This window comes from Haloactinospora alba (genome assembly GCF_006717075.1).
Taxonomy (GTDB): domain Bacteria; phylum Actinomycetota; class Actinomycetes; order Streptosporangiales; family Streptosporangiaceae; genus Haloactinospora; species Haloactinospora alba.
Genome location: NZ_VFQC01000002.1, coordinates 512,126 through 566,570, shown reverse-complemented (window position 1 = coordinate 566,570; position 54,445 = coordinate 512,126). Strand labels below are relative to the sequence as shown.

At 69.3% G+C, this 54,445-nt stretch carries 64 protein-coding genes and 1 pseudogene (1 of these 65 only partly in view); 24 read left to right on the top strand and 41 right to left on the bottom strand.

Annotated features, from left to right (window positions below; genetic code table 11):
- The first annotated feature begins 44 nt into the window (after nt 1-44).
- The 3 genes from FHX37_RS20295 (at nt 45) to FHX37_RS20285 (ending at nt 1,339) form a co-directional block, all read left to right on the top strand.
- A complete protein-coding gene (locus tag FHX37_RS20295) occupies nt 45-359 on the top strand; it encodes a GNAT family N-acetyltransferase (RefSeq protein WP_141925791.1) in 315 nt (104 codons plus the stop codon).
- 70 nt (nt 360-429) lie between these two features.
- Nucleotides 430-1,008, top strand: coding sequence for a GNAT family N-acetyltransferase (locus tag FHX37_RS20290; RefSeq protein WP_141925790.1), 579 nt, complete (start codon nt 430-432; stop codon nt 1,006-1,008).
- Nucleotides 1,009-1,108: 100 nt separating this feature from the next.
- Nucleotides 1,109-1,339 carry a hypothetical protein gene (locus FHX37_RS20285; protein WP_141925789.1) on the top strand — a complete coding sequence of 77 codons (231 nt, stop codon included), beginning with the start codon at nt 1,109-1,111 and terminating at the stop codon, nt 1,337-1,339.
- Nucleotides 1,340-1,393: 54 nt separating this feature from the next.
- Here the strand turns inward: FHX37_RS20285 and FHX37_RS20280 are convergent, their stop codons facing one another.
- From FHX37_RS20280 to FHX37_RS20260, 5 genes are all read right to left on the bottom strand, one after another.
- Nucleotides 1,394-2,362, bottom strand: coding sequence for a glycine betaine ABC transporter substrate-binding protein (locus tag FHX37_RS20280; protein WP_141925788.1), 969 nt, complete (start codon nt 2,360-2,362; stop codon nt 1,394-1,396).
- 14 nt (nt 2,363-2,376) lie between these two features.
- Nucleotides 2,377-4,296, bottom strand: a complete 1,920-nt coding sequence (locus tag FHX37_RS20275; RefSeq protein ID WP_141925787.1) for an ABC transporter permease — start codon at nt 4,294-4,296, stop codon at nt 2,377-2,379.
- A gap of 1 nt (nt 4,297) precedes the next feature.
- Nucleotides 4,298-5,455: a quaternary amine ABC transporter ATP-binding protein gene (locus FHX37_RS20270; RefSeq protein WP_141925786.1), complete on the bottom strand. Its 1,158-nt coding sequence runs from the start codon at nt 5,453-5,455 to the stop codon at nt 4,298-4,300.
- Nucleotides 5,456-5,543: 88 nt separating this feature from the next.
- A complete protein-coding gene (locus FHX37_RS20265) occupies nt 5,544-7,094 on the bottom strand; it encodes a GMC family oxidoreductase (protein ID WP_141925785.1) in 1,551 nt (516 codons plus the stop codon).
- A 164-nt stretch (nt 7,095-7,258) separates the two neighbouring features.
- Nucleotides 7,259-8,782, bottom strand: coding sequence for an aldehyde dehydrogenase family protein (locus tag FHX37_RS20260; protein ID WP_211351972.1), 1,524 nt, complete (start codon nt 8,780-8,782; stop codon nt 7,259-7,261).
- Nucleotides 8,783-9,172: 390 nt separating this feature from the next.
- Here FHX37_RS20260 and FHX37_RS20255 point away from each other — a divergent pair, with 390 nt between their 5' ends.
- Nucleotides 9,173-9,823 (top strand): class II aldolase/adducin family protein, encoded by a 651-nt coding sequence (locus FHX37_RS20255; protein ID WP_141925783.1) that lies wholly within the window; start codon nt 9,173-9,175, stop codon nt 9,821-9,823.
- A 54-nt stretch (nt 9,824-9,877) separates the two neighbouring features.
- On the opposite strand, the gene FHX37_RS20250 is transcribed toward FHX37_RS20255, so the two are convergent.
- From FHX37_RS20250 to FHX37_RS23330, 8 genes and pseudogenes are all read right to left on the bottom strand, one after another.
- The gene (locus FHX37_RS20250) at nt 9,878-10,141 is read right to left on the bottom strand and encodes a helix-turn-helix transcriptional regulator (protein ID WP_141925782.1); all 264 of its coding nucleotides are present in this window, start codon (nt 10,139-10,141) and stop codon (nt 9,878-9,880) included.
- Between the two features lie 82 nt (nt 10,142-10,223).
- A complete protein-coding gene (locus FHX37_RS20245) occupies nt 10,224-11,084 on the bottom strand; it encodes an ABC transporter permease (RefSeq protein WP_141925781.1) in 861 nt (286 codons plus the stop codon).
- Nucleotides 11,081-12,058, bottom strand: coding sequence for an ABC transporter ATP-binding protein (locus FHX37_RS20240; protein ID WP_141925780.1), 978 nt, complete (start codon nt 12,056-12,058; stop codon nt 11,081-11,083). Before FHX37_RS20240 ends, FHX37_RS20245 begins: the two co-directional genes overlap by 4 nt.
- 133 nt (nt 12,059-12,191) lie before the next feature.
- On the bottom strand, nt 12,192-12,554 hold the full coding sequence (locus tag FHX37_RS20235; protein ID WP_141925779.1) for a fluoride efflux transporter FluC: 363 nt from the start codon (nt 12,552-12,554) through the stop codon (nt 12,192-12,194).
- Nucleotides 12,551-13,048 carry a fluoride efflux transporter FluC gene (locus tag FHX37_RS20230; RefSeq protein WP_141925778.1) on the bottom strand — a complete coding sequence of 166 codons (498 nt, stop codon included), beginning with the start codon at nt 13,046-13,048 and terminating at the stop codon, nt 12,551-12,553. Before FHX37_RS20230 ends, FHX37_RS20235 begins: the two co-directional genes overlap by 4 nt.
- Before the next feature lie 136 nt (nt 13,049-13,184).
- On the bottom strand, nt 13,185-13,952 hold the full coding sequence (locus tag FHX37_RS20225; RefSeq protein WP_141925777.1) for an alpha/beta fold hydrolase: 768 nt from the start codon (nt 13,950-13,952) through the stop codon (nt 13,185-13,187).
- A 233-nt stretch (nt 13,953-14,185) separates the two neighbouring features.
- Nucleotides 14,186-14,356 (bottom strand): SDR family oxidoreductase, encoded by a 171-nt coding sequence (locus FHX37_RS23925; protein ID WP_170181627.1) that lies wholly within the window; start codon nt 14,354-14,356, stop codon nt 14,186-14,188.
- A 59-nt stretch (nt 14,357-14,415) separates the two neighbouring features.
- Nucleotides 14,416-15,108: pseudogene (locus FHX37_RS23330) on the bottom strand (SDR family oxidoreductase); the annotation flags it as partial.
- A gap of 557 nt (nt 15,109-15,665) precedes the next feature.
- On the opposite strand from FHX37_RS23330, the gene FHX37_RS20215 reads away from it, so the two are divergent.
- Nucleotides 15,666-16,523, top strand: a complete 858-nt coding sequence (locus FHX37_RS20215) for an SURF1 family protein (RefSeq protein WP_246062464.1) — start codon at nt 15,666-15,668, stop codon at nt 16,521-16,523.
- Here FHX37_RS20215 and FHX37_RS20210 read toward each other — a convergent pair.
- Entirely contained in the window at nt 16,505-16,912 is a 408-nt protein-coding gene (locus tag FHX37_RS20210) for a DUF3817 domain-containing protein (protein ID WP_141925775.1), read from the bottom strand. The two genes, FHX37_RS20215 and FHX37_RS20210, sit on opposite strands and share 19 nt — an antisense overlap.
- 139 nt (nt 16,913-17,051) lie before the next feature.
- Complete coding sequence (locus FHX37_RS20205; RefSeq protein ID WP_141925774.1) at nt 17,052-18,548, bottom strand: glycosyltransferase family 2 protein; 1,497 nt, start codon at nt 18,546-18,548, stop codon at nt 17,052-17,054.
- A 368-nt stretch (nt 18,549-18,916) separates the two neighbouring features.
- Between FHX37_RS20205 and FHX37_RS20200 the strand changes: the two genes are divergently transcribed.
- The 3 genes from FHX37_RS20200 to FHX37_RS20190 all read left to right on the top strand — a co-directional run bounded on the left by FHX37_RS20200 (nt 18,917) and on the right by FHX37_RS20190 (nt 21,557).
- Nucleotides 18,917-19,618, top strand: a complete 702-nt coding sequence (locus tag FHX37_RS20200) for a WbqC family protein (RefSeq protein ID WP_141925773.1) — start codon at nt 18,917-18,919, stop codon at nt 19,616-19,618.
- Nucleotides 19,619-19,761: 143 nt separating this feature from the next.
- A complete protein-coding gene (locus tag FHX37_RS20195) occupies nt 19,762-20,472 on the top strand; it encodes a PIG-L deacetylase family protein (protein ID WP_141925772.1) in 711 nt (236 codons plus the stop codon).
- 71 nt (nt 20,473-20,543) lie between these two features.
- Nucleotides 20,544-21,557, top strand: coding sequence for an NAD-dependent epimerase/dehydratase family protein (locus FHX37_RS20190; RefSeq protein ID WP_141925771.1), 1,014 nt, complete (start codon nt 20,544-20,546; stop codon nt 21,555-21,557).
- Here the strand turns inward: FHX37_RS20190 and FHX37_RS20185 are convergent.
- On the bottom strand, nt 21,545-21,910 hold the full coding sequence (locus tag FHX37_RS20185; protein WP_141925770.1) for a YidH family protein: 366 nt from the start codon (nt 21,908-21,910) through the stop codon (nt 21,545-21,547). The genes FHX37_RS20190 and FHX37_RS20185 overlap by 13 nt on opposite strands.
- A 201-nt stretch (nt 21,911-22,111) precedes the next feature.
- Here FHX37_RS20185 and trxA point away from each other — a divergent pair, with 201 nt between their 5' ends.
- A complete protein-coding gene (trxA, locus tag FHX37_RS20180) occupies nt 22,112-22,498 on the top strand; it encodes a thioredoxin (protein WP_141925769.1) in 387 nt (128 codons plus the stop codon).
- Between the two features lie 218 nt (nt 22,499-22,716).
- Here trxA and FHX37_RS20175 read toward each other — a convergent pair whose 3' ends face one another.
- The 4 genes from FHX37_RS20175 to FHX37_RS20160 all read right to left on the bottom strand — a co-directional run bounded on the left by FHX37_RS20175 (nt 22,717) and on the right by FHX37_RS20160 (nt 24,668).
- Complete coding sequence (locus FHX37_RS20175) at nt 22,717-22,902, bottom strand: DUF397 domain-containing protein (RefSeq protein WP_141925768.1); 186 nt, start codon at nt 22,900-22,902, stop codon at nt 22,717-22,719.
- 96 nt (nt 22,903-22,998) lie between these two features.
- Nucleotides 22,999-23,409, bottom strand: coding sequence for a VOC family protein (locus FHX37_RS20170; RefSeq protein ID WP_141925767.1), 411 nt, complete (start codon nt 23,407-23,409; stop codon nt 22,999-23,001).
- A gap of 280 nt (nt 23,410-23,689) precedes the next feature.
- Complete coding sequence (locus FHX37_RS20165) at nt 23,690-23,875, bottom strand: DUF397 domain-containing protein (RefSeq protein ID WP_141925766.1); 186 nt, start codon at nt 23,873-23,875, stop codon at nt 23,690-23,692.
- The gene (locus FHX37_RS20160) at nt 23,862-24,668 is read right to left on the bottom strand and encodes a helix-turn-helix domain-containing protein (protein WP_141925765.1); all 807 of its coding nucleotides are present in this window, start codon (nt 24,666-24,668) and stop codon (nt 23,862-23,864) included. The genes FHX37_RS20165 and FHX37_RS20160 overlap by 14 nt, the downstream gene beginning before the upstream one ends.
- Nucleotides 24,669-24,902: 234 nt before the next feature.
- On the opposite strand from FHX37_RS20160, the gene FHX37_RS20155 reads away from it, so the two are divergent.
- Genes FHX37_RS20155 through FHX37_RS20145 form a run of 3 tightly spaced genes read left to right on the top strand, consistent with a single transcriptional unit; the run spans nt 24,903 to nt 25,806 of the window.
- Nucleotides 24,903-25,397, top strand: coding sequence for a hypothetical protein (locus tag FHX37_RS20155; RefSeq protein ID WP_141925764.1), 495 nt, complete (start codon nt 24,903-24,905; stop codon nt 25,395-25,397).
- A complete protein-coding gene (locus FHX37_RS20150) occupies nt 25,394-25,612 on the top strand; it encodes a MerR family transcriptional regulator (protein WP_246062463.1) in 219 nt (72 codons plus the stop codon). The genes FHX37_RS20155 and FHX37_RS20150 overlap by 4 nt, the downstream gene beginning before the upstream one ends.
- Nucleotides 25,609-25,806: a hypothetical protein gene (locus FHX37_RS20145; protein ID WP_141925762.1), complete on the top strand. Its 198-nt coding sequence runs from the start codon at nt 25,609-25,611 to the stop codon at nt 25,804-25,806. Before FHX37_RS20150 ends, FHX37_RS20145 begins: the two co-directional genes overlap by 4 nt.
- A 159-nt stretch (nt 25,807-25,965) precedes the next feature.
- Here the strand turns inward: FHX37_RS20145 and FHX37_RS20140 are convergent, their stop codons facing one another.
- From FHX37_RS20140 to FHX37_RS20120, 5 genes are all read right to left on the bottom strand, one after another.
- Nucleotides 25,966-26,667 carry a spermine/spermidine synthase domain-containing protein gene (locus FHX37_RS20140; protein ID WP_141925761.1) on the bottom strand — a complete coding sequence of 234 codons (702 nt, stop codon included), beginning with the start codon at nt 26,665-26,667 and terminating at the stop codon, nt 25,966-25,968.
- 114 nt (nt 26,668-26,781) lie between these two features.
- A complete protein-coding gene (hisG, locus tag FHX37_RS20135; protein WP_141925760.1) occupies nt 26,782-27,636 on the bottom strand; it encodes an ATP phosphoribosyltransferase in 855 nt (284 codons plus the stop codon).
- Between the two features lie 86 nt (nt 27,637-27,722).
- The gene (locus FHX37_RS20130; protein WP_141925759.1) at nt 27,723-27,986 is read right to left on the bottom strand and encodes a phosphoribosyl-ATP diphosphatase; all 264 of its coding nucleotides are present in this window, start codon (nt 27,984-27,986) and stop codon (nt 27,723-27,725) included.
- Nucleotides 27,987-28,090: 104 nt separating this feature from the next.
- A complete protein-coding gene (locus FHX37_RS20125; protein ID WP_141925758.1) occupies nt 28,091-28,534 on the bottom strand; it encodes a pyridoxamine 5'-phosphate oxidase family protein in 444 nt (147 codons plus the stop codon).
- 4 nt (nt 28,535-28,538) lie between these two features.
- Complete coding sequence (locus tag FHX37_RS20120) at nt 28,539-29,354, bottom strand: SDR family NAD(P)-dependent oxidoreductase (protein WP_141925757.1); 816 nt, start codon at nt 29,352-29,354, stop codon at nt 28,539-28,541.
- Between the two features lie 189 nt (nt 29,355-29,543).
- Between FHX37_RS20120 and FHX37_RS20115 the strand changes: the two genes are divergently transcribed.
- The 3 genes from FHX37_RS20115 (at nt 29,544) to FHX37_RS20105 (ending at nt 32,184) form a co-directional block, all read left to right on the top strand.
- Nucleotides 29,544-30,251: a class I SAM-dependent methyltransferase gene (locus tag FHX37_RS20115; RefSeq protein ID WP_141925756.1), complete on the top strand. Its 708-nt coding sequence runs from the start codon at nt 29,544-29,546 to the stop codon at nt 30,249-30,251.
- Between the two features lie 83 nt (nt 30,252-30,334).
- Nucleotides 30,335-31,270, top strand: coding sequence for a quinone oxidoreductase family protein (locus FHX37_RS20110; RefSeq protein ID WP_141925755.1), 936 nt, complete (start codon nt 30,335-30,337; stop codon nt 31,268-31,270).
- 419 nt (nt 31,271-31,689) lie between these two features.
- A complete protein-coding gene (locus tag FHX37_RS20105; protein ID WP_141925754.1) occupies nt 31,690-32,184 on the top strand; it encodes a hypothetical protein in 495 nt (164 codons plus the stop codon).
- A gap of 355 nt (nt 32,185-32,539) precedes the next feature.
- Here FHX37_RS20105 and FHX37_RS20100 read toward each other — a convergent pair whose 3' ends face one another.
- Complete coding sequence (locus FHX37_RS20100; RefSeq protein ID WP_141925753.1) at nt 32,540-33,196, bottom strand: TetR/AcrR family transcriptional regulator; 657 nt, start codon at nt 33,194-33,196, stop codon at nt 32,540-32,542.
- Between the two features lie 151 nt (nt 33,197-33,347).
- Here FHX37_RS20100 and FHX37_RS20095 point away from each other — a divergent pair, with 151 nt between their 5' ends.
- Nucleotides 33,348-33,830 carry a hemerythrin domain-containing protein gene (locus FHX37_RS20095; protein WP_141925752.1) on the top strand — a complete coding sequence of 161 codons (483 nt, stop codon included), beginning with the start codon at nt 33,348-33,350 and terminating at the stop codon, nt 33,828-33,830.
- A 32-nt stretch (nt 33,831-33,862) separates the two neighbouring features.
- Here the strand turns inward: FHX37_RS20095 and FHX37_RS20090 are convergent, their stop codons facing one another.
- Nucleotides 33,863-34,138, bottom strand: a complete 276-nt coding sequence (locus tag FHX37_RS20090; RefSeq protein WP_141925751.1) for a hypothetical protein — start codon at nt 34,136-34,138, stop codon at nt 33,863-33,865.
- Nucleotides 34,139-34,273: 135 nt separating this feature from the next.
- On the bottom strand, nt 34,274-34,960 hold the full coding sequence (locus FHX37_RS20085) for a hypothetical protein (RefSeq protein WP_141925750.1): 687 nt from the start codon (nt 34,958-34,960) through the stop codon (nt 34,274-34,276).
- Between the two features lie 501 nt (nt 34,961-35,461).
- On the opposite strand from FHX37_RS20085, the gene FHX37_RS20080 reads away from it, so the two are divergent.
- A complete protein-coding gene (locus tag FHX37_RS20080) occupies nt 35,462-36,370 on the top strand; it encodes an IS5 family transposase (protein ID WP_141921537.1) in 909 nt (302 codons plus the stop codon).
- 48 nt (nt 36,371-36,418) lie between these two features.
- On the opposite strand, the gene FHX37_RS20075 is transcribed toward FHX37_RS20080, so the two are convergent.
- The 8 genes from FHX37_RS20075 to FHX37_RS20040 form a co-directional block, all read right to left on the bottom strand.
- Nucleotides 36,419-36,742: a type II toxin-antitoxin system PemK/MazF family toxin gene (locus FHX37_RS20075; protein WP_170181652.1), complete on the bottom strand. Its 324-nt coding sequence runs from the start codon at nt 36,740-36,742 to the stop codon at nt 36,419-36,421.
- Nucleotides 36,729-37,001: a hypothetical protein gene (locus FHX37_RS20070; protein WP_141925748.1), complete on the bottom strand. Its 273-nt coding sequence runs from the start codon at nt 36,999-37,001 to the stop codon at nt 36,729-36,731. Before FHX37_RS20070 ends, FHX37_RS20075 begins: the two co-directional genes overlap by 14 nt.
- A gap of 54 nt (nt 37,002-37,055) precedes the next feature.
- Nucleotides 37,056-37,307, bottom strand: coding sequence for a Smr/MutS family protein (locus FHX37_RS20065; RefSeq protein ID WP_141925747.1), 252 nt, complete (start codon nt 37,305-37,307; stop codon nt 37,056-37,058).
- The gene (locus FHX37_RS20060) at nt 37,304-38,143 is read right to left on the bottom strand and encodes a class I SAM-dependent methyltransferase (protein ID WP_394344522.1); all 840 of its coding nucleotides are present in this window, start codon (nt 38,141-38,143) and stop codon (nt 37,304-37,306) included. Before FHX37_RS20060 ends, FHX37_RS20065 begins: the two co-directional genes overlap by 4 nt.
- A gap of 58 nt (nt 38,144-38,201) precedes the next feature.
- Nucleotides 38,202-39,005 carry an SURF1 family cytochrome oxidase biogenesis protein gene (locus FHX37_RS20055; protein ID WP_281288329.1) on the bottom strand — a complete coding sequence of 268 codons (804 nt, stop codon included), beginning with the start codon at nt 39,003-39,005 and terminating at the stop codon, nt 38,202-38,204.
- A 63-nt stretch (nt 39,006-39,068) separates the two neighbouring features.
- Nucleotides 39,069-40,127 carry a chaplin family protein gene (locus tag FHX37_RS20050; RefSeq protein ID WP_141925745.1) on the bottom strand — a complete coding sequence of 353 codons (1,059 nt, stop codon included), beginning with the start codon at nt 40,125-40,127 and terminating at the stop codon, nt 39,069-39,071.
- Between the two features lie 358 nt (nt 40,128-40,485).
- Nucleotides 40,486-41,931: a catalase gene (locus FHX37_RS20045; protein ID WP_141925744.1), complete on the bottom strand. Its 1,446-nt coding sequence runs from the start codon at nt 41,929-41,931 to the stop codon at nt 40,486-40,488.
- Between the two features lie 97 nt (nt 41,932-42,028).
- A complete protein-coding gene (locus FHX37_RS20040; protein ID WP_141925743.1) occupies nt 42,029-42,487 on the bottom strand; it encodes a Fur family transcriptional regulator in 459 nt (152 codons plus the stop codon).
- Between the two features lie 237 nt (nt 42,488-42,724).
- Between FHX37_RS20040 and FHX37_RS20035 the strand changes: the two genes are divergently transcribed.
- A complete protein-coding gene (locus FHX37_RS20035; RefSeq protein ID WP_246062462.1) occupies nt 42,725-43,864 on the top strand; it encodes a CapA family protein in 1,140 nt (379 codons plus the stop codon).
- A gap of 15 nt (nt 43,865-43,879) precedes the next feature.
- Here the strand turns inward: FHX37_RS20035 and add are convergent, their stop codons facing one another.
- On the bottom strand, nt 43,880-44,917 hold the full coding sequence (gene add / locus FHX37_RS20030; RefSeq protein WP_141925742.1) for an adenosine deaminase: 1,038 nt from the start codon (nt 44,915-44,917) through the stop codon (nt 43,880-43,882).
- Nucleotides 44,918-45,290: 373 nt separating this feature from the next.
- On the opposite strand from add, the gene FHX37_RS20025 reads away from it, so the two are divergent.
- Both FHX37_RS20025 and FHX37_RS20020 read left to right on the top strand, forming a co-directional pair.
- Entirely contained in the window at nt 45,291-45,857 is a 567-nt protein-coding gene (locus FHX37_RS20025) for a TetR/AcrR family transcriptional regulator (RefSeq protein ID WP_141925875.1), read from the top strand.
- A gap of 103 nt (nt 45,858-45,960) precedes the next feature.
- Nucleotides 45,961-46,845 carry an alpha/beta hydrolase family protein gene (locus FHX37_RS20020; RefSeq protein WP_141925741.1) on the top strand — a complete coding sequence of 295 codons (885 nt, stop codon included), beginning with the start codon at nt 45,961-45,963 and terminating at the stop codon, nt 46,843-46,845.
- Nucleotides 46,846-46,857: 12 nt separating this feature from the next.
- On the opposite strand, the gene FHX37_RS20015 is transcribed toward FHX37_RS20020, so the two are convergent.
- Nucleotides 46,858-48,231: an FAD-dependent oxidoreductase gene (locus FHX37_RS20015; RefSeq protein ID WP_141925740.1), complete on the bottom strand. Its 1,374-nt coding sequence runs from the start codon at nt 48,229-48,231 to the stop codon at nt 46,858-46,860.
- Between the two features lie 126 nt (nt 48,232-48,357).
- On the opposite strand from FHX37_RS20015, the gene FHX37_RS20010 reads away from it, so the two are divergent.
- The 3 genes from FHX37_RS20010 (at nt 48,358) to FHX37_RS20000 (ending at nt 50,825) form a co-directional block, all read left to right on the top strand.
- The gene (locus FHX37_RS20010; RefSeq protein ID WP_141925739.1) at nt 48,358-48,984 is read left to right on the top strand and encodes an HD domain-containing protein; all 627 of its coding nucleotides are present in this window, start codon (nt 48,358-48,360) and stop codon (nt 48,982-48,984) included.
- 231 nt (nt 48,985-49,215) lie between these two features.
- Nucleotides 49,216-49,806: a TetR/AcrR family transcriptional regulator gene (locus tag FHX37_RS20005; RefSeq protein WP_141925738.1), complete on the top strand. Its 591-nt coding sequence runs from the start codon at nt 49,216-49,218 to the stop codon at nt 49,804-49,806.
- A complete protein-coding gene (locus tag FHX37_RS20000; protein ID WP_211351970.1) occupies nt 49,803-50,825 on the top strand; it encodes a DMT family transporter in 1,023 nt (340 codons plus the stop codon). The genes FHX37_RS20005 and FHX37_RS20000 overlap by 4 nt, the downstream gene beginning before the upstream one ends.
- 38 nt (nt 50,826-50,863) lie before the next feature.
- Here the strand turns inward: FHX37_RS20000 and FHX37_RS19995 are convergent, their stop codons facing one another.
- The 3 genes from FHX37_RS19995 to FHX37_RS19985 form a co-directional block, all read right to left on the bottom strand.
- Complete coding sequence (locus FHX37_RS19995; protein ID WP_141925737.1) at nt 50,864-51,622, bottom strand: sulfite exporter TauE/SafE family protein; 759 nt, start codon at nt 51,620-51,622, stop codon at nt 50,864-50,866.
- Between the two features lie 263 nt (nt 51,623-51,885).
- Nucleotides 51,886-52,818 carry an SPFH domain-containing protein gene (locus tag FHX37_RS19990; protein WP_141925736.1) on the bottom strand — a complete coding sequence of 311 codons (933 nt, stop codon included), beginning with the start codon at nt 52,816-52,818 and terminating at the stop codon, nt 51,886-51,888.
- A gap of 207 nt (nt 52,819-53,025) precedes the next feature.
- Nucleotides 53,026-53,811 (bottom strand): ABC transporter ATP-binding protein, encoded by a 786-nt coding sequence (locus FHX37_RS19985; protein WP_141925735.1) that lies wholly within the window; start codon nt 53,809-53,811, stop codon nt 53,026-53,028.
- An 86-nt stretch (nt 53,812-53,897) separates the two neighbouring features.
- Between FHX37_RS19985 and FHX37_RS19980 the strand changes: the two genes are divergently transcribed.
- On the top strand, nt 53,898-54,445 hold the 5' portion of the coding sequence (locus FHX37_RS19980; protein WP_141925734.1) for a hypothetical protein. 229 nt of this gene lie beyond the right edge of the window; only the first 548 of its 777 coding nucleotides appear in the window; it begins with the start codon at nt 53,898-53,900; the stop codon falls past the right edge of the window.

The window sequence follows — 54,445 nt, the reverse complement described above, 5'->3', positions numbered from 1 at the left end:
CAACACCCGGTGCCCGCGCGGCCGCCCTGTGGGGGGATGGACCGATGGAGGACGACGGCTACACCGTCACCGACAACCCGGACGAACACCGCTACGAGATCCGCGGCGACGGCGCACCCGCCGGGGTGGCGGAGTACATCCTCACCGGTGGGGTGATGGTGTTCACTCACACCCAGGTCGGGTCGCCGTTCGCGGGCAGGGGGCTGGGGAGCCGGCTCGTCCGCGGCGCGCTGGACGACGTACGCGCGCGGAACCTGAGGGTCATACCGGTGTGCCCGTACGTGAAGGGGTGGATCGGCCGCCACCCCGACTACGCGGACCTCCTCTACGACGCCCCGGCGAGCGAGGTCCACGACTAGGGCCGGTTATGCTTCCGACCAGCGCGCGGGACCGTTCCGTTCTCCCGCGGTCGTGCAGTGGGAGGTGAGCATGGACACCGACACCGGAACGCTGCGGTTCCGGGCGGCGCAGGCGGCGGACACGCCGCACGTCGTCGACCTCGTGAACTCCGCCTACCGCGGGAACAGCTCGCGCGGCGGATGGACCACGGAGGCGAACCTCCTCGGGGGCCAGCGCACCGACCCCGACATGGTGGCGGAACTGCTGGCGAAACCCGACACCACGCTCCTTCTGGCCGAATCCGGCGGGGAGCTGGCCGCCTGCTGCGAACTGCGCCGCTCCGGCGACGGCGACGCCTACTTCGGCATGCTGTGCGTCCGCCCGACGATGCAGGGGACGGGCCTGGGCCGGGCCGTCCTGCGGCGCGCCGAACGGCTCGCCGTCCGGTGGTGGCGGGCGCGGCGGATGCGGATGACCGTCATCCGCCAGCGGGAGGAACTGGTCTCGTGGTACGAGCGGCGGGGATACGAGCGAACCGGAGTGACGGCCCCGTTCCCGTACGGGGACGAGCGGTTCGGCGTGCCGCAGCGACCGGATCTGGAGTTCACGGAGCTGGCGCGCACCCTCCCGCCCGCCGGCGAGGACGCCTCCCCGGGGGAGGAACGGTAGCCGCCGCCCGGAGCGGTGGAAACGCGCTGCCCGCAACACGCCGGTGCGGCGCGCGGCGTGGTCGTATCCTGGTAACAGGAGCCGGACTCGGGAGGGAACCATGCGTCGCGGACGGCTCAAGGGGCCGCTGGGCAGCCACGACAGGCCGGCGAGCGCGTTACGGTTCCGGCTCGTCCTGGCGGTGTTCGGGGCCGGGGTGCTGCTCGCGGGAGCGGTGCTCGCCGTCGTGCTGGCGGACTCCGCGCCGCTGGCGGTGATCCTCGGCGCCGGTTTCCTGGCGGCGTGCCTGAACGTGTACTGGGTGTACCAGCGCATCCGCTACGAGGACTGAGAGTCGCGCGGGGGCGGCCCCAGGCCGCCCCCGCGCAGCAGCGGAACTATCCGCTCACCTGTCGGTCCTCTCCGGGACCCAGGACTGCCACACGTCCGGGTTGTTCTCCACCCACTCCGCGGCGGCGTCCGCACGGTCCATGTTCCCGTCGGCGATCTTCTGCGCGACGGCGTTCTGGTCCGTGTTGTCCCACTTCCACCGGTCGATGAGTTCGAAGGCCGCGCTGTCCTCCTCCGCGAACCCCGTCCGGTAGATCTTGTTCAGATCGTAGCGGGGGTAGTCGCAGGCGATGTCGTCGGGATCGTCGGTGCACCCCTCGGTCCACTCGGGGAACTCCACCCGCACGAGGTCCAGCTGGTTCTGGACCCAGCTCGGCTCCTGGGAGTAGAACAGCACCGGCTCCTCGCGCTCGTAGCGCTTCTGCACCTCGGTGAGCTGGGAGGCTTCCGACCCCGCGTAGACGATCTCGAACGGCAGGTCGTAGTGGTTGATCATGCCCTGGTCCTGGGTGACGAACCCGGGAGCGCCGGCGAGGAACTCGCCCTTGTCACCGCTTTCCGGCGTCTGGAAGACGTCGGAGTGCTCCCGCAACCCCTCGGGTGTGTTGATGTCGGGGTACTCCTCCACCAGGTACTCCGGCATGTACCAGCCGATGTGGCCGATGTTGCCGTTGGGGCCGCCGTCGAGCACGGTCCCGTTCCCGTCGGGCCCGTAGGTCTCCAACAGGTCCTCGTGGCCCCAGTTCTCCAGGATCACGTCGGCGGCGCCCTGGTCGAGCGCCTGCCACGAGGGTTGTTCGGCGAGTTGGATGAGCTGGACCTCGTAGTTGAGCTCCTGCTCCAGCAGGTGTTTGATCACAGCCGCGTCGGCCTCGTAACCCACCCAGGAGTTCAGGGCGATGCGAACCGTGTTGGGGTCGCGCAGCATGGATGTCGTACGCATCGCGCACGAACTTGTCACCAGCAGTGCGAGCAGCACGACCGCCGCCTTCGCGAGCAGTGACCTGTTGCCTATCTTGCGCATGGGGCGCTCCTCTCCTACTTGGCGGCGCTCTGGGTGAGCCGGTCCAGGAACAGGCCGAGGCAGACGATGGCCAGGCCGGCGTTGAGCCCCAGGCCGAGCAGGTTCTGCGCCATGCCGAACACGACGTTGTAACCCAACGCCCCGGCGCCGACCAGCGCCCCGATAACCACCATGGCGAGGATCATCATGATGCCCTGGTTGACCGCCAGCAGCAGGGACGACTTCGCCAGCGGGAGCTGCACCTTGGTGAGCATCTGCCAGCGGCTCGACCCCTGGGAGGCGGCGGCTTCCATCGCGGCCGGCGAGCAGCCGCGGATGCCGTCGTTGACCAGCCGGATCACCGGCGGAAGCGCGTAGATGACCGCTGCCGCCAGGGCCGGGATGCGGCCCACACCGAACAGTGCGACGGCGGGGATCAGGTAGACGAACGGCGGCAGGGTCTGCATCGCGTCCAGCAGCGGGCGCAACCCGGCCGCGAGCCTGTCGCTGCGCGAGGCGAGGATGCCCACCAGGAAACCGATGATGACGGTGACGACCCCCGCGATCAGCACCTGCGCCAGGGTGTCCATGCTCGCTTCCCACGCGCCCAGAAGGCCGCAGGCGAGGATGGTGAGGCCGCCGGTGAGGGACATCCGCCACCCGTCGACCACCCACCCGATGGCCGCGGCGACGAGCACGAGCAGCCACCAGGGCGAACCGGTGAGCAGCGCGGTCAGCGGGTCCAGCAGCCAGGTGAGCATCAGCGAGGCGAGCTTCTCGGTGAACTCGCCGATGAGGTTCTGCAGACCGTCGTTGACGGCGTTCACCGGGCCGGCGATGCTGAACTCCCAGCTGGCGGGCCACTGGAGCTGGCCCGCGAGCCGGCCGAGAACCGCCGCGGCCGCGGTCACCAGCACACCGAGACCCAGCACGGGTTTGCGCAGGCTCTCCGGAATGTCGGGGCCGCGGTTCTCGTCCCCGCCGGCGTTGGTCACGCGGTCGAGCGCGATCGCCATGAGAACGATCGCGATGCCGGCACTGAACGCCTCCCCGACGTTGACCTTGTTCAACGCCTGGTAGATGGCGTCACCGAGACCGCCCGCACCGATGACCGACGCGATGACCACCATGGACATCGCCAGCATGATGGTCTGGTTCACCCCGAGCAGGATGGTGCGTTTGGCCAGCGGCAGCTGGACCTTGGTCAGCAGCTGGCGCGGGGTCGAGCCGAGCGAGGTGGTGGCCTCCACCACCCCCTGGTCGACACCGCGGATGGCCAGGGCGGTGATACGCACCGCCGGCGGGGCGGCGTAGACGGTGGTGGCGACGGCGGCCGCCGGGTTGCCGATACCGAACAGCAGCAGCATCGGCATCAGGTAGGCGAACGCCGGCATGATCTGCATGAAGTCCAGTACCGGACGGATCGCGGCATGGAACCGGTCGCTGCGGCCGGCGATGATCCCCAGCGGGATGCCGATGACGAGCGCCAGCAGCACCGAGGTGATGATCAGTGAGAGCGTCGTCAGCGTCTCGCTCCACAGCCCGGTGAAGCCGACGACCGCGAAGCTGGCGAGGACGAACAGGGCGACGCGTTTGCCCGCGGCGCGCCAGGCGGTCAGGGTTCCCAGAACGATGACGCCCGGCCAGGTCAGCAGGGTCAGCGCCTGGTTGATGAGAACGACGGCCGATCCCAGTCCCACCGACACGTAGTTGAACCCGTAGAGGAACAGCGGGCTGGAGTTGCGGTTGTTGACGATCCAGTCGTAGATCCGGTTCCAGAAGTCGCCCAACCCCACGTCGAGCCACTGCGGAACGCCCGCCGGCAGGTGGGCGGCCGCGTAGCCGAGCAGGAGGACGGACAGTACGACGCCCGCCTGTGCCCAGGGGCTGGTCACCCAGGATCGGACCGGTCCGGATCCGGTGGCGGTTCGCGCCGGTGCGGTGGTGGTGGCCATATCAGGCCCCCACCGTCTGCTCGGCGCCAGGGCCACCGGAGTCGCCGCCGGGGGCGGCGGCGTCCGTACCGAGTTTGCCGGTGTCGTCCGACTGGTCCTCGGCGATCGCGCGCAGGACATCGTCACGTCCCACGACACCGAGCACCGTGTCGCCGTCCATCACCCGGACGGGCGCGGTGCTGCGCGCGAGGGTCGAAACGATGTCCCGCACCACGGTGTGCGACTCGACAGTCGGACCGTCCAGCGACTCGCTGTCGAGGGGGCGGCGCATCAGCCAGCGCACGGTGAGGACGTCGGTGCGGTTGACGTCCTTGACGAAGTCCCGAACGTAGTCGTCGGCGGGTTGACCGACGAGTTCCTCGGCGGTGCCCATCTGCACCAGGTCGCCGTCGCGCATGATGGCGATCCGGTCCCCGAGTTTGAGCGCCTCGGACAGGTCGTGGGTGATGAACACCGCCGTCTTGCGCAGCTCGTGCTGCAGTCGCAGCACCTCCTGCTGCATGTCCCGGCGGATCAACGGGTCGAGGGCGCTGAACGGCTCGTCGAACAGCAGCACCTCGGGGTCCACCGCCAGGGCGCGGGCCAGGCCGACCCGCTGCTGCATACCGCCGCTGAGCTGGCCGGGACGGGAGTCCTCGTAGCCGGACAGCCCGACCATGTCGATCATCTCCCGGGCGCGCTCGTAGCGCTGCTCCCGGTTGACTCCGCACACCTCCAGGCCGTAGGCGACGTTGTCGATGATCTTGCGGTGCGGCAGCAGGCCGAAGTGCTGGAACACCATGGCCATCTTGCGCCGGCGGATCTCACGCAGCTGCTGTTCGCTGCAGCTGCCCACATCCTCGTTGTCCAGCAGCATCTGTCCGCTGGTCGGTTCGACCAGCCGGGTCATGCACCGCACCAGAGTGGACTTCCCGGAGCCGGAAAGCCCCATGACGACGAAGATCTCGCCGGGGTGAACGTCGAAGGACATGTCCCGCACCGCGATGGTGTTGCCGGTCTTCTGCCGGACGACCTCGCGGTCGGCCTTCTCGTGTTCACTGCCGATGATGGCATCGGCGTTCTTGCCGAAGACCTTCCACAGGTTACGGACGGAGATCTTGGGGTCCCCGCCGCTCCCGGTGCTCGGTTCTCCCGCAGTGTCGTGTACGGGGGAGTTCATGAAAATTAGCTCTCCTCGTAAGCGGCCGCCGCCACGGTGACGGCGGCCTGTTGTCGGATGAGACGCCGGTGTCCGCTGCCCGTCGCGGTCAGCGGTCGGCGCGAATCAGATCGGCGGCACGTTCGCCGATCGTCAGGACGGTGACCATCGGGTTAGGGGAGGGCATCGTCGGGAACACGGACGCGTCCACTACCCGAAGCCCGGACAGCCCCCGCACCTTCAGTTCCGGGTCCACCACGGCGTCGGGATCGTCAGCGGCGCCCATCATGCAGGTGCCGGCCGGGTGGTACACGGTGTGCGCGGCGCGGCGGCCGTACTCCGAGAGCTCCTCGTCGGTGGTCACGTTCGGACCAGGCGCGACCTCGCGACTGATCCAGGACTTGAACGGTTCGGTGTCGGCGATCTCGCGGGCGATCCTCAGCCCGTCGACGATCGTCGTGGCGTCGTGGTCCTCGGGGTCGGTGAAGTAGCGGAAGTCCAACGCCGGCTTCACGTCCGGGTCGGAGCTGGTCAGCCACATCTTCCCCCGGGAGCGCGACCGCGGGATGTTCGGCGTCATGCAGATCGCGTTGCGCTCTCCGGGCGAGTCGTAGCCGAGCCGGGCCGTGTTGTCGTCGAACGGCACCTGGTAGATGTGGAACATCAGGTCCGGCCGCGGGTCGCTCGTGTCCCGCCGGACGAACAGCCCGCCGTCGGACGACATCACGGTGTTCTCCGGCACCGGTTCGGTCGTCTCCCACATGATGATCGACTCGGGGTGGTCGAGCAGGTGCTCACCGACCCCGGGAAGGTCGTGGCGGGACTCGATCCCCACCTGACGCAGCTCCTCGGCCGGTCCGACCCCCGACAGCATCAGCAGCCGCGGACTGTCGATCGCGCCGGCGCACAGCAGGACCTCCTGGTTGGCGCTGATGGTCCGCCGCTCACCGGACGACATCCGCACCTCGACGCCGGTGGCCCGGTCGCCGTCGAACACCAGCCGGTCCGCCCACGTCTCGAGGAACAGCGTCAGGTTGTCGCGCTGCTCCATGATCGGGTGCAGGTAGGCCACCGAGGCGGAGGAGCGGTTGCCGGTGTAGGGGTCGTAGGAGATCGACAGGAAGCCCACGCCGTCGCTGAAACCGCCGCCGTGCGACGTCTCGGCGTTGAAGTCCTCGACCACCGGAACGCCGGTCGCCGCCGAGGAGGCGGTGATCCAGTCCTTGACGATGGCGTTGCGGTCCTGCTTCGCCACCGGGACGATGTTGCACTTGATGCGGTCGGCGTAGGACTGCACCGTGGCGTTGTCCCAGCCCTCGGCCCCAGCGGCGACCCAGTCGTCCAGATCCTGGGGGAACGGGCGGAAGCTGATCAGTGTGTTGTGCGAGGAGCAGCCTCCCAGGACACGCGCCCGCGAGTGCACGATGTGCGAGTTCCCGCGCGGCTGTTCCACGGTGGTGTAGCCGTAGTCGAGGTCGCTCTCCAGCAGCTCCAGCCAGTTCCCCAGTTTGAGAACCCGCTCCTGGTCGGCGTCGGACGGCCCTCCCTCGATGACACACACGCTGGTGTTGGGGTCCTCGGTGAGTCGGTTGGCCAGCACCGACCCGGCGGTTCCCCCACCGACGATCACGTAGTCGAAGGTGGAATCAGCGGACGACACGTACAGCTCCTTTCGGTTTCTCAGCCCGGTCTCCGCGCCCCGGACAGCGCCGGCACAGCACGGGTTCGCCGGTCAGAACAGGCGTCCGCGCCCCGTCGCGCGGACGGCGGGGCGCGCCGCGGGGGCGTCGGCGGACCGGCTCACGCCGACACCCCCGCCCGGTGTCACGCGAACCAGCGTTGCGGTTCGGGCTGCAGGTTCCGGTAGATGTGCTTGGCCTCGCGGTACTCGTCCAGGCCCACGTGTCCCAGCTCCCGGCCGATGCCGGAGCGTTTGAAGCCGCCCCACTCGGCGCCGGGAAGGTAGGGGCCGAAGTCGTTGATCCAGACGGTGCCGTGCCGCAGTCCGGCCGCGACCCGGTCGCCCCGCCCGGGGTCGTTGGTCCACACCGCTCCGGAGAGCCCGTAGTCGGTGTCGTTGCCGAGCTCGATCGCCTCGGCCTCGGTACGGAACGTCTCCACGGTGACCACGGGACCGAACACTTCCTGCTGCACGATGTCCATGCTGCGGTCGCAGTCCACGAAGACCGTGGGGCGGAAGAAGTAGCCGTTGGCCAGCTCGGGCTCCTGCGGACGGTGGCCGCCGGCGACGATCCGGGCGCCCTCCTCGACGCCGCGGGCCACGGCCGCCTCCACCTTGGCGCGGTGTTCGGCGGAGACCAGCGGGCCGGCCTCCACCCCCTCGGCCTGGCCGCAGCCGATCGTGATGTTGTCGGCGCGGCGGGCGAGCTCGTCCACGAACTTCTCGCGGATATCCTCGTGCACGATCAGGCGGGCACCGGCGGAGCAGACCTGTCCGGAGTGGAAGAAGGCGGCGTTGAGCGCGTAGTCCACGGCGGTGTCGAGGTCGACGTCGTCGAAGACGATGTTGGGGTTCTTCCCGCCCAGCTCCAGGGCCACCTTCTTGACCGTCTCGGAGGCGTTGGCCATGATCCGCTTGCCGGTGGCCAGGCCGCCGGTGAAGGAGACGAGGTCCACGTCGGGGCTGGTGGTCATGGCCGAGCCGACCTCGGCGCCGGTGCCGAGCACCAGGTTCACCACGCCGTCGGGGACGCCCGCCTCGGCGGCGAGCTCGACCAGCTTGCACGTGGTCACCGGGGTGATCTCGCTGGGTTTGATCACCATGGTGTCGCCGGCGGCGATCGCCGGGGCGACCTTCCAGCAGAGCTGCAGCAGCGGATAGTTCCAGGGCGTGATCATCGCGCACACGCCGACCGGCTCGTAGACGACGCGGCTGAAGATCCCCTCGGGCGTGGAGACGATGTGGCCCGCCTCCTTGTCCGCCAGGCCCGCGTAGTACAGGAACACCCCGGTCACGTCGTCGACGTCGATGCGACCCTCTTCGATGGTCTTGCCGGTGTCCAGTGACTCCATGACCGCGAGTTCCTCACGGTCGCGCCGCAGCAGCTCGGCGATGCGGTGCAGGATCTCACCGCGTTCCCCCGCGCTGCGGCGGGCCCAGTCGGTGTCCTCGAACGCGCGCCGCGCGGCGGAGATGGCGGTCTCGGCGTCGACCGCACCCGCCTCGCTGACGACGGTGAGGACGGAGGCGTCGTAGGGGTTGAGGACGTCACGGGTCCCCCCGTGGGCGGCGGCCTGCCAAGCACCGTCCACATACAGACTGGCCGCGGTGGCTGATCCCGGCTCGGATAGGTATTGCTTACGCGGAAGGGTTACATAGGGTTGCATCACGGCTCGGTCCTGCCCAGGAAATTCGGCTACAAACTACCCATTTCGGATCTTTACCGCTCTGATATTACCCACTTGCACCGCCCCTACCAGGCAAAACACCCCGATTTTAGACGTGCAGCGGTGATTCGCATCACGCAACGCACCCAAAATTGATTACTTTAAGTAATCTCACGAACAAGCCGCAGCCGCCGACTCGCGCTGCATGCCGGGGCCGCCCCCCTGTCGCGCGCCCACACTCTCCGGAACGCTGGACAAAAGTGCCGTATCCCACACCCCTCCCATAACGCCCCAAAACCCGGTAAGATCGGTTAGGCAAACCTAATGAGACCGGGCGGCGTCGGGAGCGCTCCCCCACCGTGACGACCCGTCCCTGGCCCGTGAGGACCCATGCTGCTGGAACAGGAACGCAGAGACGTGTGCGTCACCGCACGCACTCTCGCCGAACGCGGCCTCGCCCGCGGCGACGGTGGAACCGTCAGCATCCGCTCCGGCGACCACGTCACCGTCACCCCCGCCGGGGTACCGCTCGACCGCGTCGAACCCGCGGACTGCCCCGTCCTCTCCCTCGAGGGAGGCGTGGTGGAGGGGCGGCGCGGCCCCGCGGCGGAGACCACCCTGCACATGGCCGTCTACCAGCACGGCGATCCCGGCACGGGTGCCGCCGTCCACGCTCACATGGACAACGCCGCGGCCGTGTCCGCCGTCCTCGCCGAACTGCCTCCGGTACACCACAGCGCCGCGCTCCTCGGTGGAGCGGTCCCGGTCACCCACTACGCCACCTACGGCACCGGGGAGCTCTCCGACCACGCCGTCAAAGCGCTGTCCGGGAAGAGCGCCGCCCTCCTGGCCAACCACGGCGGTGTCGCCACCGGCGCGGACGTGCACCAGGCGCTGGGGAACGCGCAGCTGCTGGAGTGGCTGTGCGGCGTCTACATCCGCGCCGCGTCCCTCGGCCCGCCGCGCGTGCTGACCGAGGACGAACTCGCCGGGACCCGCCAACGCGGGGCCTACGACTGGGCGGGGCCGGACATCCTCTGAGGCCCTGTTCGACGGACGGCGTCCGTCAGACAGGGCCCGAGCGGCCCCGCCCGGTCACGTGGTGCTTCCGATCCGGGGGAACGGTTCGGTGGAGAACACCACCTCCACCGGAACCTCGAAGTACTGCGCTATCCGCAGGGCGAGGTGCAGGCTCGGGCTGTACTCCCCCCGCTCCAGGTAGCCCACGGTCTGGTAGTGCACCCCCAGCGTCTCGGCGAGCTGCCGCCGCGATATCCCGCGCTCGGCGCGCAGTACCGCGATGCGGTTGTAGATCTGCTCACCCGCCGCCCCCGTCCTGGTCTTTCCTTGCGGGCTCATCGCCATCCCTGCTGTCGCAACGCGTGTCCGTGTCCCGTTCTACCTGGCGCCGCGCGGGAAGCGACGCGGCGTCCTCCGCGCCTCACACGGCACGCTGCATCGCACGCTGCCGCGCGGCCTCCACGCGTGAGCCCGACTCGCGGCGCGCCATCGAGCGGAGCACGAACGGCGCCACGACCAGCCCCACGAGCGCCCACGCGCCGAGCACACCGGCCGTCTCCAGATGCCGCCAGCTCTCCCCGATCTCGGCTGCGACCATCGCCTCCGGCAGGAACACCGACCGGAAGCCCAGCGCCAGCCAGTAGACCGGGAACACCTGGCCCAGGGTCTGGGCCCACTCCGGCAGGAACGTGATGGGGAAGAACACCCCCGAGGCCATGGTGACGCCCATGATGGGGACCATGAGCAGGCTGGGCGCGGTGCGGGGGTTGCTGACCAGCGAACCGCATATGGCCCCGAGCGGCGCGGTGGCCAGCAGCCCCAGCACCAGGACCCACGCGGCCGTGGCCCAGCCGGCAGCGCCGGGCATACGCACCCCGTCGATCAGCACCAGCGCGGCCACCAGCACGATGGCGAGGTTCGTCACCGTGATCAGCAGGATGTGCACGCACTTGCCGACCAGATAGCCGAGCATCCCGTTCGGGACGGACTTGGCCCGCAGCAGCGTCCCGTCCTCGCGTTCGGTGGCCAGCACCTGGGCCACCGACATCAGGCCCGCTATCGTCAGCAGGAATCCCAGCGTGCCGACGACCATCAGTGCGCCGTTCGACACCTGGGAGGCTTCCGGTAGATCCGCGTCCTGTTGGAAGTAGGCGATCGTGACGAAGATGGCCGAGATGCCGAAGTAGGCGAACAGGTCCTGCCCGCTGGTGAAGCTCTGCCGGTACTCGATCCATCCGCGGGAGAGGCCGGCCCGTACCACGCTCGTCGTGTTTCCCCTCATCGCTCCCCCTCCGCGAACTCGGCCGCGGCCGCCGCCGCGCCCTCGGCCTGCCCGGACTCGTGCCGGTGCACCAGGTCCATGTAGACGTCCTCCAGCGTCGCCCGGCGCACCTCGAGGTCACTGACCTCGGTGCCGTACTGTTCGAACAGCTCCCGCACGAACGCCGTACCGTCGGGCGCGGAGTGCACGAAACGCTGCCCGCCGCGGGTCCACTTCACCTCGCTGTTGCTCTCCACACGCTGGGCGAGCTGCTCCGCACTGCCGTCGGCGACGATGCCGCCGCCGGCGAGGATCAGGATGCGGTCCGCCAGCTTCTCCGCCTCGTCCAGGTCGTGGGTGGTGAGCAGGATGGTGGTCTCCTCCTCGTCGGCCAGCCGGTGCACCAGGTCGTGGAAGTCGCGCCGCGCCTCGGGGTCGAACCCGGCGGTGGGCTCGTCCAGGAAGAGCAGCTCGGGGCGGCCGAGGATGCCGATGGCGACGTCGAGCCGGCGGCGCTGCCCGCCGGAGAGCGTCTGGATCCTGTGCTCGGCCTGTTCGGCGAGCCCGACCGCCTCCAGCAGCGCGCCCGTCTCCCGCGGCCGGTCGCGTTCCGGGTCTCCGTAGGGGACGTAGAACCGGGCGAGATGCTCCAGGAGCTGGCGCACCCGCCACCTGCCGTGGTCGCGCCAGGACTGCAGCACGATCCCGACCCGCGACCGCCAGGCCTCGCCACCGCTGATCGGGTCGGTGCCCAGCACCCGCACCGTTCCCGAGGAGCGGGCGCGGAACCCCTCCAGGATCTCGATCGTGGTGGTCTTCCCGGCCCCGTTCGGCCCGAGCAGCGCGAGGACCTCGCCGCGGCGGGCGGTGAAACCCACCCCGGTGAGCACGTCGGTGCTCCCGTAGCGCATCCGAAGGTCGTCCACCTCCACCACGTCCTCCGGTGCGTCATCCGCACCGGAGGACGGCAGGGTGTCCGCCGCCGTCTCTGTCATACTCCTCATTCCGTTCGCAGTCTTTCTTAAACCATATATAGCACTAGTACTACATAGTGACAAGAAACTTGTACCGAACCGGGGTCCCCTACGGGGGAGACAGGACAGAACGAGCGCGGGGCCGGGGAGCGTCTCACCCGGCCAGGGCCCGCGCCAGGGCGGCACCGAGCACGAGCGCCCCCAGGCTCGCGCCCACGGACGCGGCCGCGTTGGCGAACGCGAGGAACCGCCACCGCGTCTCGGCCAGCCGGAACGTCTCGTAGCCGAACGTGGAGTACGTGGACAGCGACCCCAGCAGCCCCGTTCCGAGCAGCGCCGCAGCCCACTCCGGCAGGGCGAGCGGGACCGTGAACCCCAGCAGCAGGCAGGCCGTCGCGTTGACGGCGTGGGTGCCCCACGGGAACACCGAGTCGTGCCGCAGCTGCACGAACCGGTCGGTGAGGTAACGCAGCGGCGCCCCGACAGCCGCCCCCAGCATCACCAGCACGACCGTCACTGCCGCACCTCCCGTTCACCGGCGATCCGCACGCGCAGCACCCGGCGCGTCACCGCCACTCCCAACCACACCGCGGCGAGCGCCAGGAACAGCGTCCCCGCCAGGTAGGCCAGGGCGGGCGCGGCGGCGCCCGACTGCAGCAACTCCCGGAACTGCCCCACGTGGGCGGAGAAGGTGGTGTAGCCGCCCGCGACCCCCGTCCCCAGGAACGGCCGCAGCAGACGCCCGCCAGCGCGGGCCTCGGTCACCACCACCATGAGGGCACCGATCAGCAGGCACCCGGAGACGTTGACGGCGAGGGTGGCCTGAACCTCCCCGCCGGCCACCCGCGGCACGGCCAGTCCCGCGCCGTAGCGGGCGAGCGCCCCCAGCGCTCCCCCGGCGGCCACCACCCCGAGTACCGCCCACGGCGCCCCGGACAGCTCCCGGCGCTGCCGCGGCACGTGCGCGTCGAGGTCGGGATCGACCGGGTACGGGTTTCTCCGGTTACGCACACTCGCCTCCCTGACTGCCACACGCAGGCACTGCAGGGACCGTTGGCGGCACGCGCCGCGGTTTCCGTCCGCCCGAAGGGCCGACGCGGTGGGCCCCACCACCGCACCGATCCTACGACCCGCCCCTGCCCGGGCCTCAACCCACCACGTGCTCGCGTACCAGCTCGTTCACCCGGTCGCGGCGTTCGATACCGACAAGGTGCGCGGCGCCGGGCACCACCTCGAACCGCGCGCCCGCGATCCCGTCCGCCAACCGCCTGCCGTGGCCCGGCGGCAGGAACGGGTCGTGGGCGGCGGAGACCACCACGGTGGGCGCTCTCACCCGGGCGAGGAGCCGCCGCTGGTCCAGTTCCGCCAGCGCGGCGCAGCATCCGGCGTAACCGGTGGCATCGAGCTCCCGGAACTCACCGACCATGCGGGAGACCACGTCGGGGCAGCGCTGGGCGAAAGCGGGGGTGAACCAGGAGCCGGTGACCTCGCCGGCGATCCCGGCCATCCCCGCGCTCACGGCGCGCTCCCCCACGGCACGCCACCAGTGCGGACGGGGGGTGCGTGCCGTCCCGGCGAGGTGGAGCAGGCTCCGCACCCGGCCGGGCGCGGCCGTGGCGACCCACGTGGCCAGCGCGCTTCCCAGGTCCGAACCGATGACCGACAGCCGTCCCACCCGGTGCTCGTCCAGCAGGCTGAGAACGTCGCCGCCCAGCTCCTCCACGGTGTAACCACCGGTCGGGGCCGGGCTGTCGCCGTGTCCGCGGTGGTTGACGCGCAGCACGCGGTGTCTGCGCACCAGCTCGGGCATCTGCGGTTCCCACACCGACCACCGGGTGCCCAGGGGAGGGAGCAGCAACACGGTGGGCGCGTCCTCGGGGCCGTCGAACCGGTACTGCAGCGGGACGACCGTCATGTATGCAGACCTCCTGGTACCAGCGGGTGAACAGCCCCCGGGGCGGGCCAGCCCCGCCGCGGCCCCTTCCGGCGGCGCCGCGGGCCGCCGCTGTGCGTGGAGCCGTACCGTTCATCCCGTTCGGCGCGCAGCGTACCCGCACGGGCGGGCACCACGCCCGCAAGCACGCGGGGGAACCGACCGTAGCACCGCGGCCCGCGCTGAAACGCCCGGCCCGCGGGCCGTCCGGACCGTCATCCCGGGATGGAGGACACCAGGCCACCGTCGACGACCAGGTCCTGCCCGTTGACGTAGGAGGCCTCGTGCGAGGCGAGGAAGGCGACAGCGTTGGCGACGTCCTCGGAGGTGCCGAGACGCCCGGAGACGACCCCGGCGACGACGGAGGGCTGTTCCTCGACCGGCACTTCTCGTGGAACATCGCGGTCTCGATGTAGCCGGGACTCACGGAGTTGACTCGTACTCCCTCGGGTCCCAGTTCCGCCGCGAGGGTGTGTGTCAGGTTGTGCACCGCCGCTTTCGTCGCCGAGTAGAGCGAGGCGCCGGGGAGACCGCGGTGCAGCGTCCACGACGCGTTGATCACGACAGCCGCGCCGTCGGTCAGCAGCGGAACGGCCTTCTGGATGGCGAAGAACACTCCCTTGACGTTGGTGTTCACCGTCCGGTCGAACTCGGCCTCGGAGACGTCGCCGTGCGGCTGGAACGCGGCGACAACCCCCGGCGCCGCTGACGCCCAGTGGACGTGGGCGGCGCGGTACCGGTCGCTGGTGAAGAACGCGACCAGGCAGTTGGCATCGGTCCCCTCGTAGCCGAACACCGTCCGCGCGGCCCCGTTGGTCGCGAGCAGGTTCCAGTACCGGTCCTGGAGCAGCGCGGGGCGCGGCGTCCACCCGTCGAGCAGCCGCATCAGCTCCGGAGGGACTGTGGTTTCGTGCTCCCCGCCGGTACGTGGGGGATTGAGCCCGGCCAGGGTGTACAGGTGCGCGCGTTCGGGGCCGGTCAGACGCAACGTCGCGCTGATCGCGTCGAGTACCTCGACCGATACGTTGATGTCGCGGCCCTGTTCGAGCCAGGTGTACCAGGACACACCCACCCCGGCCAGGGTGGCGACCTCCTCATGCCGCAGCCCCGGGGTGCGGCGCCTGCCTCCTGCCGCCATGCCGACGTCACCGGGCGCGATCCGCGCCCGGCGGGTACGCAGGAAGTCGCGGAGCTGGTCGCGGCGGTTCCGACCCGTCGCCGGGGTTCCGTTGGACATACGTCATGTTAGCTCCGTGCGGGATGTCGGGACCGAGCGGCGCCGCGAAGCCAACGGCCGGAGCCATGCGGGTTCCGGGCCGCGGCCCGGTTCGACCCTACGGACGGCGCGGGAGCCGGCCCCGGTCGTGCCCCCGCACAAGAAAACGCGAGGGCCGTCTCCGTGTCCCCCCTCAAAATCACGGAGACAGCCCTCGCCTCGGGAACGGTCGCGGACTCCTCCCCCCTGGAGTCGCGACCCGTAAAAGCCTGTGCTGTCCGCTGCGCTGTTATCTCCAGCGCTGGTCCATAGACTACCCACGCCCGCACGCTCTAACAACCCTCAGTCACGGAAAATCACTTAAAGTAATTTCCATATTCGGGTCTACTCCGCATCAAGCCGGGGGAGCCCAGCCTGTTCCGGGGGGCTGAAGGCCCCAACCGTCGGGGGCATAACCTGGAAAGGTGCGCTTTCCGCTGTTGCGACCCCGCTGGATCGGTCTCCATCTGACGGCCGTCCTGGCCGTCACTGTCTGCTTCGTGTGCGGCTACTGGCAGTTCGTCCGCGCCCAGGAGCCGACCCGGGAGACGATCACCACGCCGGTGCAGGACCTCTCCGAGGCCACCAGCCTCGGCACGGTCCTGGAGCCGGGCGCCTACATGCCGCAGGACGAGGCGAACCGCGCCGTCACGGCTACGGGGCGTTACGACACTGACGCGCAGCTCCTCGCTCCGGCGCTGTCCCCGGAGGACGAGCGCGGGTACTACGTGATCGTCCCCCTCGTCACCGACGACGGTACCGCGCTGGCCGTGAACCGCGGCTGGGTTCCGGAGGACGAGGCCCAAGACGTCGGTTCCCTCTCTCCCCTCCCCGAGGGCACTGTCACCGCGACCGGCTGGCTGCGCCCGCCGCAGAAGGGCGAGGAGGAAGAGGCCTACGTCCCCGTCTCGAGTCCCGAGGAGGAGATATCCCGGATCGCTCCGTCCCTGCTCGTGAACGAGTGGCCGTACCAGCTCTACGAGGGCTACCTCGTCCTCGGGGAGCAGGACCCGGCAGCGCCGGAGGCCGGGGCGGCGCAGACCCAGCCGCGGAACATCCCCCCGCCGCAGCCGCCGCCGGACACCGTGTGGAACTGGCGCAACCTGAGCTACGCGGCCCAGTGGGGGGTCTTCGGGGTCGCGGTCATCGTCTTCTGGGCGGCACTGGTGCGGCGCGAACTGACCGAGGGCGGCACCGGAGGGAAGGACGGGTCACACGGTACTGGGACCGGGAGCCCGGATTCCGGAACGGACTCCCCGTCCGGCGAGCCGGCCGCGTCTCAGCGTTCGGTCGGCTGAGGCTGCTGGCCCTGTCCGCCCTGGACACTCGCGGCCTCCGCGCGGGACAGGCGGTGTTCCACCACCAGCCCGGCGACCGGGATGGTTCCCGCCAGGACCACGCCGAGCGTCCGTCCGGCGCTCCAGCGCCGGCCCACGGCCAGCCACAGCACGACCAGCACGTAGAGCATGTAGACGTAGCCGTGCGGGATGGCGATCAGCGCCATCAGGAACGAGTCCTGCCCGAACCACTGCTCCGTTCCGGCGGGTGCCGCCCACAGCGAGAACCGGGCCGTCTCGCCGATCAGGTACTTCGCCGGGAGCGCCACGAACGTCAGCAGCAGCAGGAAGATTCCGGTCACATAGGCCAGCACGCGGTACAGCGCGAACGGCAGACGCTTCTTGTCCACAGGGGCACCTCGTGGCACGGGGGCGGTCGGACGTTCCGGCGGCCCGGCCGCCGGGGTTCATTGGTCCCTTCCGTCCAGAGCCTATGTGCCCAGCGGGGGTACCCGTCCGCGGGGGCGGGGAACGACGCGGTCGGCTGTGTCACAACCGCGTGGCGGCCCTGTCGGGGCTGCTCCACCGGCCGTCGGAGGCGGTGGTCCACGACTGCGGGATGGTGCGCAGGATGAGGTAGGCGTCGACGAGCCGCATCGGCAGGAAGAACAGTCCGTACACCAGGTAGCTCGGCCGGCGCCGGAGGGTAGCCAGTACGCAGGTGAGGATGTAGTCCGGGACGAGGAGACCGACCGCGACCACGGTCAGTGGGAGAGCGGCGGTCACCGCCTCGTAGCCGGCGGCGTACCACCCCAGGCTGAGCACCGCCCCGTCGGTGAGCACCGGGAGCAGGGTGAACACCGCCAGGCACGCCGTCGCCAGGAGCAGCAGCGCGACGAACAGGATCTCCAGGATGTAGCAGGCCAGGGCAACCCAGAACAGGCTCAGCCACGGACCGTGCAGCCGCACCGTCTGCCAGAACCCCAGGGTCCAGCGGCGCACCTGCTTGACGTAGTCGCCGAACGTGAACGGGTCCTGGCAGTAGGCCTTCGTCCCCGGGCGCATGGAGATCCGGCCGAGACGCTTGTGGTGGACCTCGAACGTCATGTTGAAGTCCTCGATGACCAGCCCCTTGGGGTTGATGTTCAGCTGCCGCAGCACACTGGAGCGGTACGCGCTGGCGAACCCGGGGACGATGGAGGTGACGCTGGTGTGGCGCCACGTCTGGCCGAACCGCAGCAGGTACTGCAGCATCCAGTACAGCCGGTCCCGGTAGGCTGAGATCAGCCGGCCTACCACGGTCCGCCCCGCCGGGTCCCAGTCGGCGACGACGAACCCGGCCACGGCGGCCACCTTCGGGTCGCTCAGTTGTTCCCGCACCCCGCGCACGTAGGCGGAGTCGAGTTCGGTGTCCGCGTCCAGCAGGACGACGCCGTCGTAGCGTTCGGTGAGTTCGAACGTCTCGATGGCCGCGTCGAGCGCGCCCGCCTTGCCGTAGTTGGTGAGCAGCTCCAGAACGTTCACCCCGGTCTCCGCGGCGATGTCGGCTGTTCTGTCCTGGGAGCTGTCCGACACCACGTAGACGTCCCGGCGGTGGAACAGCCGCAGCGCCGAGGAGATCGCGTCGGCGATGACGGGTTCCTCGTTGTGGGCGGGGATGATCACGGCCAGGGTGAGGTCCTGCGGTGCGGACGTGGTGGCGGGTGCCGAACCGCTGTCCGTTCTTCCCTCTGCCTCGGGACCGGCGGGGGTGCGGCGCGCTCTTCCCGAGTGGTGGCGCCCCCGTTTCCCGAAACGCCACGTCTGTCTCCGGTGTCTCGTGCGGTCGGCCAGGGCGCGCACCGAGTCGTCACCGAGGCGCACCATCCCGACCGTGGCCCACACCGTGATGTTGACGCCGAGCACCAGCCACAGGAACAGCGCTGCCAGGCCGGTCCCCCCGTCCACGCTGAGGACGAACCGCAGCCACTGCGTGACGAACACCACCAGGACGGCGAGCGCGAGCGCCGCACCTAGGCAGTTTCCGAGGAAATGTGCCGTACGCACCAGTCGTCCTCCAGAGTGCGTTTCTGCGGTGAGAAGAAGTGAAAAATCCTACGCATCAGCGGAAAATATCGAGGTCAAAGCATGTTTAGCACACCGACTCACGCAGGTCTTCCGAATCGCCACATATAGGCTTGCGGGTTACTTCCCCCCTTGATGCAATATAGCGGGAAGAAGAAACATACCAGCGCTGTACAAGGGTTTTTCGCATTCTGTGCCGATTGCAGCCGAATCCAGGAATCCGCTGGACACCGCGCCCTGGAGGGGCGTCCGAGGAGTGTCGGGCTCTTCCCCCGGACAACCGCACCGCTGTAGGAAGCGTCTCACGCACTCCGGGAGCACGCAGGAAACCACGCCGGGGAGGACGCAACGTGCGCGTCGCCATGCACCAACCGCACTACCTTCCGTGGCTCGGCTTCGTGGACAAAGTCGACCGCAGCGATGTTTTTATCCTTCTCGACAACGTGCAATACGAGCGTAAAGGATGGCAGAACCGCAACTACGTCGCTGCGAGGAACGGGCCCGTGCTACTCACGGTCCCGGTGGTTCAGCAGAGCCGCGGCGAACTGATTTCGGACAAAAAGATAGACAACACGCAGCAATGGAACGAAAAGCACAAGCGAACACTAGCGGAACACTGTTACCGAGGGGCGCCCTTCTGGGGACAGTTCGGAACGGAAATCCTGCGGCTGTACCAGCAGGAGTGGTCCAGCCTCACCGAGCTGGCCATAGCGACCACTCGGCTCGTCCTGGACGGGTTCGGCATCACGACGCCCCTCGTCCGCGCCAGCGAGCTCGGGGAGTTCCCCGGCCAGAAAAGCGAACTACTCGCCCAGCTCTCCGCGAAGGTGGGCGCCACCACCATGCTCTCCGGCGACGGGGCCCGCTCCTACCTCGATCTCGACATCCTATCCCGCTACGGGATCAGTGTGGAGTGGCAGGACTTCCACCACCCCGAGTACCCGCAGCACTCCCGCGGCCGCGACGAGTTCCTTCCCCGGATGGCGGCGCTGGACCTGCTACTGAACGCCGGCCCGGACGGCAGGGAGGTCCTGCGCCGTGCCCGCGCGTAGGCCCTGTCTGACGGGCGCTGTTCCGCCCCGCAGCACGCGGGGAGAAACCCGTACCCTCTCCCAGGGCCCACAACACCATGGCCGCCCGCTCCGGCCCGTCCGTTACCTCACATCCTTCTCTCCACCCAGACGGGATACGGCATATGATCGACTGGTCCAGGCAACGGCTGCTGATCCTCGCACCCCACCCCGACGACGAGACGCTGGGGTGCGGCGGGTTGATGCACAAGGCCAAAGCGGCCGGAGCGGAGGTCCACGTCCAGTTCCTCACCGTGGGGGACACCGCCGACAACTCGGCCGCGGGCTTCTCCAGCGCCCACGAACGCTACACGGAGATCAAGAGGGTCGCGGACCACTTCCGGTGGGACGGTTGGGACATCGCTTTCCCCGGCGACGAGTACCACCTCAAGCTCGACCGGCTCCCCCGCTTCGACCTGGTGAACACCATCGAACGGACCAGCCCCCTGTCCGTCGGGGCGCTGCGACCCACCGTGGTGTGCGCACCGCACCGGAGCAGCTACAACCAGGACCACCAGGTGACGGCGGAAGCAGCACACACCGCGCTACGGCCCTCGGACAGGCGGTCGCGGTACCACCCCCCACTGGTGCTGGCCTACGAGGAGGCCGCCGACCAGTGGCACTACGAGGCTGTGACCTCACCCGACCTGCTCGTGGAGCTCTCCGAGCACGATATCGGGGCCAAAACCTCGGCGATGCGGCTGTACGGGACACAAACCCACGAACACCCGCACACCAGATCCGAGCTGACATTACGCAGTCTCGCCGTCCTGCGCGGGATGCAGGGCGGAACCGCTCTGGCGGAGGGGTTCCACACGATGCGCTCGCTCGCGTGACCCGCTCTGCCCACCGGTTCCACCCGAGCCAAACCGCCCCGCGCCCGTCCGCGTCCGAGATAGGGGGAAACGTGAAAGCCCTTGTCACTGGAGGTGCCGGCTTCATCGGCTCGCACCTGTGCGACTATCTGGTCACCCACGGCCACAGCGTCGTCGCTCTGGACGACCTCTCCACCGGCCATGTCTCCAACATCGCTCACCTCACCGACGACCCGGCCTTTAGCATGGTCCAGGGGTCGATCCTGGACGCCGACCTGGTGAGGGAGCTCGTCGCCGAGTGTGACAGCGTCTTCCACCTCGCGGCCGCCGTCGGTGTCCACACCATCGTGGACCAGCCGCTGCGGTCGCTGCGCACCAACCTGCACGGAACCGAGAACGTGATCGAGGCGGCCGCCGCGCAGCGGGCGCGCTTCCTCATCGCCTCCACCAGCGAGGTGTACGGCAAGAACGACTCCGACGGCCTCACCGAGAACGACGACCGGATCCTGGGGTCACCGCTGAAGAGTCGGTGGTCCTACGCCGCGGCGAAAGGGCTCGACGAGCTCGTCGCGCACATCTACGCCACGGAGTCCGGACTGCCCTGCGTCATCACCCGGTTCTTCAACATCGTGGGACCGCGCCAGACCGGGCGCTACGGGATGGTGATACCGCGTTTCGTCCAACAGGCCCTGTCCGGGGAACCCATCACCGTCTACGGGGAGGGCACCCAGCGGCGGTGTTTCGGCTCGGTCTTCGACGTCGTACCCGCCATGGTCCAACTGCTGACCGCACCGACCGCGACGAGCACGGCGGTCAACCTGGGCGGCCGGGAGGAGGTGTCCATCAAGGGGCTGGCGGACCGCGTCCTCGAACTGACCGGCTCCTCCAGCGAGATCCGGCACATCCCGTACCAGGAGGCCTACGGCGACGGGTACGAGGACATGCAGCGGCGGATGCCCGACCTGTCACTGGCCAGCGAGCTCATCGGCTACGCGCCGCGGCGCGCCCTGGACGACATCATCACCTCGGTCGCCGCCCACGCCCGGTCCGCCCCGGCAACCGCCCCGTTGGAACACACACCCGCCGTGCCCGCTCAGGGCCAGTAGTTGCCGAACAGGACCAGGATGGACACCAACGCGACCCCGACCGTGGTGATCGCCGGAAGCACGCTCACCGGAAGGGACTGCCCCCGGCGCATCGCCCGCTGCACCCGCATCCACCGCCACGGCGCGTACACGGTGATGACGATGGCGAGAGCCGCGAGGCCGGTACCAACGGCCAGGTTCAGCCCCGGCCGCCAGTCCAGCGGCAACAGGTGCAGCACCGCCACCGCCCCGGCGATCAGCGCCAACGCCGTGCGTATCCACGCCAGGAACGTACGCTCGTTGGCCAGAGTGAACCGGTAGTCCGGCTCCGCGTCCTCGTCGTCGCCCGCTCCGGCACCTGGACGCGGCCCCACTGGTCACCTCCCGCACCCACGGCTACATCCACGACACAGGCATACTCGCCACAACAGCATACGCTGGCCTGGTCCGCCTGGAACGAGGGCCAACGCGAACCGGACACGTTCGTGGCCACGCGTCAGGAACAAAACGCGGGGACGTTGCCGCTCTACAGGGGAACGGGAGAACACCAAACGATCCGCACCCAGGAGAAACGCGTGGCAACCATCGAGCTCACCAAGGACAACTTCAACGAGACCCTGACCCAGAACGACTTCGTCCTGATCGACTTTTGGGCCGAATGGTGCGGACCGTGCAAGCAGTTCGCCCCTATCTTCGAGAAGGCGTCCGAGCAGCACACGGACCTCACCTTCGCCAAGGTCGACACGGAGAACCAGCAGGAGCTCGCCGCCAGCTTCGAGATCCAGTCCATCCCCACCCTGATGGTGGTGCGGGAACAGACCGTGATCTACTCCCAGCCCGGCGCCCTCCCCGAGGACGCCCTGGAGGACCTGATCAAGCAGGCCCGCGAGCTCGACATGGACGAGGTCCGCAAGGAGATCGAGAAGCAGCAGGCCGACGGCACGGCGCAGCAGGAGGAATGACCTGCGCCGTTCCCACGCCCGCGGGGGTGCGCTGCGCGCGTGTCCCCTGCCGGAGCTCGTGTCCGGCGCTACCGCCGGGACACCGGTGGGACCGGTGCGGCGACGCCGGCGGAAGCACCGCGGCCTCCCGAACGCTGTTCCCCGGGCGACGCAGCCGCTGCCCGAACAAACCCCGTGACCCGTGCGGCGGGCCCGTGCGTGACGGGCCCGGTAGACGGTCACAGGCGGTCGGCGCGCACACCGGCGAGGAACGACCGCCACTCGGACGCGGAGAACGACAGGTTCCCCTCCCGCCGATTCCGGGAATCGCGGACTGCGACCCCGGCAGCCGACTCCCGGACCTCGACGCAGTTACCGCCACCACCGTCGCTGTATGACGACTTGTGCCAGTCACGTTCGCGCATGATCCGTCTCCTCCCACACTCCATCGGCCCGGCTCACGCCGGACGATGCCTTCGCACGGTCCGGACGGCCCGGAGCGACGTCCCCGGACCGATCCCTCACTCGGCCAGGTTCAACTGCCAGGAGACCCCGAAACGGTCGTTCACCCAGGCGAACTTGGCGCTGAAACCGTAGGAGTCCGGCGGCATCAGCGTCTCGCCCCCGTCGGAGAGCGCGGTGTGGAGGCGGTCGATCTCCTCCTCGGTCCCGCACTGGACGAAGAGCGACATCGACGGGGTGAAACCGAACCCGTGGGACACGTGGCTGTCGATACACATGAACCTCTGTCCGGCGAGGGAGAAGCTGGCGTGCCACACGCTCCCCTCGGGGCCGGCCTCACCGGCGCCGTACCGGGTGATGTCGAGGATCTCGGAGTCCTCGAACAGGGACACGTAGAAGGTCATCGCCTCCTCGGCCGCGCCCTCGAACATCAGGAACGTCGTGATCTTCTGCGGCACCGTGGTGGCCATCGGGTCTCCCCTCGGAGGTCGGGAACACGAGCACCCCGCCATCATGCCCGGTGGCACTGACACTGGCCTGTCCGCCGCGCGGGTCCGAGCCGTCGTCCACCCGCCGCCACCGGGCTCCGCTCCGGTACCGCAGCGGAGCCCGATCCCAGACAGCCGCACGGAGTGTGCGGGCCGCGTCGGACACGCTGGTTCCGTCTTCCGTGGCGGCCCCCGGGCACGGCGGCGCGCACGTGCTCATGTCCCGTGGCCGTGCCCCGTGCGCCACGGGCCACGGCGGGGGTTACAGCCGGTCGGCGCGCACGTCGGCGAGGAACGCCCGCCACTCGGAGGCGGAGAACGACAGGTGCCCGTCCCGCCGGTTCTGGGTGTCGCGCACGTCAGTCCTAACAGCCGACTCCCGGACCTCGACGCAGTTACCGCCACCACCGTCACTGTGGTTGCTCTTGTGCCAGTCACGCTCGTACATGATTCGTTTCCCTTATACGCTCGATCGACGCGTCAGGCGACAGCGCCTCAGCCTGGAGGAGACCGAACACTGTACCGAGTTCAGCTATTTCCTGTGGCTTGGTTGCGCTACGCCCTCCGAGAGCATCTTCCAAAAAAGCTACCGCCCGGGAACCGTCCAGGCTCATCAGCCGGAAGGGTGAGCATAGTCCTGGATGACGGGGAAGGTTCGTTATCAACTGCAGTCGGATGGTACCCCGCTCAGCGAGCTCGATGAGCCAGTTCCGTTGTTCCTGCATGATCTTCTCATCCCCGACAGTACGGGAGATTGCCACCTCGTCTACGACGAAGCAGAGCAGGGGGCGGGTCTCACGAAGCTGTTTCAGACGTTCGGTACGAGTAGCAACAATCTGCTCTATCTGCTCGGGGGTGTCGCGGACCCGACGAGCAGAAACGAGGGAACGTGCGTAACTCGCTGTTTGCAACAGGCCAGGAATCAGAACCGAATGATACTCGCGGATCTCCTGGCTACGCTGTTCCATCAACAAGGCATCACGGAACTCTGCTGGGATGTGAGCGTCTTCCATGAGTTCCGCGCGATACTGACGCAACCGCCCTCCTGTAGCGAGAGCGTCATCTAATGCGTCCACTTTATCCCGACTTGGTGCACGTGTACCTTGCTCGTACTTTCCGATCAACTGGCGGCTAATAGCTGCTTTCTGCGCCAAGCTTTGCATTGTTTCACCAGAGTGAAGCCGTATCCGCTGCAACTCGGCGCCCCAACGTTTCCATCTCTCGTTGATGCGCTCCACCATGACGCAATTATGCTCCAATGGCGCTACATACCGCTACCGCTTCTAAGAAAAGCACAGATCTTGTAGCCCAACTAGCAGATCAACTGGTGTAGCGAGATACTGAAGTAGCAGAGCAAAAAGCCCCGGACGTGATTCTTTAGTAACAGCTGATCACGCCCGAGGCATCACAGAAGAGCCCCGCGAGTGACCTCACCACTCCGGGGCGAGCCACCGACTGACGAGGAGTCGATGACGGTGCCCCAGTTTATTCGCACCCTCGCGTCCCTGTGGACGCTGCTTGTGATGCTCGCCGTCGCCCTGTTCCCTCCTACGCGCTACCGGGATCGCTACGAACGTTCGATCCCACATGCCGCACCACTACCCGCGAGGCGAGGCACAGCCCGGCGGTTCACCGTTCCTTCGCCACGGAGTGGAACCCATGACCAAGCCAGGATCTCCTACCAGGACGTGGACAGCGGCATAGTTGCACCGGCCGCGTTTCCCGAACCCGAGCTGCTCGACCCGCAGGAGCACACCCCCGTGCGTCCGTATGTGACCGAGTTCGAGCGCCACCGCCAACAGCGGGAGGAACAGGGGGCCTGCCCGGCTTGCGGTGCTGCCCCCGCGCCTGAGTCTCCCGCCCCGCCGGTCTACGGCGACGGGTTGGACGACGTGCGCGCGGAGTTGTCCCCACTGGTGCGCCAATGGTTGGACCAGCACGAGGAGAACCGTGCGGAGGTGGTCCAGTGACGATCCCCGAGAACTGGCCCACGACCCTGTTGCGTCCCGGTGACGTGGCCGAAGCCTTCGGTGTGACTACTTCGACCGTCAACACCTGGGTACGCGAGGGGCGCCTGTCCCCGGCACTGGTCACCCCGGGCGGACACCGCCGCTTCCTGCCCCAGGACGTCCACACCCTGATGGCCACCATCCACCACCAGGACCAGGGAGGTGGCCAAGCGTGAACCTCACCCCCCACGAACGCCGCGAACTACGCGACCTACTGGAGCAGCTCACCCAGGCCATGGAGGGCGGCGCCCTGTGGCCCAACCAGATCCACGACACCCTGCAGGAACTCCACACCTGCGTGGACACCTGGCTCGGCGACGAAAACACCGACGACACCGACACCGCAATCCCGCCCCACTACGACCACTAACCCCCGCGCGGATCCCGCACCCAGCTTCTCGCCGGGTGCGGGATCCGCCGCTGGCGTCGAGATCGAGGAAAACCACGTATGCGCCCCGCGCCGACACGTGGACAACGACGATGTCCGTCGCTACCGGGGTTCAACGGCTTCCACCCGACCCGCACGGGGTCACGTCCGGGCCGTGTAGATCACGTCGGGCTCGCCGCGCGCCACGGGCACCTCGACCGCGGCCACCTCGCCGAACCGGGACCGCAGGGACGCCGCGAACCCGGGGGCGGGTGCGGCGCACCACCAGGAGGCCACGCCGTCCGGGGCGAGCACCCGCCGCACCAGCTCCAGCCCCCGCGGCTGGTACAGCCGGTCGTTGCCCTCCGTCACCGTCCAGTCCGGCCCGTTGTCGACATCCATACACACGGCGTCGAACGTCTCCCCCGCACCGGCGGCGGCCGTCAGGTGCTCCATGACGTCGGCGCACACCAGCTCGCAGCGCGGCTCATGCGGCAGGTTCCCGGCGACGTCGGCGAGCGGACCGTGGTGCCACCGGAGCACGGCCGGTTCCAGCTCCACCACCCGCACCCGCACCACTCGGGGGTCGTCCAGGGCTTCCCGGGCCGAGAACCCGACACCGAGCCCTCCGACGAGCACCCGGACCTCGTCCCGTCCGGACAGGGCGGACAGGGGCGCCCGGACCAGTTCGCGTTCCGAGGCGCCGCCACGGGTGTCCATCAGGAACACCCCGTTGCTGATCACCTCGTAGTCGCCGCCGTCACGCCGCAGCGCCAGCTCCCCGCCAGCCCGTGCCTCCTCCCGGGCGACCACGCGCGGGCGCGGCTCCTGCGGTAGCCAGTCGGCGATGTTGTCGGTGCTCATGTCCGGGTCCCTCCCACGGCCGCAACCGGGGGCCGAACCACGGGCGACGCGACCCGCCCCTGTCGCACCCGCCGACCGGGCGCGACAGGGCCGCCAGAACCGGTGGGACCGGGGTCACAACCGGCAGGCGTAGATGTCGGTCACGAGGATCGCCCGGGCTCCGAGCTCCCACAGGTCGTCCATGATCCGCTGGGCGTCGCGGCGCGGCACCATCGAACGCACCGCCACCCAGCCCTCGCGGTGCAGCGGGGACACGGTCGGACCTTCCATCCCCGGGGTGAGCGCCACCGCGTTGTCCAGCCGCTCGGCGTGGACGTCGTAGTCCATCATCACGTAGTCGCGGGCGAGGAGGACACCGCGCAGCCGCCGCAGCAGCTGTTCCACCTGCGGGTCGTCCTCCGCGCCGTGCTGGCGGATCACCACCGCCTCGGAGGTGAGGATCGGCTCCCCGAACAGTTCCAGGCCCGCGTTACGCAGCGTCGTCCCGGTGGAGACCACGTCGGCGACGGCGTCGGCGACGCCGAGCTCGATGGAGGTCTCCACCGCACCGTCCAGGTGGATCACCCGGGCGTCGATCCCGTTGTCCTCCAGATAGCCGCTCAACACGCCGGGGAACGAGGTGGCGACCCGTTTGCCCTGCAGGTCCTCGACCTTCATGGCGGAACCGCCCGGGGCGGCGAAACGGAAGGTGGAGCCGCCGAACCCGAGCGGGAGGACCTCGTCCACCGGGGCGCGGGAGTCGAGCAGCATGTCCCGGCCGGTGATACCGACCTGCAGGATTCCCTCACCGACGTAGACGGCGATGTCCTTGGGGCGCAGGAAGAAGAACTCGGTGTCGTTGTCCGGGTCGACCATGATGAGGTCGCGCGAGTCCCTGCGCTGGCGGTATCCGGCCTCGCTGAGCATGGCGCTGGCGGGGTCGGCGAGCTGGCCCTTGTTCGGTACGGCGATACGGAGCTGGTCCGGCATCAGAGGTAGGTTCCCTCCCAACGAGAATGGACGTGGTCACGAGCGTCAGCGACGCGGCCGGGTCCGGCGCGGAGCGCCGTTCCGGCCTAGAGATGCTCGTTCACGTCCTCCAGGCGCAGTCCCCGCGCCAGCATCAGCACCTGAAGGTGGTAGAGGAGCTGGGAGATCTCCTCGGCGGCACGGTCGTCCGACTCGTACTCGGCGGCCATCCAGGCCTCTGCGGCCTCCTCGACGACCTTCTTACCGATGGAATGGACACCGGAGTCCAGAGCGGCGACGGTTCCCGACCCCTCGGGGCGGGTGCGGGCCTTCTCGGACAACTCGGCGAACAGCTCTTCGAAGGTCTTCATCAGTTCTTCCCTCAGGCGACGTGCCCTTCCAGCCTAGGCGCACCCCGCCCCTGGTGGTGACGGCGGCCAGCACCGCAGAGCGCTACCACCGGGGCAACGGCCGGTCACACCACCCAGGTGCCGTCGCGCATCAGGGTCCGCCCCCGCATCTCGTCGGCCTCCCGCCAGGCCTGGATCCGCGAGGGAAACACCCGGTAGTAGGTGAACCCGCCCTCGGCCCGAGGGTCCCAGCCGTGTTTGTCCGCGAACGCGTCCGCGCACGCTCCCGGGTCGTCTCCCAGCGTGCCGCCGGCGCCCGTGATCATGACGACGTCGCGCGTCTCGCCCGCGGCCACGCGTACCGCGCGCCCCGCCGCGAGGTTGCGGGCGGTGGGTGTGGTCCCGGGGGTGGCGACGACGACGCTGCCCTCCCACCACAGGAAGGACAGCGGGACGAGGTGGGCGTCGCCGTCCGGGTCCGCGGTGGCGACCCACACGTCGGTGTCGTGGTGCAGCCTGGTCAGGGTGTCGTCCTTGCGCCGCTGGGCGCCGCGCGGTTCCGGGGGCATGGGGTCAGCGTAGGCGCCGGGTGACGGCGGCGGAAAGCCCCCGTGGCAGCACCCGCAGCAGCCCCGCCGCGGCCTTGTACTGCGCTCCCGGAACGACGCGGGTCCGGCCCGCGGCCCAGGCGCGCAGCGACTCCCGCACCACACGCTCCCTGGCGACGAACGCCGCGTCGGGCATCCCGCTCTCCTGCACCCCGCGTGTCATGTCGGTACGGACGAACCCCGGCAGCACAGCGGTGACGTGCACCCCCGAGCCGGCGACCTCCGCGGCCACACTCTCGCTCCAGGCCGTGACGAGCTTCTTCGTCCCGCCGTACAACGATCCGCCGGGGTTGGGGGACAGTTCCCCCGCCATCGAGGACACGTTGATCACCCCCAGGTGGCCGCGCTCGCCCGCGGCGCGCCGCGCCAGGTGCACCGGCAGTACCGCCCGTGCCAGGTGCAGCACCGCCCGAGTGTTCAGGTCGAGCATGGCGTCGACCCCGTCCGGGTCCTGCTCGGCGAACTCGCCGCCCTCACCACGGCCGGCGTTGTTCACCAGCAGGTCCACCGGGGCCTCCCCGTGGGGCTCGGCACCGTCGGCGCGCAGCCGGCGTGCGACTTTCGCCACACCCTCGGGGGTGCCGAGGTCGGCGACCAGGGGGGCGGCCGCGGCACCGTAACGTTCGCGCAGGTCAGCGGCGAGTTGGTCGACCAGCTCGGTGCGGCGCGCCACCAGTACGACGGCGTAGCCGCCCTCGGCGAGGACGCGCGCGTACTCCGCGCCGATGCCGCTGGAAGCCCCGGTTACGAGGGCTGTCTTGGAATACCGGAAGTCACTCATGCCGCCGCATGGTAGGCCCTGTCCAGTGGGGGTGGGGCCTGTCCGGTGGGAACGTGCCGCAGCCGCACCGTCCTCCCCCGCCGAGCGGAGGCGGACCGGGCCCGGCTCTCGGCCCCGGCCTCGGGCACCGGAGCGCGACACGGTGCCCCGCTGGCCCAGCGCGCGGCCGACAGGCATTACCGTTCAGCCATGGCAGCGACACAGTTCTCTTCTGAATCCACACGTCCTGAGCAACGGTTGCGCGAAGCCGGGCGCGACGCCGGACTGTTCGTCCGCCAGGCGTTGCGCACGTTCCGGGCGACCGGCGCGATCCTGCCCAGCGGTTCGAGCCTGGCCACCACGCTGTGCCGGTTCCTCGACGAGCGCCACCCGCCGGACGCCCCGCTGTCCATCCTGGAGGCGGGCGCCGGAACCGGGGCTGTCTCCCGCGTCATCGCCGCGCACATGCGCAAGGACGACACGGTGGACTTCGTCGAGTCCAACCCCGAGTTCGCGGGGCGGCTGGCGGAACTGCTGGAAACCGACCCGGAACTCTCCCGGGTCGCCGACCAGGCGACGGTGCACGCCGAGCTGGTCACCGAACTGGGGACGGACCGGCGCTACGACGTCATCATCTCCGGCCTCCCGTTCTCCAACTTCACCGCGGCGGAGGTCCGCGAGATCCTGGAGTACTACTCCACGGTGCTGCGTCCCGGTGGGCACCTGTCCCTCTTCGGTTACCTGTACACCAAACCCGTGAAGGCGGTCGTCGCCCCGCGCGAGAAGTACCTGCGCCAGGTGCGGGCGAACTGGGTGCTGGAGGAGTGGGTGAACAGCTACGGAATCGACACGGAACGGGTACTGGCCAACGTCCCTCCCGCCTGGGTGTACCACCTGCGCCAGCCGGAGCGGGGCTGAAACCGCCGTGTGCGAGGAATAGCGGCCCGCGCGGCGCGGTTGCCGCCAGCGTCTGTGAGCGAGAAGCGGGAACAGGAGAAGCTATGCGGGCTATCGGCCTCACCGCGTTCGGCGGTCCCGACGTGCTGAAGACCCTCGACCTGCCGGACCCCCAGCCGGGTCCCGGCGAGGTGCGGGTGCGCGTCCGGGCCGCGACGGTCAACCCCTCGGACACCGCACTGCGCAGCGGCGCCTTCGCCCAGTTCATGAACGACGTCCAGCCGCCCTACATCCCGGGTTGGGACGCCGCTGGGGAGATCGACGAGGTCGGGGAAGGCGTCGACTGGCAGGTCGGCGACCGGGTCATGGCGGTCGTCCTGCCCATCGGCCCCAACAAGGGCGCCTACGCGGAGCGGATCGTCGCCCCGGCCGAGTCGGTGGCGCGGATCCCGGAGGGGGTGGGCTACCCGGCGGCCTCCACGCTGCTCATGAACGGGCTCACCGCCCGGATGACACTGGACCAGCTGGCGCTGCAGCCCGGACAGACCCTGGGGGTGACCGGCGCCGCCGGCTCCTACGGCGGCTACGTGGTCCAGCTCGCCAAGGCGGACGGGCTGCGGGTCGTGGCGGACGCCGCCCCCACGGATGAGCCCCTGGTCCGCCAGCTGGGCGCGGACGTGATCGTGGAACGCGGTGCGGACGTGGCGTCCCGCGTTCGGGAACAGGTGCCCGAGGGCGTGGACGGTCTGGCCGACGGTGCGGTGCTGGGCGCCGACGCGCTTCCCGCCGTGCGCGACGGCGGGAGACTCGCCCAGGTGCGGCCGTTCACCGGCGAGACCGAACGCGGCATCACGGTGCACTCGGTTTTCGTGGGGGACTACCTCACCCGGCAGGACAAGATCGCGCAGCTGCAGCGGCTCGCGGCGGACGGGGCCCTCACCCTGCGGGTGGCCGAGACCTTCCCCGCGGAGCAGGCGGCCGAGACCCACCGCAGGCTCGAGGCCGGCGGCGTACGAGGACGCCTGGTGCTGGAGTTCTGATCCGGCACTGTTGACCGGAGGAGCCGGACCGAAACCGGGAGCACCTCAGAGCCGAATCCCGCCACCGGTCACACCATGGCCCACACCGAGCAGCGGTGCCCCGCCTCGCGGGGCACCGCTTTTCTTCGTCCCGCACCTGGCCCGGAGCGTTCCTCTTCCGGGGGCAGGACCCCGCATTCGCGCTGTGCACCAAGCGGAAGAAATTCCCCTTTCCAAGATCCGGACAAGGAAAAATGTTTTTTCTGTCCCGCCGAAAATTATTTTCCGAGAGCACATCAAACATGACCTTGCTCTCATTCACCGCGCGGGGCAAATTATTGCCATCCGCGCCGCGCCGGCATAGTTTCTTCACGGATCGGGATTTACCGCACAGCGGAATTCCCCGGAAGAAAAAGCTATCCCCCGTGGTGGAGGAACCAATGCCGAAGAAGCGCAGTATCGCCACCAAGCTCACCGGTGCCGGTGTCGCGGGCGTCGCCGCGGCGATGGTGCTGGGAACCGCTCCGGCCCACGCGGACGGGGCAGAGGTCCAGCCGCAAGGAGAACTCGGCAGCCAAGGAAGCACCGCCCAACAGGACTGGCTCGACGACCCGATCGTGGTTCCCAACCCCCAGACCTCGGTCTCCTACCAGTTCCACCGCGGAACCGCCCAGGTGCGGTTCGGAACGTACAACGGCACCCAGTACGGCTGGGGCCGGGCGATCGGCGCTTCGGGTAGCGACTGGGTTCTGTTCGAGGTGGACACGGACGGGGACCGGAGCGGGGACCTGGCCTCCTACGCTCACATCGGCGAGCGCATCTACACTTACGGATATCCGACCTCATCCTCCGGCAACCGCGCGTTCCGCGCGTGCATCGTGAACCAACCGGGGGACAGTTGCTCCTCCGGAAACAACGGAACATACTGGTGGTAATTCTGGGTTCCACAAAGAAAGAACCAGAAGGAATACTGCCATAATTCTGTTCTGGGTGTCCCGGGAAGACCACCGGCCCACCCAGAACCATCCTCCCCTTGGAAGTTCGTATTCCGCAGCATCACGCTGACAGGGCCCCTCTCCCCGAGCACCTCCAGAAGTGTCTTTCCCGCGGTCTCGCGCGACCCGGCGGCCGCGTGCGCGTCTCCCCCGGGATCCGACGCGGACGCACCGTCGCCCCCGTTCGGCGGCATCCCCGTCCGAAATCCCGGTCTCGGCGCCACCAGCAAGGCCGAAATCCACCATGCGGCTCCGGCGTCCAGCGACCCGAACGCGGACCGCGCCGGTCCCCGCTTCAGGACCCCGGGCTCAGCGACATGCTCCCGGGCAGCGCGTCGAAGGCTTCCGCCACCCGGTTGAGGAGGGCGGCGCGTCCGTTGTCGGGCGCGCCGCCGGGTTTGTCCGCCAGCCAGTTCTTCCCGCCGCAGCGGAAAGCGGACAGGGACATCTCGGCGAGGAGGGGGAGGCGGACGTCCGCGCTGCTGTCGGTGCCGAACCTGTTCTCCAGTTCCCGCAGCAGCCGCGTCTCGGCGTCGTGGGAGGCGCTGGCGTGGCGTTCGCGCAGCGCGGGGGTGCGCGCCGCCAGTAGACGGGTCCGCAGCAGCCGGTCGAACCACTCCTCGTCCATACCGCGCAGCGCGGACAACACCGCGTCCCGGAGGCCCTCCAGGGCCGTACCCCGGATCTCGCGGCGGACGAACTCCTCCACCCACGCGTTCCACAGTTCCGTCTCCGCCGCCAGGGCCACGTCCTCCTTGGAGGAGAAGTAGCGGAAGAAGGTGCGCATCGAGACCTCGACCTCGGTGACCAGCTCCTCCAGCGTGGTCTCCTCGTAGCCCCTGTCACGGAAGAGACGCAGTGCCGTGTCCGCAAGCGCGCGGCGGGTGCGCCGCTTCTTGCGCTCGCGGAGGGGCAGGTGGGTGTCCGCATGAGGTCCTGTGCCCGACGTCATCGCCGGTCAGGATACCCAAAAACAATTTCACGCACTAACTTTAGCTCATTGGGATCATATGCCTGTTGATAACTTATGCCAGTTACTGGCACATTGTGGGTTATGGGCGGCACGATGCCTGCCACGCCCCGCAGAAGAAAGGTGACCGACCATGGCGGACAGCACCACCGACGAGCGCGCGCAGGCCCTGGGCGAGCAACTGATCACGGCGCACGACGAGTTCCGCGGCGAACTCGCCCGCCTCCGGGAACAGCTCGACAGCTTCCTCGCGGGCGGCGGTTCCGCGGACACCCCAGCGCCTCCCGCGCTGGACCACCAGCTGCGCACGAACTGCCTGTCCTTCTGCGAGCACCTGCACGGACACCACACCGCGGAGGACACCCGCCTGTTCCCCTACCTCGAGGAGCACTACCCCGACCTCGCCCCCGCTATCGCCCGGCTGCGCGACGAGCACGGCACCGTGGGCCGCCTCCTGGGCGACATCCGGACCCTGCTGGAGGAAGCGGCCCAGCACGACCCCGCGCGCGTCCGGGACGAGTTCCGGCGGCTGTCCACCGAGCTGGAGGAGCACCTGACCTACGAGGAGGAACAACTCGTCCCCACCCTCAACACCTTTCGTGGGAACCCGTTCTGAGCCGGACGAACCACGCGGCGGGAACCATCGGATCAGGAGGAGATCCAGGCGCCCAGCACCGAGGCGGGCTGCGTCGCGAAGAAGAACACGACGACGAGCAGGCTCGGGACGAGGCACAGCCACGACAGGCGCACCGCCCGGCGCGCCGCCGACAGCTCCCCCGAGGCCGCCTTCCGCCAGGCGTCGCAGGCGAACCACACCCCGGCGATCGCGGTGGGAAAGCAGGTGAGGATACCGACGATGTTGGCCACCATGGGGACCAGAGCGACTGGTTCACGCCGCTGGCCGGCTGTTCGGCCTCCCGGCACGGCCTCTCCTTCTCCGAGTCGCGGCTCACGGGCCGGGTGGCAGCATACACACCCGACCGCACGCCGGGAACCGCGTCGCCGCGCCGGTCGCGTTGGGGGCGGAGCCGAACCAGACAGGACGGTGCGGTACCAGGGTCACCGGTTCTCATTGTCGCGCGCGGTTTCGACGGCGAGGGAAACGAAGGCCACGCACAGCAGCACGTCGAGAACGACGCCGCCGACGGTGAAGCCCTTGAGGATCCCGCTCGCGTGTCCTGCCATCGGCAGGATGCACAGGAAACGGACCACCCCCACCGTGCGCGTCAGCAGCAGTCCCACCGCCAGCAGCAGCCAACCGAGGTTGTCGGTCCATGTCAGCGCGTAGGCGATGCTGAACCGGGGATAGATCTCCTCGATGAGGTGTGTCGCCAACGCTTCGCCGCTCACCTCGCTGAGCCGGAAGGCGAGGTAGTTGACCCCCTCGTAGAAGGAGTTCACGAGCAGGCCGACGATGGTGAGCGCCCCCACGGCGCGCCCCAGCCACGGCCGGCTTCGGGCGATCCGCGCCGCCAACGCTACGAACGCCGGCCACAGCATCAGCAAGCCGAGGAACCACAGCGAATACGCCCAGAACAACCGGCCGGGACGGTCTCCGTGGGCAGCGATCTGGTCGGGAAAGTAGAAGTGGAAGGGGGCTTTCAGCAGTTCCCCGGCCAACAGCAGCACAGGCGCGGTGGCGAGGGAGATCCCGCTCAGCCACCGGCCCGGGAACCCCTCCGGGAGGCGGGCACCGCCGTGTTCCGGGCCGTCCCTGCGCAGCAACCGCATTACTCCCCGTTCCATGGCTGAGAGGTCCCCGGACGGACGCCGGCGGATCCGGACCGCGTCAGGATACTGCTCACCAACCCCGAGTCGACCTGCCGTCTCTGTTCCCGGAACGAATGCGGCTACTCCTCCACTGAACTCCCGTGATTCCCCGTGGCCGTCCGGCCAATCGGCGGGGCTCCAGCCGTGCCTCCCCCGCGGTGGGCAACCGCCTGTGACCGGGTGCCCCGACAAACACGCGGCAGATACCCCGCCCACCGCAGCGGTGCGGCCGGGAGCCCGCTCAGCGAAGCGCCCGAACGACCGCTGTGCAGGTGGAGGTGACCGCCTCAGTGCTTGAAGTGCACGAACAGACGGCCGAAGTTCTTGGCACGATGCACTTGCCGCGGCGGTCCGACAGTTAGGTCCTGTTTAAGAAGTCCGGCTTGTCCTGCTTCTCCGGCATGTCGGGGCTGCGCATGAGCGAGGTCTCCGGTAGATGGGACAACGACCAAGCAGCCCATCTACACGGAGACCTCGGTGGCCAGGGTATCGATCGGAGGACGCAACGATCTCACCGACAAGCAGTGGCGCGTGCTCGAACCGCTGCTGCCCGCCAGGAGCGGACGCGGAAAGCCGCCCATATGGAGCCGCCGCCAACTGCTGGACGGCATCCGCTGGCGCACCCGCATCGGCGCGCCCTGGCGCGACGTGCCCGAACGCTACGGCCACTGGCAATCGGTCTACCACCTGCTGCGGACCTGGCAGCGCGCCGGGATCTGGACACTGATCGCGGCGAAACTGCGGGCCTGGGCCGATACGGCCGGGCTCATCGACTGGCGGGTCTCGGTCGACTCCACGACGTGCCGGGCCCACCCCCACGCCGCCGGCGCCCGCCGCACCCCCTACGACCAGGTCGAACCGCCCGGGGACGAACCCCGCGACCACGCACTGGGACGCTCGCGCGGCGGGTGGGGCACCAAGCTCCACCTCGCCGGAGAGCAGGGCCGCAAACCCCTGGCGGTGGTGGTGGGCGCCGGCCACCGCGGCGACAGCCCGCAGTTCGCGCGAGTGCTGGAGCGCATCCGCGTGGCCCGCCCGGGGCCAGGGCGCCCGCGCACCCGGCCCGACCGCGTGCTGGCCGACAAGGCCTACTCCTCCCGGAGCAATCGCGCCTACCTACGGCGCAGGAAGATCCCCGCGACCATCGCCGAGCCCGCCGACCAGCGGGCCCACCGCAAAGCCCGGGGGTCGGCGGGCGGCCGGCCGCCCGCTTTCGATGCCCGGGCCTATCGGGACCGCCATGCGGTGGAGTGCGGCGTAGGGCTGCTCAAGCAATTCCGCGCGGTGGCCACGCGCTACGACAAGCTCGCCCTGCGCTACGAGGCCACGGTCCACATCGCCGTGATCGACATCTGGCTACGCGACCTCGCAACAACACCTTCTTAAACACGGCCTAGGGCACGCGCGACCGCCCAACTACCTCCGCCCGCACCGTCACCCCAAGCCAAGGAGTCGCATCAGTGCGCGCTCGGTCTGCAGCATCGTCACCTCGTCCACCCTGCCGAGCTGGCGAGCCAACCGCTTTTGGGACACCGTACGGATCTGGTCCACCTGGATGTACGAAGTGTGGTCGAGCCCGGCACCGGTGACCTCAATCGAGGTGGGAACCGGCCGCCGAGTACTGGTGATAGGGAGAATCACCGCAAGACCAGAACGGTGGAAGGGATCCACCGAGATGATGACCGCCGGACGATAGAACCCCTGTTCGGGACCGGTTGGCTCCCCGAGGTCGCAGAGGTAGGTCTCACTGCGCTTCATCGGGCCGTCCATCGACGTCGATTCCGTCTGCGAGCGTCGCGGCGTACCGCTCGGCCTCTGCCTGCGCCTCCGAAACCTTCTCCGGATCGCTGTAGTAATCGGCGAACGGCTGCCAGAACGCCTCCTCCTCAGCCTGGCGGAGATCGTGACGCACCAGGTCAATGAGGTACTTCGCCAGTGACACCCCTTGTTCCTGGGCACGCCGACGAGCGGCCTCCGCCAGCCCTTCCTCCACTCGGGCCTGCAGCGTAGTCGTCATACACTCATGCTACACCATGTGCATGCACTTATGCATGCAATACAGTCCTGGCTCTCAGTGCTTGAAGTGCACGAACAGGCGGCCGAAGTTCTTGGAGTCCTTCTCCAGCCGGTGGTAGCGGCGTTTGACGTCCTTCTGGTCCAGGAAACGCAGCACCCGCTTCTTGAGCTGCCCCGAGCCCTTGCCCGGGATGATCTCCACGGTCTTGGCCTTCGTGCGTTCCGCCTCGTCCATGATGTCGTTCAGGGCGCGGTCGATGTCCCGTCCCCGGTTGTAGATGTCGTGCAGGTCGAGTTTGAGCTTCACGCGGCGTCCTTCACAGCGGCGACGATCGCGGTACCGGGCAGGATGTGCCCCCGCAACGGGCTCCACCCCTCCCAGGTGCGGTCATTGTCCTCGGGCCACTCCGGCTCCACAAGGTCGCGCATGCGCAGCCCCGCGGCGGCGACCGCCCGCACCCAGTCACCGATCGTGTGGTGGTGTTCGACGTAGACCGCCCGTCCGGAGGAGTCCTCCTCCACGTAGGCGCTGCGATCGAAGTAGGACTCGGTCGCGACGAGCCCTTCCGGTCCCGGATCGTCGGGAAAGCACCAACGCACCGGGTGACTCACCGAGAACACCACCGTGCCACCGGGACGCAGGACCCGGGCGGTCTCCACCAGCGCGGCCGCGGCGTCCGGAACGAACGGGAAGGCGCCGAACGCGGAACACACGATGTCGAACGCGGCGTCCGCGAACGGGAGCGACTGGGCGTCGGCCTGCGCGACCGGAACCGGGGTGCCGGTCCGCCGGTCGAGCTCCCGGGAGTGCAGCAGCTGCCGGTGGGCCACGTCCATCCCCACCGCGTACGCCCCCTGGTCGCGCAGCCACCGGGCGCACTGCCCGGCACCGCAGCCCAGTTCGAGGACACGCGCGCCGCGCAGCTCCTCGGCGCTGCCCAACAACCGGACCTGCTGCTCCTCCAGTCCCTCAGGTCCCCACACGAAGCGGGCGTCACCCAGGAACGGGCCGTTGTCGGCCTGGTACTCGTCCGCCGAGTGTTCCCACCAGCACCGGCTGGCACGGGCACTCTCCCCCGAGTCCGCCGGCCGGTGGGCGACACGGACCACGTCGGTGCTGTCCGGCATCCGCTCTTGTGCCATGGAACCATTCTCGCCCGGCAGGACCGGGTTTCCCATGGCGGGACCCGCCCGGCGCGGGTTACCGCGAACCCGCCGGCGACGGCTCCTCGGGGGAACCGCTCTCGGGAGAGTCCGCGGCGAGGGTGCGCGCGTCGTGCAGCTCGCGCCGCATCAGGAACCCCCACCCCCCGACGGCGACACCGGTGAACACCCACCACTGCACGGCGTAGGAGAGGTTCATCCACGTGTTGAACTCACCGGCCTCGACCGGTTCGGGCGCCGGATCCGTCTCGGGGTCCTGTTCGGTCAGCTCGGCGTAGCCGCCGTAGACGGGGTACGGCAGCTCGTCGGCGAGCCGGTCCGTGTCGATGAGCATGATCTGGCCCTCGGGCAGCCCGTCCCGTTCCTCGATCCCCGTGTTCCGCGGGGTCTCGTGGGGCCGGAGCCGGCCGGTGACGGTGACCTCGCCCTCGGGGGCGGGCGGCACGTCCGGTTGCTCCGTGGCCGACGGCGGCGGTTCGATCCACCCGCGGTTCACCAGGAGCGCTGTCCCGTCCCCGGTGACCAGGGGGGTGAGCACGTGCATCCCCACACCGCGCGAACCGTCGCGGTTGCGGACGAGCAGCTCGTTGTCGGTGTCGTAGGTTCCCGTGGCGGTGACCGCCGTCCACTGGTCGTCGGCCGCCACATGGTCGCCGACCCCGGTGACGCTCTCCGGCGACACCGGGTCGGCGTTCATGTTGGCCTGTTGCAGGTCGGCCCGCGCCGTCTCGTCCTCCCACCGTCCGAACTGCCAGAACCCCAGCGCGATGAACGAGGGCACGACGAGCAGCACCAGCGCGTGGAACGCCAGCATGCGTGAGGAGAACAGGACCCGAAGCACGTCTCCGAGACTATGGGACGCCGACCGACCCGCCGCACCACCCCCCGGTGGTGAAAACCCCGGTCAGGAGGCGTCGGCGGTGGCCGCCACCGCGCGTGCCCTCCTGCGCCGGTAGGCGACGAGGATCGCGGCGGCACCGGCGGCCACCGCTCCCGCGGCGGCGGCCAGCCACCCGGCCAGGGACGCCCCGGTCACCGGCAGGCTGTCGTCGGCCGCCTGGTCGCCCTCCGGGGCCGGTTCGGGACTCGGGGTCTCCTTGTCGCCGTCACCGGGGTTGTCCGGGCCGTCGCTCTCCGGCGGCTCGGAGGGCTCCTCCTCGGGGGGCTGCTGCTCGTCCTCCTCGGGGGGAGCGGGGGTGGTGTCCCCACCGCCGTCGTCGCCGTCCTCCTCCTCGGAGATCGCGGACACGCACTCGGCCTCGGCCACACCGACGACGGACACGGCGTTGCCGCAGATGGTGGCAGCGGCGTCCGCCGGGATGTTGATCTGGTTGCCGCTGGCCACACCACCGGAACCGTCCGTCGAGTCCCCACCACCGTCACCGGCGGCCTCGTTGTCCTCGGACTCCTCCATGGCGTGCACGGCGTCGGTGCACTCGGCCTCGGAGGCACCCAGCACCGCGATGGAGTTGCCGCAGACGTTCACCGCCACGTCGACGGGGATGTTGATCTGGTTGCCGCTGGCCACACCACCGGAACCGTCCGTCGAGTCCCCACCACCGTCGGACTCCTCGGCGAGCTCGTCGGTGATCTCGGTGCACTTGGCCGTGGACAGCCCGCCGACGGCGTTGCCGCAGATGTCCACGGCCACGTCGACGGGGATGTTGATCTGGTTGCCGCTGGCCACACCACCGGAACCGTCCGTCGAGTCCCCACCACCGTCACCGGCGGCGTACAGGACCTCGGCGACCTTCTCGCACTCCGCCTCGGAGATGCCGAGCGCCGACACGGAGTTCCCGCAGATCTCGGCCTGCACGTCGGCGGGGACGTCGATCTGGTTCCCACTGGCGACGCCGCCGGAACCGTCCGTCTGCGCGTCGGCGAGGGCGACGGCGGGCGCCGCGCCGATCAGCCCCGCCGTGAGGAGGGTGGCGGAGGTCGAGGTAGCGAGGTTCTTACGCATGTTCAGACGTGACCTTTCGCGAATATGGCAACATAATGTGCCCGAAATATTCCGGAAAGTAATAAAAAAGGGGATAGTATACCGTCGACTGCACGGTTGGGAATGCTGTTCCACAAGCGGTCACTCGCGGGTGTCAGTGGCGCCAGCCGCACACCAGGAGCGGGTACACCGCGCAGTGCCGCTGACCCGCAACGTTAACAGCCACAACCGGCGTGTCAGGAGTTTTACGCAAAAAAGCCGGATTCGTTCCGCCGGCACAGCCCTGCGACCCCGCAACGACGAAGCCCCCGAGCGCGACCCAACGCGCTCGGGGGCTCACGGCCACGACAGCGGGCTCCTCGCCCGCCGCGGGACGGTACTAGCTGCTCACGCCCAGACCGTCCGCGACCCGGCTGCCCAGGTCAGGGTGGACGTTGGTCCAGTACTGCACGACGCGCTTCTTCATCTCGTCGGTGACCGACGGAGCGGAGGCGTGGTCCACGATGTTGTTGACCATGTTGGTCCGCTGCGAGTCGTCCAGGACCTTCTCCCACAGCTTCCGCGGCTGACCGAAGTCGTCGTCCTCCTTGTGCAGCTCGTAGGCGCGGCGGCAGGACGTGCCCTCGATGTGGTAGTCCTCGCCGGTGTAGAACGACGGCTCGGCGGCGGCACCGCCGGCGGTGTTCGGCGCGTACACCGGGTCGGCGTTGTTGCTGTAGGTCATCGGGCCGTCGTAGTTGTAGCTGCGCACCGGCGACTTGGGCTGGTTCACCGGCAGCTGCAGGTAGTTCGGGCCGATGCGGTACCGGTGCGTGTCCGGGTAGGAGAACAGCCGACCCTGCAGCATCTTGTCGGGGCTGCCCGCGATGCCGGGAACCAGGTTCGACGGCTCGAACGCGGACTGCTCGATCTCGGCGAAGTAGTTCTGCGGGTTGCGGTTCAGCGTCATCCGGCCGACCGTGATCAGCGGGTAGTCCTCGTGCGGCCACACCTTGGTCAGGTCGAACGGGTTGAACCGGTAGTTCTCCGCGTCCTCGAACGGCATGATCTGCACCTTGAGGGTCCAGGAGGGGTAGTCGCCGCCCTCGATGGACTGCCACAGGTCGCGGCGGTGCAGGTCCGCGTCGCTCTCCAGCTGAGCGGCCTCGGGCCCGGTGAAGTTCTCGATCCCCTGGTCGGTCTTGAAGTGGTACTTGACCCAGAACTTCTGGCCGTCGGCGTTGTACCACATGAAGGTGTGGCTGGAGTAGCCGTTCATGTGGCGCCACGTCTTGGGAGTGCCGCGGTCGGTCATCAGCCACGACACCTGGTGCGCCGACTCCGGGGACTGGGTCCAGAAGTCCCACTGCATGTTGTGGTCGCGCAGCTGGTTGTCGGCGCGGCGCTTCTGCGAGTGGATGAAGTCGGAGAACTTCGAGGGGTCGCGGATGAAGAAGACCGGCGTGTTGTTGCCGACCATGTCGTAGTTGCCGTGGTCGGTGTAGAACTTGATGGCGAAGCCGCGCGGGTCACGGGCCGTGTCGGCGCTGCCCAGCTCACCGGCCACGGTGGAGAAGCGGATCAGCAGCGGCGTCTTCTTGCCCTTCTGGAAGAGGTCAGCCTTGGTGTACTTGCTGACGTCCTCGGTGACCTCCAGCTCACCGTAAGCGCCGCCGCCCTTGGCGTGTACGACACGCTCGGGCACGCGCTCACGGTTGAAGTGCGCCATCTTCTGGATCAGGTAGTGGTCCTGGAGCAGCAGGGGGCCGTTCGGGCCCACTGACTGCGAATGAGCATCACTCGGAGCCGGGTGACCGGCGTCATCCGTGGTGTAGGAAACGCTCACTGCTCGCACCTCTTTCGAATAGCGTAAAAGCGGCCTCGGGGGACGGCACGTCCGCCGTCCCGGGATACGTGCTGCCGTGCGGAACCGGCGACAAGGGTCATGCGGGGCCGCTCCCGGCACCCACGTGCCCCTGGGCTGGGCTCGCACTCTCCGCACGACACTGCGGACAAACGCCCCAGAACACCACTTCGGCCTCGTCGATGGCGAAGCCGTGGCTACCGGAGGGTTCCAGGCACGGAGCCGCGCCGGCCACACAGTCGACGTCGGTGACGGTCCCGCACACCCGACAGACCAGATGGTGGTGGTTGTCCCCCACCCGGGCTTCGTAGCGCGCGGGCGAGCCGGCGGGCTCGATACGGCGGAGCAGCCCCACTCTGGTCAGCGCGTTCAGCGCGTCATAGATCGCCTGGGTCGATACGTGGCCGACTTTCTCGCGCACACCGCGCGCGATGTGCTCGGCATCCAGATGGTTGCCCGAACGCACGACCTCGAGCATCGCCAGACGCGGCGCGGTGACCCGCAGCCCGGCGGAACGGAGATCAGTAGCGTCGTCCATGCCAGTAAGCCTACGCCATAAACTGGACCCCTTCAAGAAAACGACTCGTTCAAGAAAATTCGGCGCGCCGCCGGATCCAACGCTGACCCCGGCGTTTACCATGGCCGCGCTCCCGCCTCCCAGCGAGTATGTCCGAGAACCGCTACCCGGACGTGGATTTCTCCTCCCGGCGCGTCAACTCCGCCCGGCGAGACCGCGTCCCAACCGCATGGATTGCCGCCGACTGAGGAGGTTCGCGTGACCCGCCTCACCGCCCGACACCCCCGGGTATCCCCCTCCCTGCGCTACTCCGCCGGCCTGCTGGCGACCGCGCTCGTAGCGGCCGCCTGCTCCACGAGCGCTCCCGACGACACGCCCGACGAGCAGGACACGGCAGACGACGACTCCTCGAGCGGACCGCCCGAGAAGTCCGGCGAGGCACAACCCGTCACCGTCGCCTTCGGCGGGGACGTGCACTTCGAGGGCGAACTGCGCCAGCGCCTCGACTCCGATCCCACAAGCGCGTTGTCCCCTGTCGGCGACGCCTTCTCCGACGCCGACATCGCGATGGTCAACCTCGAGACCGCGGTCACCGAGGGCGGAACGCCCGCACCCGACAAACAGTTCCGGTTCCGCGCCCCCGCCTCGGCGTTCGACGCGTTGGACGCCGCCAACGCGGACCTCGCGACCGTCGCCAACAACCACGGCATGGACTACGGGGCCGACGGCCTGCGCGACACCCTCGACAACGCCGAGGACGCGGGCTTCCCCGTGGTCGGCGCCGGCGAGAGCGCCGAGGAGGCCTACAGTCCCCACGTCGTCGAGACCAACGGGACCAGCGTCGCCTTCATCGGCGCCACCGACGTGCTGAACACCAATCTCATCGACGCCTGGACCGCCAAGGAGGACAGCGCGGGTCTGGCCTCCGCCAAGGGCGAGCAGCGCCAGCGGCTGGTGTCCGCGGTGTCCTCCGCAGCCGAGGAGGCCGACCACGTGGTCACCTACCTGCACTGGGGCGCCGAGGGTGACCACTGCCCCCGCCAACACGCCCCCGGTCTGGCCCGTGAGCTCGTGGGGGCCGGGGCGGACGCCGTCGTCGGCGGGCACGCCCACGTCCTCTCCCCCGGCGGCTACATCGACGACAGCTACGTCCACTACGGGCTGGGCAACTTCGCCTTCTACAACTACCAGGGCCCCACCGCGGAGTCAGGAGTGCTCACGTTGACCCTGGACCAGGGGGAGGTCACCGGGGACAGCTGGCAGCCCGCCCGGATCGAGGGCGGTGTTCCCCGGCCCTACGAGGGAGCGGCGGCCGAGGACGCGCGCACCGAGTGGCGGAACCTCGGCGCGGGCTGCTCCGCGGAACTCTTCGATCCCTCCGCGGAACAGGCGGGCTGACCCGCTCCGCCCCGGTCACCCGGCGGTGTGCCTGGCCAGGACCCGGTCGATCTCCGCGGTGAGCGCGCGTTTGTCCGGTTCGTCGAGGTAGGACGAGCGCACCCCGTTGCGCGCCAGCTCCGCGAGCGCCGGCCTGTCCAGCCCCAGCCGGTGGGCGGTGCGGTACTCGTTCAGCAGGTCCGTACCGAACATCGGCGGGTCGTCCGAGTTCAACGTCACCAGCAGCCCCGACTCCAGCATGCGCGGCAGCGGATGGTCGCCGATGTCCGTCACCGCTCGCGTGCGCAGGTTGGAGGTGGGGGAAACGTCCAGCGGCACCCCGGTCTCGGCGAGACGCGCGGCCAGCTCCGGTTCGGCCATGCAGTCGATACCGTGCCCGATGCGTTCCGCGCGCAGCACGTCGAGCGCCTCACGGATGCGTTCCGGGCCGCCGTTCTCCCCGGCGTGCGGGAGGCTGCGCAGGCCGGCGGCACGCGCCCGGGCGAACAGGTCGGCGAACGGCGTCCGGGACACCTCGATCCCGCCCACACCGAACCCGAGCACACTCGGGGGGCCATGCGCGAGGACCGCGTCCAGCGTCTCCTCTCCGGTCGCCACACCGAAGTCCCCGGGAAAGTCCGGGATCCATCGGAGGCCTATCCCGTGCTCCCGTTGCGCCCGCAGGCGCCCGTCCTCGATCCCGTCGAACACCACGCGGGCGTCAACGCCCCGCATGAGGTGGTTGTACAGGCTGACGTGCACCTCCGCGTAGCGGACGTTCTGCCGCGCCAGCCGGGTCGCGACGTCGTACGCCAGCAGTGCGAAGTCGGCCTCGTCCCACAGCGTGTGTGTGGAGGCCAGGTAGACGTCGATGAAGTGCGGGAAGTCCCGGAAGGCGTACCAGTCGCGTATCCCGGACAGCGAGCCCGGGATACCGGAGGTGCCGTGCTTGGTGGCGAGTTCGAGCAGCGTCTCCGGCTGCATGGACCCCTCCAGGTGCACGTGGAGCTCAACCTTGGGGAGGTCGCGGAGGAACGCGTCGGGGGTGTCGCTGGGGGGCGTCGTCTCGGTCATGCGTGTGAGGCTACGCAGCCGTCGCGTTCCAGCCAACGCGCAGGCGCCACACCGAACCACAGGATGTCAGATTTCCGACACAGCGCTAGGAACCGGAAGTTTACCGTTTATCTCTTGCTGTCAACTCATATTGGCCGATTCCGGCCACCGCCCCGGCCGTTCCGGAAAACCGCAGGCTGTTCGGTTCTTCAGTGGCACTATTACCGGGAACCGGACAGGGGGATGAGGGCATCATAGAGGCGTTATGACTAGTTCCAGTAGTGCGACAGCAGCCGCCCCCCAGAACCCCCGGGGAACCGGGACCAACGCCCCCCTCGCGGAACAGGCCCTGGCCCGTGCCCCGCTCCGGCGCCTACCGGCGCAGCAGCGCAGCATGGCCCGGGTGCAGCGCATGCTCGACGCCTGCGCCGAACTCCTCGACGAGCACGGTTACGGTGAGCTCTCCACGACCCGGATCGCCGAACGCGCCGGGGTCGCGGTGGGATCGGTCTACCAGTTCTTCCCGGACAAGAAAGCCATAACCCAGGCCCTGGGATTGCGTTTCCTCGACGTTTTCAGCACGCGGGTGACCGAACGGCTCCTCGAGAACGTATTCTCGCACTGGGCAGAAGCCGTCGATGTGATCATCGATGAGTACCTGGAGATGCACCGAACAGTTCCGGGTTTCCGCAGCCTGCACTTCGGCGACGTGGTCGACATGCGGCTGTTGGACTCCCGCGCCGACAACAACCGGGTACTCGCGCAGCGACTGTGCGAGGTCCTCACCGCCACGACAGGAGTCCGCGCCAGTGAGGAGCTCGACCGCGCCGTTACAGTGGCGGTCGAGTCGGGTGACGCGGCTCTGAAGCTCGCCTTCCGCCACGACCCGGACGGCGACCCCCACCTGATCGAGGAAACCAAACTACTGCTGCGTAGTTACCTCGGCCACCACGTCGCGTAACGATAGGCTGCGAAAAGATCCGCTACACACACATGGTGGTGGCAACGCGACCAGCGCAGACCGCACCCGGTGCATGGCGTTTCAGTACGGGAGGGCCTTCTCAGTGGTAGCCGACAGTACCCTTACCCAGCCGGTGACCGGCACAGTGGCGGATGTCCCGTTCCTGGCGGTCCCCCCGGCGGTTCCCAACGAATCCGCCTCCATGATCGTCGCGCTGCACGCGTTCGAGCCGCCACGCAGCGAAACCGCCCTGGCCGGAACACTCCCGCTCGCCTCCCTCCCCGCCTGGCGGTTCTACCTCGGACTCCCGATGTTCGGGGCGCGCCTGCCCGAGGGCGGCGTCGCGGAGGTCAACCGCCGCGGCCAGGAGGACTACCTCATCCAGCTGTACGGCCCCGTCGTGGAGCAGGCCGCGGCCGAGCTGCAACGGGTCGTATCCGAACTGCGCGAGAGGTTCCCGGTCCGCGACGAGCCGCCCGGCCTGCTCGGGGTCGGGGTCGGCGGTTCGGCGACACTGCTCGCCCTCGCCGAAAGCCAACTCGCCATCGGCGCCGCGGCGGTGGTCAACCCGATCATCGACCCCGCCTCGGTCATCCAGGCCCGGCAACGGCGGCTCGGCACCGAGTACCCCTGGAACGACCACTCCCGCGAGATCGCCGCGTGGCTGAACTTCGCCTCCCGGGTCACCGACCTCACCAACCGCCGCCCCCAGCCCCCGCTCCTCGTCGTCAACGGCCAGCAGGACGAGATCATCCTTCCGGAGCACGGCCAGGCCCTCCACGACGCTCTGGCGCCGCACTACCCCCCGCAGGGGGTCAGGCACATCGTCGTCCCCGACCTCGCCCACACCATGGGCCCCGAACCCGGGCTGGAACCGGGGCCTCCCGCACCGGGCAACGTCCTCGCGGACCGCGCCGTCACCGAGTGGTTCCACCTGCACCTCACCTCCGCCGCCCGGACCACGATGAAGTTCGACCAGCGCGACTGACCGAGGGGCGGCTCAGCAGCGTTCGGCCACCTTGCGCGCCGCGATCAGCACCGGGTCCCACACCGGTGAGAACGGCGGGGCGTAGCTGAGATCCATCCCGGCCATGTCCTCCACCGTCATCCCGTTCCACAGCGCGGTCGCCAGGACGTCCACCCGCTTGCCGGCGTTCTCCCACCCGACGATCTGCCCGCCGAGCAGCCGGCCGCTCCCCCGCTCGGCGCGGAGCTTCACGGTCATCCGCTCCGCTCCCGGGTAGTAGCCGGCCCGGCTGGTGGACTCCACCGCCACCGCCTCGGACACGAAGCCGGCACGACGGGCCTCCTCCTCGTTGAGACCGGTGTGGGCCACCTCCAGTCCGCACACCTTGGTGATCGCGGTGCCGAGCACTCCCTCGAACCGCGCGTACCCTCCGCCGATGTTCGTCCCGGCGACCCGCCCCTGCTTGTTGGCGTGTGTGCCCAGCGGGACCACCGCGGGCCCCCGCGTCACGCGGTGGAAGCTCTCCACGCAGTCCCCGGCCGCCCACACCCCCGGAGCCGAGGTGCGCATCCGAGCGTCAACGGCGACCCCGCCGGTCGGCCCGATGTCCAGCCCCGCCTCACGCGCGAGGTCGCTGTCCGGCCGCACGCCGGTACCCAGGATGACGGCCTCGGCCGGGTACTCCCCTTGGGCGGTCAGCACGCCGGTCACCCGGTCGCGCTGGGACCGGAAACCGGTCACCCGCTCCCGGAGGTGCACCTCCACCCCCATTCCCTGCAACGCCTCGCGCACCATCCGGCCCATGTCCGGGTCGAGCGCGGACATCGGCTCCTCACCGGAGTCGATGACGCGCACCCTGATACCCCGCTGCACGAGCGCTTCCGCCATCTCCAAACCGATGTAGCCGCAGCCGACGACGACCGCCTCCCGCGGCTGGTTCCGGTCGAGGAACGCGCGCGCCGCGATCCCGTCGTCCAGCGTCTGCACCCCGAGGATGCCCGCCGCCGCGCAACCGGGCAGTTCCAGCTCGCGGGGGACGGCACCGGTGGCGACCATCAGGTGGTCGAACCGCTCCGTCCAGTGCCCCCCGCCGGTACCGCGCACGGCGACGGAACGCTGGTCGAGGTCGATACCGGTCGCCTCGGCCCCCGTACGCACGTCGATCGCGAAGTCCCGCCGGAACGTGTCGGGATCGCGGGCCACCAGGTCCTGCTTGCGGGGGACCACTCCCGAGACCAGGTACGGGATGCCGCAGGCGGAGTAGGACGTGTGCTCCCCCCGCTCCAGCGCCACGATCTCCAGTTCCCGGGAGTCCCGCAGCCGCCGGGCCTGGGAGGCGGCGCTCATCCCCGCCGCGTCGCCACCGACCACGACCAGTCGTGACCGGCTGTTCACCGTGTGCTCCATACACCCTCCCCAACCGGACTCTTCTCCGTCAGTCAGACATCATTGAATGGGATCATCCCCATGTGGATCGGACACACGCCCGGTCCGTCCCGCCATTGGTTCAGTGCGTGAGGAGGGCAACGTAGGTTGATGGAACCGGCACCGGTCTTCGCGGACGGGGTCGACCACGAACGGCTCACCGCCCAGCTCCGGTTCATCCTGGAAACTGACAAACTCAAGCGGGTTCTGCGGCGGAACCTGCTGGTCGACGGGTCGCGGCGGGAGAACGACGCCGAACACTCCTGGCAGCTCACCCTGATGGCCCGGTTGTTCGCCGAGTACGCGCCGGACGGCACCGACATCGACCGCGTCACCGAGATGCTGGTGCTGCACGACATCGTCGAGATCGACGCGGGTGACACGTTCCTCTACGACCCGCAGCACGCCGCCTCCCAGTCCCAACGGGAACACGCCGCGGCCGAGCGGCTCTACGCCATCCTTCCCGACGACCAGGCCAAACACGCCCACGAGCTGTGGAGCGAGTTCGAGAGCCGCACCACGCCGGAGGCGCGGTTCGCCAAAGCGATCGACCGGCTCGCCCCCATGCTCGCCAACTGGCACACCGACGGTGGAACGTGGGTGCAGTTCGGCGTCACCAAGAAGCAGGTGCGGGACAAGGTCGCGATCATCGCGGAGGGCTCCGCCGCGCTGGGATCCTACGCGGCCGCCCTGATCGACGACGCCGAACGGCGCGGCTACCTCACCGGGGAGTAGACCGGCCTCCCCGGAACCGTCCGGCGGGCGCTGTCCGACCCGGCCGGCACGGCCGGTGCGGCACCGGTCGTGCCGGGCCCACGCGACCCGAGCCGGCGGATCGCGGATGGCCGCGCGTACCGCCGCGCGGTGGCGACGAGTTCCGACGCGGCAACCGCGGCCGCTGTCCCGGCGTTCCCGACCGCCCTTTTAAGGTAGACTGGTCTACCTAGTTTGGGAGGAGGTGCTCGGATGGCGCGTGCGACGGCACGGTCCGGCCAAGCGGGTTCGGCGCGTGACCGCCTGCTCGACGCGGCCTCGCGGCTGTTCTACGCCGAGGGGGTGGCCGCGACGGGGATCGACACGATCACCGCGGAGGCCGGCGTGGCGAAGATGAGCCTGTACAACAACTTCTCCTCCAAGGAGGAGCTGGTGGCGGCCTACATCGAGGAGCGGCACGAGCAGTGGCTGAGGCTGTACCGCGCGCGTGCGGAGTCCGCCGCGACACCGCACGACGGGGTACTGGCGGTGTTCGATGCCTATCTCGACCACGCCTCGGCGGACTACACGCGCGGGTTCCGGGGGTGCGGACTACTCAACGCCGCCGCCGAGTTCCCGGCCGGCTCGCCCGCCCGGCAGGCGGTCCGCCGGCACAAGGAGGAGGTCGAGTCGATCCTCACCGAGCACCTCACGGCCGTCACGTCGGCTGGCGAGGCAGCGCGCGCGGCCGAGCACTGCTCCTTCCTGCTGGAGGGCGCGATGTCCCGGGCCGGCCTGGAGGGCCGGCCCGACCGGATCGTGCGGGCCCGCGGTTTGGCTTCCGCGCTGGTGGAATCCCTGTGAGCGGCGGCCACCGGTCCGGCGTCGGCGCGATCACCGTCACCTCGCTGCTGTGGGGCACGACCGGAACGGCGGCCACGTTCGCCCCCGGGGCCGGACCACTCGCCATAGGCGCGGCGGCGCTCGGCATCGGCGGAATCCTGCAGGCGGTGATCGCGGTGCCGGCGCTGCGGTCGGCGCGGCCGGCGCTTCGCGCGAACCTGCCGCTCGTACTCCTGGGGGCGGCGGCTGTCGCGGTCTACCCGCTGGCGTTCTACAGCGCCATGCACCTGGCCGGGGTCGCGGTCGGCTCGGTCGTCTCGCTGGCGTCGGCCCCGCTGGCCTCCGGTGTCCTGGAACGCCTCGTCGACCGCCATCCCCTGAGCCGCTGGTGGATGCTCGCCGCGAGCCTGGGAACCGCCGGGAGCACGCTGCTGTGCCTGTCCACGGCGCACGGCGCCGCTTCCTCCTCCCCGGCGGGAGCGGCACTCCCGGGAATCGCGCTCGGTCTCGTGGCCGGCACGACCTACGCCACGTACTCGTGGGTCGCGCATCGTCTCATGGCCCGCGGCATCGGCCGGGCCGCCTCCATGGGGGCCGTCTTCGGTGCCGGCGGAACGCTTCTGCTGCCCGTGCTCGCGGTGACCGGCGCCCCTCTGGTCGCGTCGACCGGACCCTTCCTCGTCGCCGCCTACATGGCCCTGGTACCGATGTTCGCCGGTTACCTCCTCTTCGGTTACGGTCTGGCCCGCGTGTCCGCCAGCACGGCCACCACCGTGACACTCAGCGAGCCCGCGATGGCGGCCGTGCTGGCCGTCGTGGTCGTGTCGGAGCGGCTGACGCCGACCGGCTGGACCGGGTTGGCCGTCATCGCGCTGGTACTGGTCGTCCTCTCGTTCGCCCCCACCAACGCCGGCCCCGGAGGGCGAGGCTCTCCGGAGGAAGCCGACCGGGACCGGCCGGGCTCGCCGCCGTCCGATCCGGAGGAGTCGCTCAGCGTCCGCGGGCCGGTGGGATCGGATGCGGGGACCGAGCGGCCGTAGGCCCTGTCCGGTGGACGCGCGCCCGCCGACCCGCGGCCTCAGATGTTGCGCAGTACCAGCTGGACCGCCGCAGTGAGCCCGACCGCAACGATGACGGCGCGCAACGCGAACGGTTTCAGCCTGCGGCCGAGCCTCGCCCCCACGTAACCGCCGACGATGGAGCCCGCGGCTATCAGGGCCACCACCGGCCACGCCGGGGCGGCGAACGTGATGTAGAACACCGCGGCGGTCGCGTTGACCACGAACGTCAGCGCGACCTTCAACGCGTTGATCCGCTGCATGTCCTCGTCCAGCGCCGTACCGAGCAGGCTCAGCAGGATGATGCCCTGGGCGGCGGCGAAGTAGCCGCCGTAGGTTCCGGCGGCGTAGACGCCGAGCGGAAGCAGCCGCCCCCTGCCGGCACCGGCGGGACCGCGTCTCCGCAGCCACGCGGTCAGCCGCGGTTGGACCATGATCAGCGCGCACGCCATACCGATGAACACGGGAACGACGCGCTCGAACACCCCGGGCGGCAGGGTCAGCAGCAGTATCCCGCCGGTGACCGCGCCGACGAACGACATCACCGCGAGGCGGAGCAGCCGGCCGCCCTGGCCCCTAAGCTCGCTGCGGTAGCCGAACGCTCCGGTCAGTGACCCCGGTGCCAGGCCGATGGTGTTCGAGATGGTCGCCGTGATGGGCGGGTACCCCAGGGCGAGCAGGACCGGAAAGGTGAAGAGCGTTCCGGAGCCGACGACGGCGTTGATCCCGCCGGCGGAGATCCCCGCCACCAGGATGGCGAGTGCCTCACCCACGTCCATCTACGCTCGGCCCCCCGGACATCGCTCCTGAACCGCCGTGCCGTCCGGAAACCCGGCCGGTGCCGCGTTCGGCGCGGCCGAGAGCCGGAAAAGCGCGGTGCCGAGCGGCGCAGCGGGACAGGCGTCGCCATGGACCTACGCCCGGAAGGCACGGAATTGCCCACATCGTACTCCTCGCGGGCGAAAACAACGGGTGGCCCCACCGCGCATCCGGTGGAACCACCCGCGACAGGCTCCGGGGCGACTCACCCGGACGCCGATCTCTAACCCCGCGCCGCACCCGTACCGCTGGACTGGAGCCGTTCGAAGATGTCGCCGACCCCTTCCAGGGCCTTGCCCATCTCGCTCGGCACGATCCACACCTTGTTCGCGTCTCCCTGGGCGATCTCCGGGAGCTTCTGCAGGTACTGGTACGCGAGCAGCTCCTGGTTCACCTCGCCGGAGTGCAGCGCCTCGAACACCATCGCGATCGCGTCGGCCTCGCCCCGCGCTCGCAGCGTCATCGCCTCCGCCTGGGCCTTCGCCCGCACCTTCTCCGCGTCGGCCTCACCCTGGGCGCTCAGCACCGCGGCGGACTGTTCACCCTCGGCCCGCAGGATCGCCGACTGTTTCTGCCCCTCAGCCGTGAGGATCTCGGCGCGCTTGTCCCGGTCAGCGCGCATCTGCTTCTCCATCGCCTCCTGCACGGACTCGGGCGGCTCCACGGACTTCAGCTCCACCCGGTCCACCTGGATGCCCCACTCACCGGCGGCGTCGTCCAGGACCGTACTCAGCTCCCGGTTGATCTGGTCGCGCGAGGTCAGGGTGTGTTCCAGTTCCATGCCACCGATGACGTTGCGCAGCGTGGCCGAGGCCAGCTGCTCCACGGCCTCGATGAAGTTGGCGACCCGGTAGGTGGCGTCGAAGGGGTCGATGACCTTGATGTACACCGCGGTGTCCACGTTCACCGCCAGGTTGTCCTGGGTGATGGCGGACTGCGCGGGGAAACTGACCACCTGGACACGCATGTCGATGCGTTCCCGAACATGGTCCACAAACGGAATGACGATATTGAAACCGGATTTGAGGGTCCGGTGGTAGCTGCCGAAACGTTCGACGACGTCGGTCATGGCCTGCGGGACGATGCGCACGCTACGCCAGGCGATCACACCCAGGATCGCCACGAACACCAGCAGGATGACAATGACGGAAAGCATCGGGGCGGCTCCGGGTCTCCTGTCGGGGGGCACAGGCAGGGCGGGCGGTACCCCACCCACGCGGAGATCATAAACCGCCTGCACGCGTGGCGCTCCCCCCGGTTGCACGCGTCCGCGCCCCAGCCCCCGGTCAGACCACCAGCGAGACCACCTCGCCCGCTTTAGGACAACCGAATCCCGACATTCTCTGACGCGCCCAACGAAGGGTCACGCCGCCCGCGCGGTCCACCGCTGCCCGTCCCGGCCGACCGTCAGCGGCAGGCCGAAGGTGGCGCTCACGTTCTCCTCGGTCAGTACCCGCTCCAGCGGGCCACCGGCCACGACCTCCCCCGCACGCATCAGCAGCGCGTGGGTGAAACCGGGCGGGATCTCCTCCACATGGTGCGACACGACGACCAGGGCGGGGGCGTCGATGTCGTCAGCGAGCTTCGCGAGCCGCCGCATCAGGTCCTCCCGGCCTCCCAGGTCCAGCCCCGCGGCGGGTTCGTCCAACAACAGCAGCTCCGGGTCCGCCATCAGCGCCCGCGCGACGAGCACCCGTTTGCGCTCCCCCTCCGACAGCGTCCCGAAAGGCCGGTCCTGCAGGTGGGACACGCCCCAGTGGTTGAGCAGCGCCCGCCCGCGCCCGTAGTCCAACGTGCCGTACTGCTCACCGAACCGCCCGAGGTAGCCGTAGGACGCGCTGATCACCAGGTCGAGCACCCGGGACGAGTCGGGAATGCGGTCGGCCACCGCGGAGCTCGCGAAACCGACCATCGATCGGAGCTCCACCGAGTCCGCCCGGCCGAGCGTTTCCTCGAGCACCTCCGCCGACCCCACGTCCGGCCGCGTCTGGGCGGCCGCGACACTTAGCAGCGTCGTCTTGCCCGCCCCGTTGGGGCCCAGCACGACCCACCGCTCGTCCTCCTCGACGGTCCACCGCACGTCACGCAACAGTTCCGCATCCCCACGACGCACCCCCACGCCGCTCATCCGCAGTACCTGACCGTTCATCGTTCTCCCTCGTCGCAAAGCGTGGCGTTTCCGATCACGCAGCCCGGTGGACACGGGAAACCGCTCGCCGACCTACGCTGATATTGATGCTTCGAGAACTGTCATCCGCGCCGCTGGTCACCTGGGGCAACGCGTGGCTCTCCGGACACGCCGGACTGGACGACGCGGTCGACGCCGTGGAACACCGCACCGGTCCGAACGTCATCGGAACCGCTCCCGAGGAGCTGCCCGTCACCAGCGGAACCCCGCTCCGTTCAGCACTCGCCGGGCTGCGCCCGGAAGGGCTCACCGCGTTCCGGCTGTGCCTACCGGTTCCCGGCGACCCGCTCGGACTCGTGGGCACTGCGGAACTCAACATGGCGGCGATCGAGGCTCGTGAGGCTGTCCTGCTACAGCTGGGAAACCGGCAGATCGGGATCGTTCCCAGCGAAGACCGACGGGGATCATCCTACGTGGGAGTGTCCTGGACCCCCTACCCGGCCGCCGACACCGTCCCGGAGACGCCGCAACTGTCCGAGGCGGAACACGCCCTCACCCACGCCATGCGGGAATCAGCCGACCTGTTCCGGAACGTCGACGACATCACCGGCTGGGGAAAACAGGCCGGTCGCGCCCTCACCGACCTCCGCGACCC

Bases quoted from the DNA above. Each gene is read 5' to 3' on its own strand.
- FHX37_RS20295 (WP_141925791.1), top strand. From the start codon at position 45: ATGGAGGACGACGGCTACACCGTCACCGACAACCCGGACGAACACCGC.
- FHX37_RS20290 (WP_141925790.1), top strand. From the start codon at position 430: ATGGACACCGACACCGGAACGCTGCGGTTCCGGGCGGCGCAGGCGGCG.
- FHX37_RS20285 (WP_141925789.1), top strand. From the start codon at position 1,109: ATGCGTCGCGGACGGCTCAAGGGGCCGCTGGGCAGCCACGACAGGCCG.
- FHX37_RS20280 (WP_141925788.1), bottom strand. From the start codon at position 2,362: ATGCGCAAGATAGGCAACAGGTCACTGCTCGCGAAGGCGGCGGTCGTG.
- FHX37_RS20275 (WP_141925787.1), bottom strand. From the start codon at position 4,296: ATGGCCACCACCACCGCACCGGCGCGAACCGCCACCGGATCCGGACCG.
- FHX37_RS20270 (WP_141925786.1), bottom strand. From the start codon at position 5,455: ATGAACTCCCCCGTACACGACACTGCGGGAGAACCGAGCACCGGGAGC.
- FHX37_RS20260 (WP_211351972.1), bottom strand. From the start codon at position 8,782: ATGCAACCCTATGTAACCCTTCCGCGTAAGCAATACCTATCCGAGCCG.
- FHX37_RS20255 (WP_141925783.1), top strand. From the start codon at position 9,173: ATGCTGCTGGAACAGGAACGCAGAGACGTGTGCGTCACCGCACGCACT.
- FHX37_RS20250 (WP_141925782.1), bottom strand. From the start codon at position 10,141: ATGAGCCCGCAAGGAAAGACCAGGACGGGGGCGGCGGGTGAGCAGATC.
- FHX37_RS20245 (WP_141925781.1), bottom strand. From the start codon at position 11,084: ATGAGGGGAAACACGACGAGCGTGGTACGGGCCGGCCTCTCCCGCGGA.
- FHX37_RS20240 (WP_141925780.1), bottom strand. From the start codon at position 12,058: ATGACAGAGACGGCGGCGGACACCCTGCCGTCCTCCGGTGCGGATGAC.
- FHX37_RS20225 (WP_141925777.1), bottom strand. From the start codon at position 13,952: ATGACGGTCGTCCCGCTGCAGTACCGGTTCGACGGCCCCGAGGACGCG.
- FHX37_RS20195 (WP_141925772.1), top strand. From the start codon at position 19,762: ATGATCGACTGGTCCAGGCAACGGCTGCTGATCCTCGCACCCCACCCC.
- FHX37_RS20175 (WP_141925768.1), bottom strand. From the start codon at position 22,902: ATGCGCGAACGTGACTGGCACAAGTCGTCATACAGCGACGGTGGTGGC.
- FHX37_RS20170 (WP_141925767.1), bottom strand. From the start codon at position 23,409: ATGGCCACCACGGTGCCGCAGAAGATCACGACGTTCCTGATGTTCGAG.
- FHX37_RS20165 (WP_141925766.1), bottom strand. From the start codon at position 23,875: ATGTACGAGCGTGACTGGCACAAGAGCAACCACAGTGACGGTGGTGGC.
- FHX37_RS20160 (WP_141925765.1), bottom strand. From the start codon at position 24,668: ATGGTGGAGCGCATCAACGAGAGATGGAAACGTTGGGGCGCCGAGTTG.
- FHX37_RS20140 (WP_141925761.1), bottom strand. From the start codon at position 26,667: ATGAGCACCGACAACATCGCCGACTGGCTACCGCAGGAGCCGCGCCCG.
- hisG (WP_141925760.1), bottom strand. From the start codon at position 27,636: ATGCCGGACCAGCTCCGTATCGCCGTACCGAACAAGGGCCAGCTCGCC.
- FHX37_RS20130 (WP_141925759.1), bottom strand. From the start codon at position 27,986: ATGAAGACCTTCGAAGAGCTGTTCGCCGAGTTGTCCGAGAAGGCCCGC.
- FHX37_RS20125 (WP_141925758.1), bottom strand. From the start codon at position 28,534: ATGCCCCCGGAACCGCGCGGCGCCCAGCGGCGCAAGGACGACACCCTG.
- FHX37_RS20120 (WP_141925757.1), bottom strand. From the start codon at position 29,354: ATGAGTGACTTCCGGTATTCCAAGACAGCCCTCGTAACCGGGGCTTCC.
- FHX37_RS20115 (WP_141925756.1), top strand. From the start codon at position 29,544: ATGGCAGCGACACAGTTCTCTTCTGAATCCACACGTCCTGAGCAACGG.
- FHX37_RS20110 (WP_141925755.1), top strand. From the start codon at position 30,335: ATGCGGGCTATCGGCCTCACCGCGTTCGGCGGTCCCGACGTGCTGAAG.
- FHX37_RS20105 (WP_141925754.1), top strand. From the start codon at position 31,690: ATGCCGAAGAAGCGCAGTATCGCCACCAAGCTCACCGGTGCCGGTGTC.
- FHX37_RS20100 (WP_141925753.1), bottom strand. From the start codon at position 33,196: ATGACGTCGGGCACAGGACCTCATGCGGACACCCACCTGCCCCTCCGC.
- FHX37_RS20095 (WP_141925752.1), top strand. From the start codon at position 33,348: ATGGCGGACAGCACCACCGACGAGCGCGCGCAGGCCCTGGGCGAGCAA.
- FHX37_RS20085 (WP_141925750.1), bottom strand. From the start codon at position 34,960: ATGGAACGGGGAGTAATGCGGTTGCTGCGCAGGGACGGCCCGGAACAC.
- FHX37_RS20075 (WP_170181652.1), bottom strand. From the start codon at position 36,742: ATGAAGCGCAGTGAGACCTACCTCTGCGACCTCGGGGAGCCAACCGGT.
- FHX37_RS20070 (WP_141925748.1), bottom strand. From the start codon at position 37,001: ATGACGACTACGCTGCAGGCCCGAGTGGAGGAAGGGCTGGCGGAGGCC.
- FHX37_RS20060 (WP_394344522.1), bottom strand. From the start codon at position 38,143: ATGGCACAAGAGCGGATGCCGGACAGCACCGACGTGGTCCGTGTCGCC.
- FHX37_RS20050 (WP_141925745.1), bottom strand. From the start codon at position 40,127: ATGCGTAAGAACCTCGCTACCTCGACCTCCGCCACCCTCCTCACGGCG.
- FHX37_RS20040 (WP_141925743.1), bottom strand. From the start codon at position 42,487: ATGGACGACGCTACTGATCTCCGTTCCGCCGGGCTGCGGGTCACCGCG.
- add (WP_141925742.1), bottom strand. From the start codon at position 44,917: ATGACCGAGACGACGCCCCCCAGCGACACCCCCGACGCGTTCCTCCGC.
- FHX37_RS20025 (WP_141925875.1), top strand. From the start codon at position 45,291: ATGGCCCGGGTGCAGCGCATGCTCGACGCCTGCGCCGAACTCCTCGAC.
- FHX37_RS20015 (WP_141925740.1), bottom strand. From the start codon at position 48,231: ATGGAGCACACGGTGAACAGCCGGTCACGACTGGTCGTGGTCGGTGGC.
- FHX37_RS20005 (WP_141925738.1), top strand. From the start codon at position 49,216: ATGGCGCGTGCGACGGCACGGTCCGGCCAAGCGGGTTCGGCGCGTGAC.
- FHX37_RS19995 (WP_141925737.1), bottom strand. From the start codon at position 51,622: ATGGACGTGGGTGAGGCACTCGCCATCCTGGTGGCGGGGATCTCCGCC.
- FHX37_RS19990 (WP_141925736.1), bottom strand. From the start codon at position 52,818: ATGCTTTCCGTCATTGTCATCCTGCTGGTGTTCGTGGCGATCCTGGGT.
- FHX37_RS19985 (WP_141925735.1), bottom strand. From the start codon at position 53,811: ATGAACGGTCAGGTACTGCGGATGAGCGGCGTGGGGGTGCGTCGTGGG.